At 58.0% G+C, this 57,671-nt stretch carries 44 protein-coding genes, 3 tRNA genes, 1 other RNA gene and 1 pseudogene (1 of these 49 only partly in view); 39 read left to right on the plus strand and 10 right to left on the minus strand.

Going from position 1 to position 57,671, the window contains the following annotated elements; all coding sequences use genetic code 11:
• Positions 1-183: 183 nt before the first annotated feature.
• The 16 genes from ACYVI2_RS14225 to ACYVI2_RS14300 all read left to right on the plus strand — a co-directional run bounded on the left by ACYVI2_RS14225 (position 184) and on the right by ACYVI2_RS14300 (position 20,236).
• A complete protein-coding gene (locus ACYVI2_RS14225) occupies positions 184-2,064 on the plus strand; it encodes a type VI secretion system Vgr family protein (RefSeq protein ID WP_415821398.1) in 1,881 nt (626 codons plus the stop codon).
• A gap of 26 nt (positions 2,065-2,090) precedes the next feature.
• Positions 2,091-3,104: a hypothetical protein gene (locus ACYVI2_RS14230; RefSeq protein WP_415821396.1), complete on the plus strand. Its 1,014-nt coding sequence runs from the start codon at positions 2,091-2,093 to the stop codon at positions 3,102-3,104.
• 54 nt (positions 3,105-3,158) lie between these two features.
• Positions 3,159-4,190 carry a hypothetical protein gene (locus ACYVI2_RS14235; protein WP_415821394.1) on the plus strand — a complete coding sequence of 344 codons (1,032 nt, stop codon included), beginning with the start codon at positions 3,159-3,161 and terminating at the stop codon, positions 4,188-4,190.
• A gap of 3 nt (positions 4,191-4,193) precedes the next feature.
• Positions 4,194-5,162, plus strand: coding sequence for a hypothetical protein (locus tag ACYVI2_RS14240; RefSeq protein ID WP_415821391.1), 969 nt, complete (start codon positions 4,194-4,196; stop codon positions 5,160-5,162).
• A 28-nt stretch (positions 5,163-5,190) separates the two neighbouring features.
• Positions 5,191-7,791, plus strand: a complete 2,601-nt coding sequence (locus tag ACYVI2_RS14245; protein ID WP_415821390.1) for a DUF2169 domain-containing protein — start codon at positions 5,191-5,193, stop codon at positions 7,789-7,791.
• Positions 7,788-8,828 carry a pentapeptide repeat-containing protein gene (locus tag ACYVI2_RS14250; protein ID WP_415821389.1) on the plus strand — a complete coding sequence of 347 codons (1,041 nt, stop codon included), beginning with the start codon at positions 7,788-7,790 and terminating at the stop codon, positions 8,826-8,828. Before ACYVI2_RS14245 ends, ACYVI2_RS14250 begins: the two co-directional genes overlap by 4 nt.
• A gap of 103 nt (positions 8,829-8,931) precedes the next feature.
• Positions 8,932-9,207: a PAAR domain-containing protein gene (locus ACYVI2_RS14255; RefSeq protein ID WP_415821387.1), complete on the plus strand. Its 276-nt coding sequence runs from the start codon at positions 8,932-8,934 to the stop codon at positions 9,205-9,207.
• Positions 9,208-9,267: 60 nt separating this feature from the next.
• Entirely contained in the window at positions 9,268-9,753 is a 486-nt protein-coding gene (locus ACYVI2_RS14260) for a hypothetical protein (RefSeq protein WP_415821385.1), read from the plus strand.
• Positions 9,754-10,238: 485 nt separating this feature from the next.
• On the plus strand, positions 10,239-11,021 hold the full coding sequence (locus tag ACYVI2_RS14265; RefSeq protein ID WP_415821383.1) for an SDR family oxidoreductase: 783 nt from the start codon (positions 10,239-10,241) through the stop codon (positions 11,019-11,021).
• A gap of 26 nt (positions 11,022-11,047) precedes the next feature.
• Positions 11,048-12,181, plus strand: a complete 1,134-nt coding sequence (locus ACYVI2_RS14270; protein ID WP_415821382.1) for a pyridoxal phosphate-dependent aminotransferase — start codon at positions 11,048-11,050, stop codon at positions 12,179-12,181.
• 11 nt (positions 12,182-12,192) lie between these two features.
• Positions 12,193-13,074, plus strand: a complete 882-nt coding sequence (locus ACYVI2_RS14275; protein WP_415821381.1) for an alpha/beta fold hydrolase — start codon at positions 12,193-12,195, stop codon at positions 13,072-13,074.
• Complete coding sequence (locus ACYVI2_RS14280; RefSeq protein ID WP_415821379.1) at positions 13,071-14,315, plus strand: hydantoinase/carbamoylase family amidase; 1,245 nt, start codon at positions 13,071-13,073, stop codon at positions 14,313-14,315. The genes ACYVI2_RS14275 and ACYVI2_RS14280 overlap by 4 nt, the downstream gene beginning before the upstream one ends.
• 68 nt (positions 14,316-14,383) lie before the next feature.
• On the plus strand, positions 14,384-15,658 hold the full coding sequence (locus ACYVI2_RS14285) for an MFS transporter (RefSeq protein ID WP_415821407.1): 1,275 nt from the start codon (positions 14,384-14,386) through the stop codon (positions 15,656-15,658).
• A gap of 253 nt (positions 15,659-15,911) precedes the next feature.
• Complete coding sequence (locus tag ACYVI2_RS14290) at positions 15,912-18,131, plus strand: TonB-dependent receptor (RefSeq protein ID WP_415821378.1); 2,220 nt, start codon at positions 15,912-15,914, stop codon at positions 18,129-18,131.
• The gene (locus ACYVI2_RS14295; protein WP_415821377.1) at positions 18,132-19,238 is read left to right on the plus strand and encodes a PepSY-associated TM helix domain-containing protein; all 1,107 of its coding nucleotides are present in this window, start codon (positions 18,132-18,134) and stop codon (positions 19,236-19,238) included.
• Between the two features lie 92 nt (positions 19,239-19,330).
• On the plus strand, positions 19,331-20,236 hold the full coding sequence (locus ACYVI2_RS14300) for a MurR/RpiR family transcriptional regulator (protein WP_415821376.1): 906 nt from the start codon (positions 19,331-19,333) through the stop codon (positions 20,234-20,236).
• Here the strand turns inward: ACYVI2_RS14300 and ACYVI2_RS14305 are convergent.
• On the minus strand, positions 20,230-21,078 hold the full coding sequence (locus tag ACYVI2_RS14305) for an HAD-IIA family hydrolase (protein ID WP_415821375.1): 849 nt from the start codon (positions 21,076-21,078) through the stop codon (positions 20,230-20,232). The two genes, ACYVI2_RS14300 and ACYVI2_RS14305, sit on opposite strands and share 7 nt — an antisense overlap.
• A 246-nt stretch (positions 21,079-21,324) precedes the next feature.
• Here ACYVI2_RS14305 and ACYVI2_RS14310 point away from each other — a divergent pair, with 246 nt between their 5' ends.
• From ACYVI2_RS14310 to ACYVI2_RS14335, 6 genes are all read left to right on the plus strand, one after another.
• Positions 21,325-21,492 (plus strand): hypothetical protein, encoded by a 168-nt coding sequence (locus ACYVI2_RS14310; protein WP_460490318.1) that lies wholly within the window; start codon positions 21,325-21,327, stop codon positions 21,490-21,492.
• A 37-nt stretch (positions 21,493-21,529) separates the two neighbouring features.
• Positions 21,530-23,785, plus strand: a complete 2,256-nt coding sequence (locus ACYVI2_RS14315; RefSeq protein WP_415821373.1) for a phosphocholine-specific phospholipase C — start codon at positions 21,530-21,532, stop codon at positions 23,783-23,785.
• 107 nt (positions 23,786-23,892) lie between these two features.
• A complete protein-coding gene (locus ACYVI2_RS14320) occupies positions 23,893-24,816 on the plus strand; it encodes a LysR family transcriptional regulator (protein ID WP_415821372.1) in 924 nt (307 codons plus the stop codon).
• Between the two features lie 180 nt (positions 24,817-24,996).
• Positions 24,997-26,205: a CaiB/BaiF CoA transferase family protein gene (locus ACYVI2_RS14325; RefSeq protein WP_415821371.1), complete on the plus strand. Its 1,209-nt coding sequence runs from the start codon at positions 24,997-24,999 to the stop codon at positions 26,203-26,205.
• Between the two features lie 122 nt (positions 26,206-26,327).
• Positions 26,328-27,284: a Bug family tripartite tricarboxylate transporter substrate binding protein gene (locus ACYVI2_RS14330; protein WP_415821369.1), complete on the plus strand. Its 957-nt coding sequence runs from the start codon at positions 26,328-26,330 to the stop codon at positions 27,282-27,284.
• A 13-nt stretch (positions 27,285-27,297) separates the two neighbouring features.
• The gene (locus tag ACYVI2_RS14335; protein WP_415821367.1) at positions 27,298-28,239 is read left to right on the plus strand and encodes a hydroxymethylglutaryl-CoA lyase; all 942 of its coding nucleotides are present in this window, start codon (positions 27,298-27,300) and stop codon (positions 28,237-28,239) included.
• 74 nt (positions 28,240-28,313) lie between these two features.
• Here ACYVI2_RS14335 and ACYVI2_RS14340 read toward each other — a convergent pair whose 3' ends face one another.
• Positions 28,314-29,312: an AraC-like ligand-binding domain-containing protein gene (locus tag ACYVI2_RS14340; RefSeq protein WP_415821366.1), complete on the minus strand. Its 999-nt coding sequence runs from the start codon at positions 29,310-29,312 to the stop codon at positions 28,314-28,316.
• 671 nt (positions 29,313-29,983) lie between these two features.
• Positions 29,984-30,622, minus strand: coding sequence for a DedA family protein (locus ACYVI2_RS14345; protein ID WP_415821365.1), 639 nt, complete (start codon positions 30,620-30,622; stop codon positions 29,984-29,986).
• Between the two features lie 104 nt (positions 30,623-30,726).
• On the opposite strand from ACYVI2_RS14345, the gene ACYVI2_RS14350 reads away from it, so the two are divergent.
• Positions 30,727-30,918 carry a hypothetical protein gene (locus tag ACYVI2_RS14350; RefSeq protein WP_415821364.1) on the plus strand — a complete coding sequence of 64 codons (192 nt, stop codon included), beginning with the start codon at positions 30,727-30,729 and terminating at the stop codon, positions 30,916-30,918.
• A gap of 60 nt (positions 30,919-30,978) precedes the next feature.
• On the opposite strand, the gene ACYVI2_RS14355 is transcribed toward ACYVI2_RS14350, so the two are convergent.
• Positions 30,979-31,063 (minus strand) — tRNA-Leu (locus ACYVI2_RS14355).
• 8 nt (positions 31,064-31,071) lie between these two features.
• Positions 31,072-31,159, minus strand: a tRNA-Ser gene (locus ACYVI2_RS14360).
• A gap of 124 nt (positions 31,160-31,283) precedes the next feature.
• Between ACYVI2_RS14360 and ACYVI2_RS14365 the strand changes: the two genes are divergently transcribed.
• From ACYVI2_RS14365 to ACYVI2_RS14385, 5 genes and pseudogenes are all read left to right on the plus strand, one after another.
• Entirely contained in the window at positions 31,284-32,261 is a 978-nt protein-coding gene (locus ACYVI2_RS14365) for an NAD(P)H-quinone oxidoreductase (protein WP_415821362.1), read from the plus strand.
• Between the two features lie 99 nt (positions 32,262-32,360).
• Positions 32,361-33,107 (plus strand): triose-phosphate isomerase, encoded by a 747-nt coding sequence (gene tpiA, locus ACYVI2_RS14370; protein ID WP_415821360.1) that lies wholly within the window; start codon positions 32,361-32,363, stop codon positions 33,105-33,107.
• A gap of 18 nt (positions 33,108-33,125) precedes the next feature.
• Positions 33,126-33,557: pseudogene (gene secG, locus ACYVI2_RS14375) on the plus strand (preprotein translocase subunit SecG); the annotation flags it as partial.
• Between the two features lie 278 nt (positions 33,558-33,835).
• A tRNA-Leu gene (locus tag ACYVI2_RS14380) sits at positions 33,836-33,920 on the plus strand.
• A gap of 526 nt (positions 33,921-34,446) precedes the next feature.
• Positions 34,447-35,445 (plus strand): tetratricopeptide repeat protein, encoded by a 999-nt coding sequence (locus ACYVI2_RS14385; RefSeq protein ID WP_415821357.1) that lies wholly within the window; start codon positions 34,447-34,449, stop codon positions 35,443-35,445.
• A gap of 81 nt (positions 35,446-35,526) precedes the next feature.
• Here ACYVI2_RS14385 and ACYVI2_RS14390 read toward each other — a convergent pair whose 3' ends face one another.
• The 3 genes from ACYVI2_RS14390 to ilvD form a co-directional block, all read right to left on the minus strand.
• Positions 35,527-36,900, minus strand: a complete 1,374-nt coding sequence (locus ACYVI2_RS14390) for an FAD-dependent oxidoreductase (RefSeq protein WP_415821356.1) — start codon at positions 36,898-36,900, stop codon at positions 35,527-35,529.
• A 50-nt stretch (positions 36,901-36,950) separates the two neighbouring features.
• Positions 36,951-38,237: an MFS transporter gene (locus tag ACYVI2_RS14395; RefSeq protein ID WP_415821355.1), complete on the minus strand. Its 1,287-nt coding sequence runs from the start codon at positions 38,235-38,237 to the stop codon at positions 36,951-36,953.
• Between the two features lie 78 nt (positions 38,238-38,315).
• Positions 38,316-40,025, minus strand: a complete 1,710-nt coding sequence (ilvD, locus tag ACYVI2_RS14400; RefSeq protein WP_415821353.1) for a dihydroxy-acid dehydratase — start codon at positions 40,023-40,025, stop codon at positions 38,316-38,318.
• A 232-nt stretch (positions 40,026-40,257) separates the two neighbouring features.
• On the opposite strand from ilvD, the gene ACYVI2_RS14405 reads away from it, so the two are divergent.
• From ACYVI2_RS14405 to ACYVI2_RS14415, 3 genes are all read left to right on the plus strand, one after another.
• A complete protein-coding gene (locus tag ACYVI2_RS14405) occupies positions 40,258-40,965 on the plus strand; it encodes a FadR/GntR family transcriptional regulator (protein WP_415821352.1) in 708 nt (235 codons plus the stop codon).
• A gap of 570 nt (positions 40,966-41,535) precedes the next feature.
• Positions 41,536-42,456: a Hint domain-containing protein gene (locus ACYVI2_RS14410; RefSeq protein ID WP_415821351.1), complete on the plus strand. Its 921-nt coding sequence runs from the start codon at positions 41,536-41,538 to the stop codon at positions 42,454-42,456.
• 26 nt (positions 42,457-42,482) lie between these two features.
• The gene (locus ACYVI2_RS14415; RefSeq protein WP_415821350.1) at positions 42,483-43,682 is read left to right on the plus strand and encodes a COG3904 family protein; all 1,200 of its coding nucleotides are present in this window, start codon (positions 42,483-42,485) and stop codon (positions 43,680-43,682) included.
• A gap of 60 nt (positions 43,683-43,742) precedes the next feature.
• Here ACYVI2_RS14415 and fabZ read toward each other — a convergent pair whose 3' ends face one another.
• Entirely contained in the window at positions 43,743-44,186 is a 444-nt protein-coding gene (gene fabZ / locus ACYVI2_RS14420; protein WP_415821348.1) for a 3-hydroxyacyl-ACP dehydratase FabZ, read from the minus strand.
• Between the two features lie 361 nt (positions 44,187-44,547).
• On the opposite strand from fabZ, the gene ACYVI2_RS14425 reads away from it, so the two are divergent.
• Complete coding sequence (locus tag ACYVI2_RS14425; RefSeq protein WP_094820147.1) at positions 44,548-44,751, plus strand: cold-shock protein; 204 nt, start codon at positions 44,548-44,550, stop codon at positions 44,749-44,751.
• A gap of 54 nt (positions 44,752-44,805) precedes the next feature.
• On the opposite strand, the gene ACYVI2_RS14430 is transcribed toward ACYVI2_RS14425, so the two are convergent.
• Positions 44,806-45,741, minus strand: coding sequence for a LysR family transcriptional regulator (locus tag ACYVI2_RS14430; RefSeq protein ID WP_415821347.1), 936 nt, complete (start codon positions 45,739-45,741; stop codon positions 44,806-44,808).
• 61 nt (positions 45,742-45,802) lie between these two features.
• On the opposite strand from ACYVI2_RS14430, the gene ACYVI2_RS14435 reads away from it, so the two are divergent.
• The 7 genes from ACYVI2_RS14435 to ACYVI2_RS14465 form a co-directional block, all read left to right on the plus strand.
• On the plus strand, positions 45,803-46,912 hold the full coding sequence (locus ACYVI2_RS14435) for a 4-oxalomesaconate tautomerase (RefSeq protein ID WP_415821345.1): 1,110 nt from the start codon (positions 45,803-45,805) through the stop codon (positions 46,910-46,912).
• Positions 46,913-47,036: 124 nt separating this feature from the next.
• Complete coding sequence (locus ACYVI2_RS14440) at positions 47,037-48,011, plus strand: Bug family tripartite tricarboxylate transporter substrate binding protein (RefSeq protein ID WP_415821344.1); 975 nt, start codon at positions 47,037-47,039, stop codon at positions 48,009-48,011.
• 170 nt (positions 48,012-48,181) lie between these two features.
• Positions 48,182-51,115, plus strand: coding sequence for a PD-(D/E)XK nuclease family protein (locus ACYVI2_RS14445; RefSeq protein WP_415821343.1), 2,934 nt, complete (start codon positions 48,182-48,184; stop codon positions 51,113-51,115).
• Positions 51,112-54,591 carry a UvrD-helicase domain-containing protein gene (locus tag ACYVI2_RS14450; protein ID WP_460490319.1) on the plus strand — a complete coding sequence of 1,160 codons (3,480 nt, stop codon included), beginning with the start codon at positions 51,112-51,114 and terminating at the stop codon, positions 54,589-54,591. The genes ACYVI2_RS14445 and ACYVI2_RS14450 overlap by 4 nt, the downstream gene beginning before the upstream one ends.
• 209 nt (positions 54,592-54,800) lie before the next feature.
• Positions 54,801-54,898: signal recognition particle sRNA small type (ffs, locus tag ACYVI2_RS14455), an RNA gene on the plus strand.
• Between the two features lie 201 nt (positions 54,899-55,099).
• The gene (locus ACYVI2_RS14460; protein WP_415822564.1) at positions 55,100-57,457 is read left to right on the plus strand and encodes a DNA polymerase III subunit gamma/tau; all 2,358 of its coding nucleotides are present in this window, start codon (positions 55,100-55,102) and stop codon (positions 57,455-57,457) included.
• 80 nt (positions 57,458-57,537) lie between these two features.
• Positions 57,538-57,671, plus strand: the beginning of a protein-coding gene (locus ACYVI2_RS14465) for a YbaB/EbfC family nucleoid-associated protein (RefSeq protein ID WP_415809038.1). 193 nt of this gene lie beyond the right edge of the window; the window shows 134 of its 327 coding nt (coding positions 1-134); it begins with the start codon at positions 57,538-57,540; its stop codon lies beyond the right edge, outside the window.

The following is a 57,671-nucleotide window of genomic DNA, read 5'->3' on the forward strand; positions in this document are numbered from 1 at the left end:
TTATAGATTCGTTGCATCTATTAGGGAAAACCGCATTGAGTCCCTATTTTTCTTCCAGTAGTTTGCTTTGATTAGTCTATAACGGGCCATTGTGCGTGGTTTACATGACATTGGGATGAACATCCTGGATGGTCAGTCGTGTGGTCGCGGCAACGGGTCGGAGATAGTCTCTGGAGAAAGTTTGTGGATATTCCTAGCGTCCTTCAGTCTCGCCCCATCATTGCCCATACGGCAGTAGACGGCCTGACATTCCGGCAAATGGCAGGATATGAGGGCTTGTCGCAACTGTTCGAATTCGAAGTCGAGCTGCTGGCTGACAATTTCAACCTGGATTTGAAACAACTGCTGGGCAAGCCGTTGACCCTCGAATTAGCCACCTCATCCGCGAAACGTTACCTCGGCGGGCAAGTGGTGCGTTGCGTCATGGTGGGCCGCGAAAACAGCGTCTCGCGCAATTACATATATAAAGCCACGGTCAAGCCATGGCTCTGGTATCTGACGCAGACCTCGGATAACAAGATATTCCAGCAGAAAAACATTCCCGACATTATCAAAGAGGTGCTCGGGGAATACGGGTATCCGTTCGAGATGAAACTCACGGGCAGCTATCGCTCGTGGGAATACTGCGTCCAATATCAGGAAACGGATTTTGCCTTCATCAGCCGCCTGATGGAGCACGAAGGGATTTACTACTACTTCAAGCACGATAAAGACCAGCACACACTGGTCATGACCGACGATATTGCCTCGCATAGTCCGGCGCCCGGTTACGAGACGATTCCCTACTATGGGCCCGACCGGGTAGCGACGCCGCAGGAAGAGTGCATCTCGATGTGGGAAGTCTCGGCGCAGGTGACACCTGACGGCTATGCCACGGTGGACTACGACTTTACGAAACCGGGGGCGAGCCTGGATGCCATGTCCAAGCGCAAAGGCGGCTCAGAGCCGGGCAACCTCGAAATGTTCGAATGGCAGGGCGGTTTCCAAGAGGCCCAGCACGGCGAGCAATACGCTCGTATTCGCCTGGAGGAATTGCAAAGTATTCAGGAACAAAACTTGGGGCTGAGCAACGCCCGGGGCCTGGCGCCGGGGCATTTGTTTACCCTGCGAAATCATCCGCGCAAAGCAGAAAACCGCGAGTATCTGGTGGTGATGGTGAACTACCGGATGAGCGTGGGCGGCTATTCCAGTGGGAGCGGTACTGAGGAGTTTTACGAGGAGTCATTCTCGGCTCTGCCGTCGAACGTGCAATATCGCGCGCCTCGCACGACGCCGATTCCTCGCACCCACGGCCCGCAGACGGCGCGTGTGGTCGGACCGGCGGGCAAGGAACTCTGGACCGACAAATACGGCCGGATCAAAATCCAATTCCACTGGGACCGCTACGGGCAGAAAAACGAAAGCAGCTCGTGCTGGGTGCGGGTATCGAGCCCGTGGGCCGGTGGCGGATTTGGCGGGTTGCAGCTGCCGCGGATCAATGACGAAGTGGTTGTCGATTTTATCGGCGGCTGCCCGGATCGGCCGATCGTGTTGGGGCGTGTTTATAACGCCAACAACATGCCGCCAGTGGAGTTGCCGGGCGGGGCAAATCAGAGTGGTTTCCGCAGCCAGTCGGTGTATGGCGACCCGACAATGTGCAACAAGATGATTTTTGATGACACGCTGGGGTGTGAGTTGGTGCACCAACGGGCGCAGAAGGACATGAATAATGAGGTGGTGAATAATCACGACCACACAGTGGGAGGCGACTACACCGTCGATGTGACTGGCTTGTACTCGATTACTGCTGGCTCATTGCGCGTACATGTCAAAAAGACGACAGACCTTATCCGGGATGGCGCGACCACTGTCAATCAAAAGGCTTATTCCGAAGACACCAAGGGCACTGTGCTGAAAAAAACCCAGGGCGATGTTGTGACATCAACGACGGGGTTGTTGACGACCACGCAGACCGGCGTGCAGGCCGTGACTGAGATTGGTGCGGTGGGTCACTTCTTATCGGGCGCCTTTGGTTCGGTACAGATCGGGAATTTCAAGAAAACCATATTTGGTAATGTGGGCTGACTCGAGCGCCTTTTTGGAGACTCCCCATGTCGGACACGAATCTTGCTACCGAAGTGGTAGAGGGTGTCAATCAAGATATCAACAATCTGGGTACTAATCCACCTGCGGATGCCGTTAAAAACATTATTGCGGAGCATGCCAAGCTTGGCGCTAATGGGGATTCTGCGCTTGAAAGCAAAGCCGTAGATTTAGCGAATTCGTACTATGAGCAAGGGATGAAACCCGACGTTGCAGCCTCGGCCGCTGCAACGCAGGTATATCAGGAATCCATGGATGCTCGACCGTCTCTGGTCGAGCAACGCGATCAATTGTTGGGCTATCGGGATGCAAACAACAAGAAGGGCATTCCTGATTCTGGAGATATCCAACAATTCATCGATGCCAAGAACGCAAATTTGCCGGATGGTCAAAAAATATCCATGACCAGTGGGGCAAACAGCGCGTTAAATGATGCCCGCGATGCGATGAAAAATGCGGGGATGTCCCCCGAGCTCGCCGCCCAGGCACAGGCGGCGATTATCAATGCCGCCTCTGGCGGAAAGTTGCTACCCGCGGGCATCGATATTTATGGCAATCTGAAAGTAACGGTCTACGATTATGTGGACCTCGATTTTAAGAATTCGCAGATAAAGACGACCGTAGGTGATACGGTTTATACGCACACGGGTGACGTTGACGTTAATGCGAAAGACGTCAAGTTGACCGCGAACGCGATTGCTATTCTTGCGTCTGAAAAAGAAACGAATATCGTCACGACGAGGAAAGTGTCGGAACGCAGTGATTGTAGTTTTACGATGGCAACGACGTATTTCATGCACACGTCGGGATGTGAAAACTCGTTGGGTGTATTTGGTGTGGATCTGAGCTTGATCAACGCCAGTTATGCGACATTCAAGGTGGGTACGGCAGGTTATATGCGGACTCGTGGCCTGACCCGCGCGGGGACATTTGGCTTTGTGTATAAGAAATCAGACAAGATCAATAAAAAGGCCAACGACTTTTTGTTGGGTTTCGCGGCATTTCTCATCATTCTTCCGTAATGAAGCGCTTTATTATCGATTCGCCAAGCCGTGTTTTGATATCGAGAGATAGCCATGACTGATCCTTATCAGAACATCCCGCATGTCCTTCCGGGTTCAGATGCCGCTGCAGCTGTGGATGAAGTGAGCAATTATTTTGCCAATCAGGGCCCCGACTTGGATATTCCTGCGCTGCAGGACTTCGTGAAACAGACCATCGTCTCTCACGGCGGTGATCCGGTGACGGCGGCAGTGTCCAGCACCGCCGTGGGAGACCTGGCCACGAAAGATCCCGCTCAAGCACAAAAGGTGGCCGAAAATGTGGTCGGCATCACCTTGGCGGATCCTGCTGTGGCCAGCAGCAATGCGAAAGAGCGTGTGGCGGCGGCGCTGAAGGCGACGGGCGAACCGCTGGATGCATTGACGGCGCAGCAGCAAGAGGACATCGCGTTTAACGAAGCTAATGGTGTGTTGCGCAATGCAGGTGTTGTCGATGCGCAATCACAGCAGGATCTGCGTACCAAGATTCACCAATATATGGAGGAGGGCTCCAGCCCGGAAATGGCCGCTGCGGCCGCAGTGGCTGCAATCTTGGCGCAGAACATGGCCGAGGCGGAGTCCTTCTCGATTTTTGGCTACTTGACGATGATGGTGCACGGTGACGCGGAATATATCTTCAAGAACACTGAGCTGCTCAAGATAGCGGATTCGTCTATCCATACGAATTTGTCTAATACGACCTACAACATGAAGGCTAATAATTTTGTGGTCACGTGCGACACGATTAAAACATCGAGCAGCGGCGAAGACGTTCGAGCGCACGAGGGCGCCGCTGTAGGTAAGTATCTGGGCAGCTACGATTCATACGCGCAGAAAAGCTACTCCGTTAACCTCATCTATAAATACCGCTGGGGAGGGAGAGTCAAAAGCCTGGCCGTAGCGACTGTCACCGAGACATTGGGACGGGTGTATCTAGCGGTATTTGATTCCGATCTGGTGTGGAATAGCAAAGTCAAACTGAAGTTTAAGGATCATCGAAAATCCGCCGCTGAAGTCCGGGTATTCGGGAAGAAAATCATCTCGACGGCAAAGGCTTTTCTCAAATAGATTATGTCGCTTCCTTTTAATGTCATTCCTGGCTCCGATGCCGATAAGGCCGCACAGCGGATCGGTATGGTGGACCTCACGCCTGGCAACATCGGAACAGAAGTTTCCGACGTACTGAAGGATTATGGCGTCGATCCCCTGACAAATGCTGCGGCCTCTGAGACAGTAACTCAACTAGCCAAAAACAATCCCAACGCCAATTTGACCGAGTTGGCTCAAGGGGTTGTGGGCAGTGCGGTTGCTGACCCAAATGTGGCGGGAAATAAGGCCAAGCAGCGTGTTCTGGATGAAGGCAAGGATGTCAATGCCAGCGACCAAAATGATTTGGCGGTGACTGCGGCAGGAGAAGAAGCGGAAAAGGCGGGAGGCGACAAGAATGTCGCGAGGGCCAAGACGAAGGAAGCCCTTAGTGAGGGCTTGCCGCCGGCGTTAGCCGCACAGGCCGGAGCGGCGGTGGCCGTTGCCATTGCTGTAGCTCAAAATCCAAGCGCACCCGGGCTGGAGATTTTCGGCTATCTGAAGGCGATGGTACAGGGTCTCGTGACAGAAACATACCTGGGCAACGAGACAAAGACCGTGACGAACAAGACGGACTGGAAGATAACGAATACTTATATCCAGACGACGACGTCCAAGCTCACGATCGATTGTTTGAACTACACCGCAACTGCAGATCACGATGAAAGCATCATCGACAAATCCAACTCCATCTATTGGGGGGGATACACGATGGAGTCTCCCAATCCAGTGTCCAAGAGTTTGCTTAGCCTTGGGTATTCTTCGATAACCGGGGCGTTTCATTGGCAGAAAACGGCGGCAATCGCACCTGCCAAAGAAATCGGTTTTCTAGGCGATTTCTATGTGGCCGCCGTGACGACCTTGAAAGAAGATCGGCACAACACAGCTGTCAAAAATTTCGTGTCCCGAAGTCTGATCAAACTATGGTCAGCAGGCAAACTGATATTTAAGTGAATGCATGAAAATAATAAAGCCGCTGCGCATGATGGTCATGCCGCGTCCATACCGATGGCGTAATGGGAAGTATCTGGCGGTCACGTTGGCCGTGTTGATCAAGCACGAGGGGGATCGCCCGCTAATCGAGCCGGAATATACATTGATACACGATATTCTGCCGGAATTGGATTCCGATGAGGTGCTGGATTTTGTCATGCCCAAGCCGCATCCGGAATATCTGGTCAGTGGCAACGCATATACCGCACATCAAGAGGATCAAACGCATTGTGTCGTTCGAGTGCGCGTTGGAACCAAAGAAAAAGATGGTCTGGTATTTGGCGACCGTTACTGGTTAGGGGACACCATCTCTGATCCTGTGCCGTTTGAATGTCAATCCTTGTCATGGGCCAACTCTTTCGGTGGGCCGTCCTTTCCCGATAATCCGCGTGGCACGGGGTTGGACGCAGTGGACGTCCAAGGAAACCAGGTTATTAGATTACCTAATCTGGAATCGTTGACGGATCGTGTTCATACCAAAGGCCAGCTTGTCGAGCCTTGGAATTTTGGCCAAATCAATATCGAATGGCCTGCCCGTATGAGCAAAATGGGCAGCTACGATGAGGAATGGGTGAGGACAGTCGGCACGGGCTTTTTCGACGATATGCAGCCCAGTGTATTCAATGCCGCGTCAGAGGATCAGATCTGGACGGAAAAAAAAGCATTGAACATGGACGAAACATTCGAGATCTGGAATATGCATCCCGATCTGCATTGTTGGTCCGGTACGCTCCCCAGTCTGAAAGCTCGCTGTTTTATTGAGCGGCGCGACACTCCTGGCCAGTTGGACGAAATGCCGATGCGGCCGACCACAGTATGGTTCGTTCCGCACAAATGCAGTTATGTGTTGTTGTTTCACGGGCAGCTTCCCATTGATGAGGATGACGCTTATGACGTCAATGCCATCATGGCGGGCATGGATCACATGGATAGTCCGCGCTCCATCGACGACTACCACACCATTTTTCAGCTACGCACTGACTCAGAGAAATCGGCACTGCACGCCTTGAGAGATCGCGAGCTGATGCCGGCCGATATGCTTGCGCCGTGGATCGAGAAAATACCATTGGACGACAACGCGGTGATTTCAAAGATGCGTCGCTTTGCGGAAAGTGCTGGTTATCCGCACGGCGCATTTGTCGGACCGATCAAGCCCATGTCGCTTGATGATCTGCCCGATTTGGTCGAGCAAAATGACAAAATGTTGGAAGACTCGCTGGAGGAATATAAACAGGATCGCCACGCGGATTTGGCCAGGTTGGACACGGATACGAGTATGTCGGAGTTCCAGCGTCGCTTGACTCGTGAAATTTATGACGGCCTGGATCGTTCGACAGAAAGAAGCCTTCCTCATATTCCAACGAGTGGCCCGCCAGATGTCGACGGGATGAGTGGTTTTTTGGGGTCTATGCAGACGCGACGCGAGATGCGCAGCGCGTTGGGAGTCGCCGAAGTTCCGTTTAACAAGCTGCATGACGCCTATGCTTATGGACGCCAGTCTCTATCGAAAATGTACTTGTACTCCGTGCATTATCAGGATGGTGTTGCTCGGGTGGGAGAGCATCGTGCCGTCAGACTGCGCGAGAAGGTGCTCAGACGTTATCGTTCCAGCAAGAATCTCAGCCAAATGAATCTGACAGGTGCTGATCTATCAAATATGGATCTGTCGGGTGCCGATTTCTCGGGAACTTGGTTGGAGGGGGCCGACTTTTCGGATACCAATTTGTCCGGCGCGATATTCAATGAGGCCGTGCTCGCTCGCGGCCTGTTCTTGCGGACCAACTTGGATGGCGCGCGCCTGACGAGCACCAATATCAGTGAGGCGTCATTCCAACAGGTTTCATTTCGTGATGCCGAGTTGTCTGATCTGATTGTCGAGGTGCGCACGTATTTTCGAAATTGCCATTTCGAAGGCACTACGATCAAGGACTTCAGTGCAAGCGATATGCAGTTCGAGCACACGCGTTTCAAAGGGGTGAAGATTGGCGACGTTTCTTTCGAGTCGTCGCAATGGACACAATGTGAGCTTGACCAGTGCCACTTTGACAAGATCGATATTAACGAGTCCGTGTTGCACGACGTGGTGATTTCGAACAGCACGATGACGAATTCCGTCTTTATGGAGACTCGGAATACGCATGTGCGGATTGTGAGTTCGTCATTGACGAAGGTGACATTCACAGAGGACGAGAAATTTACCGACTGTGTATTCGAGCACAGTCGTTTTATGCAATGCCTGTTTCGAGGTGTCGTATTCGAAAAATCCAGTATGCAGGGATCTTTCTTTGAACAATGCGATTTTTCTCTAGCGAGCTTGCAACAGTGTGTTCTGACCAATATACAGACGCCACAATCCCTGTTCATGCGCACCAACTTAGATATGGCGGATTTGTCGGACAGTAATTTGATGACGGGTAATTTTCAGAAATCCAGTTTTATTGGAGCCAATCTGTCTCATTGCAACCTGTTTCGCGCGGATATGTCGGAAACGCTGCTCGATGCGTCGACGATAGTCCATAACACTTATACGCAGCGTACCCGCGTCGCTCCCTATCGTGACAACCTCAGGGCAGCGAAGAGGTTGATATGAGTAGAGCATATATAGTCAGCCGTCGCGAGTCTGTCGAGCCGATACAGGGGGTGAGTGCTACGGGAGAGTCATTCAAAGATGATGATCTTAGCGGCATGGCTTTTTATAACGTGGATTTTTCGGCTACAGACTTTGACGGCGGTTCGTTAAAGGACAGCATGTTCTCGCATTGCGCGTTCAAGAATGCGGCCTTCCGAGGTACCGATATGTCAGGGGTGCGCTTTAATAACTGTGATTTTAGTCAGAGCAATTTTCAGGCATGTACGCTTGGCGAAGCAGACTTTTCCGAGTCGACCTTATGCGGCGTGCTGTTTGCCGAATGCCATTTGGACAAAATTCAATTCACCAATTGTGATGCCACCGGTATCAGCCTGAAAGAGCAACGCTTGACGGATGCGTATGTTGTCGATTCAACGTTAACCAAGGCAGATTTCAGTGGGGCGACGATTTCGGGCTCTATATTCTTGACGTTGGATATGCGCGAATGTGTCTTATCCAATATTACGATGAAGGATGTGGCGCTATCTGGCTGCAATTTGTCTGGGCATGACTTTTCCGGTTTGGATCTGTCTGGATGCCAGTTCAATGAGGCCATACTGAAAGAGGTGGATTTTTCCTCTTGCAAGCTGGCAATGTGCAATTTCAGTGACAGCAAGATTTCCAATACGAATTTTGCCGAGGCCGATGCGCGCAACGGCGTATTCATCAAGGCTGACATACACGAAACGGTATTCAGCAATGCCAAGCTGAGTCAGTCGATGTGGAACGGCGCTGTTGTGTATCACAGCAATTTTAGTGGCGCCCGCATTGATATGGGCGGGTTTGGCAAATCGTCATTTGAGAAATGCTATTTTGTTCAGGCCGATTTGCAGTATGCGGATTTTTCCTATGCCGTGCTGAATGATTGCAACTTTGACGATGTGACGTTGAATAGCACCCGGTTTCACCGCGCCGTGACGACGACGGATGTCAAGACACGCGTTGGTGCAATCGAAAAGGACGAAGAGCTATTTAGCGCGGAACTCTGGAACGTTTAAACGGGAGAACATGATGCCTTTTTGGGGATGCATGGGTAGCGGTAAAAGCATTGGACTTGGGCCATATATCACGGGCCCGTCCAAAAATGACATGCTGAGTTGCATGAAGCTGCCCACCACTAACATTTTCATTCAGAACAAACCTGCGCATAACCTTTACTCGGTGGCACCCATCACCATCGATATGCCGTCGAGTGTCGTCGGGGTGGCAACAGGGACATTGTTCATGTTGGGAGCGACAATTGCCTTGTTTTCTACAACGGTTGTGGCATGTGGCGGAATGGTCATTCGTTGGCTATGCCTAGCCCTGCAAAATTTCTGGAATACCTTGGGCTTGTATCTGAAAATGGATCAAAAGAAAGTCATCGTGCTGGCCTGATGTGCGCAGTCCGACACGTCATGGGTTTCACGTTCGACGTCATGTCTGTACTACGATCTCATGGTTAAAAAATACGCATGGGCGACTGTGCTAGGTGTCCTGTTCCTGGCTGCCGGTACCGTGGTGTTGGGCATTTTCGTCGTGTTGCTGGCGCTCGGCAAACCTGTGAACGAACTGCTCTACATCAATGTCTCGGTATCGCTGTATTTGATAGGGCACTTTCTGTTTGTGTATCGGCGCTCGCTGCTCGGGCTCATTTCTCAGGATATTCATGACCACGGCCTGCCTGGGGTGGCGACGATTTTGTCTGCAGAGTTTTCCGGAATCACTGAGCAAGAGCCTGACAAAAAGTGGTATGCCGTACGGCTCGAGGTACAGCCGGACGACGATACCGAACTTAAATTCAAGGCGGATATCGAGCAGCAGTTCACTGAGAACGCGCCATCACTATTGCGTATAGGCCGCATCGTGCCTGTGAGGTATTGCGAACGGGCAAAGATGTTTACACTGATCATCGACGATGATGCGTATGCCAGTTTGAAGTAGCGATGTGAAGGTCGGCGATAACCGTTAGCTCATTCGAGGCCGTATTCCGCGCGCATCGAAGGTGTCCGGCCGGAAATTGGCCCCGAGGGCAGCGAAGGGTCGTGCGATCGTCTTGTCATCCCAATCCCAGCAGCCGCCGACTTTTACCATCGGCGAGAGCACGACGCTCGTCTTGTTGCTGCCGTCGACATCGAGCGTGCCTAACGGCGAGCCTGTTTCCTTGAAATTGGACAGCGTGAATGAACAATGTCCAGATCGCCTCAAGAGTCTTTGGGTCTATCTTGTATACATTGATAGCCTGGGTGAACACATGATGTCCCTGGGAGATAGTCCTCGTTCTTCCTAAGAAATCAACGCTGTCCCTACGCAGGCTTTTTTCTGCATCCCGTTGTATAAGTATTAACCCCAGCTATATATGTATACAAGAGTTCCATATTATGCATACGTAATCGGATTTACGTGCTTAAGAGAGGAACGCGGACAACATGGATTTGCAGCTGACGGGAAAGAAAATTCTGATCACCGGGGCCTCGCAAGGAATAGGCGAAGGGCTGGCACTCGCGTTTGCCGAAGAGGGATGCGACTTGCACCTGACGGCGCGTTCGGCCGACAAACTGGATCAACTGCGCCGAGAGATCGAGGAACGCAACCAGGTCAAAGTCACGGTGACCGCCGTAGACATGACCGCGCCAGACGCCTGCGAGCAAATCGTGAATGAGGCGGGCGATGTCGATGTCCTGATCAACAACGCGGGCGTGATCCCCAGCGGCACGCTGTTCGACATCGACGGCAAGAAATGGCGCGACGGTTGGGCGCTGAAAGGCTTCGGCTACGCCGACATGATCCGTCTCGTGTATCCCCGGATGAAACAGCGCGGCGGCGGCGTCATTCTCAACAATATCGGCAACGGTGGTGAGGTCTGCGATCCGAACTACATCGAGGGTGCGGCCGGCAATGCATCGCTGATGGCGCTCACGCGCGCCCTGGGCGGCACCAGCCTGGATGACAACATCCGCGTCATCGGCGTTAATCCCGGCCCAGTCGATACGAGCCGCATCTACAACATGCTCAAGAAATTCGCAGAGAACCGGCTCGGCGACGCAGACCGCTATGAGGAACTGCTGGAACGCTATCCGCTCGGGCGGCCCGCCAGAGTGCACGAGATCACGGATCTATTCCTGTTCCTGGCCTCTTTCCGTTCCGGCTACACGTCCGGAACCGTATTCACGGTCGACGGCGGCATCGCTTCGCGCCGCGCCGTGGTGTGACGACTGCTCATTCTCTGTAGAACGCCATGAAAAATTTCCAAGTCCGCAATCAATACTTTGACAAGCTGTGCAATACCCCTGGATTGATGTGGTTGGGGCAGAACACCAACCACTATGCGCCGCACGATTCCGTCCGCGAGGCCGTGATTCAGGCCCTGGACAGCGGTGAATACCACGCGTACGCGCCGCCGGCTGGTTTCGAGGAACTGCGCCAGCTCATCCGCGAAGACATGGGCATCCCGGATGCCTCTGTGCTGGTGACCGACGGCGCCGTCGAGGCGCTCTACAACGTCTGCAGCAATATCTGCGAGCCCGGCACGGATTTCGTCACCACGGATCCCAGCTGGGCGTGGCCGATTCATTTCGCTAAAAAGGCCGGCGCGAATGTGATCGAGCTGCCGATCTACAACGCGGAGCAACACTACAAGCTGACCGTGGAGCAGCTGCGTGCCGCCGTCACTGAAAAGACCCGGGTCATCTATCTGGTCGATCCGAATAATCCTCTAGGCACCTGCCACACTGAGGACGAAATCAAAGCCTTTACCGATATTGCGCGGTCGGTCGGGGCGTACCTGATTCACGATGCGACATACAGCAGTTTCGCCGAGCACTTCACGCCCGCATTTCGCTTTTACCCAGAAAAGTCCATCCAGATTTACAGCTTTTCCAAATGGCTGGGTTTAGCGGGTATGCGTTTGGGCGCGGTGCTGGCGCACGAAGATCTGGTGGAGCGTTTCGCATCAGCTCCGCCCAACAATCTCGGCAGTAACGTGCTCTCGCAGCGCGCCGCCATTGCGGGATTAAAGACCAAAGCGCAGTGGTTTCCCGAGATCTGGCGGCGTCAGCGCCGCAATCAGGAGGTCGTTGCCCGTGCGGCATTGGCGATCCCGGGTTTTGCGGTGCCGGTTTATCCGTCGCACGCAAACCTATTGGTGATCGAAACGATCGATGCGGGTATCAAACCCGAAGCATTGGTTGCTGCGTATCAGACGCGCGGCGTCATGATTCGCCAGGGCTCCTACCACACGAAGCGTTTTGGCCATCGTTTCGTCAAGGTGAGCTTGACGGTGCCAGAGGCCTGGGCAGATCGCTTTTGCGAGTTGCTGCCCGAGATGGTGGCTTTGGCACGCACGATCGACGTCCCTGAAAACCTGTTCTGAGCGGAGCGCACATGCCGACCATCACGACTTCCGACAATATCCAGCTCTATTACGAAGAGGCAGGCGAGGGCGAGCCGATTATTTTCGTTCACGAGTTTGGCGGCGATATGCGCAGCTGGGAACCGCAGATGCGCTATTTTTCACGGCGTCATCGGTGCATTGCATTCAATGCACGCGGCTATCCGCCGTCTGATGTGCCCGAGGACCTGGAGCAGTATTCGCAACGCCGTGCGGCGTTGGATATTGTCGATGTGCTCGATGCGTTGCAGATCCCTAAAGCCCACGTGGTGGGACTTTCGATGGGCGGCTTTGCCACGGTTCATCTGGGCCTCGTCGCACCCGAGCGTGCGTTATCGCTGGTGGTAGCTGGTGCGGGCTATGGCGCGGAGAAAGAGCACGAGGAATACTTCCGCAATGTGTCGATCGAGGTCGCTGCCCAGTTCGAAAAACAGGGATCGAAGGAGTTCTCGAAGACCTATTCGATGGCGGCATCGCGCATTGCCTATTTGCTCAAGGATCCGCGTGGCTGGGCAGAGTTTGCCGAGCAGTTGTCGCAACATTCGGCGGCCGGTTCGGCAATGACGATGCGAGGGGTCCAGGCGCGCAGGCCGTCTTTATATGATCTGGAGGACGAGCTGAAGGCCATGCGGGTCCCCACATTGATTGTGGTCGGAGACGAAGACGATCATTGCCTGCAACCAGGCATCTTTCTCAAAAAGACCATTCCTGCATCGGGATTGGCAGTGCTGCCCAAAGCGGGCCACACGTTGAATATCGAAGAGCCCGCGTTGTTCAATCAACTGGTCGCCGAGTTTCTGGCCACGGTGGCGCAAAACCGCTGGCTGCCTCGTGATCCCCGCGCGATGCCGTCGGAAATCATGAAAACGTCATGAGCAAGCGGGCATCTTCCTATGTATCGCAGCAGCGGTTGTGGGATCGCCACGAATCGCTGGCACGCATCGGCGCTACGGCAGCAGGCGGCGTTAACCGGCAAGCCTTGTCGCAAGAGGATATCGCCGCATGTCGCCAACTGATCGAATGGGGAAAGTCCTTTGGCCTGCAGCCTTCGCGTGACGAGGTGGGAAATATTTTCCTGCGGTTGGCGGGCAGGGATGCGCTGGCGGCGCCTGTCATCTCCGGGTCGCACCTGGATAGCCAACCTACGGGTGGCAAATACGATGGTGCATATGGTGTGTTGACGGCGTTAGAGGCGTGTCAGTCGATTGTCGAGTCGGGGATTCAGCCGCAGCGTCCCATCGATGTGGTGGCCTGGATGAACGAAGAGGGGTCGCGCTTTGCGCCTGGCATGATGGGGGCAGCCGTGTTTGCGGGCGCGCGCGGCCTGGCTGACATCGAGACAGTCCGAGATCAACAGGGCGTGTCCGTGGGTGATGCATTGAGCAATGCAAAGCAAGCCTTGATCGATATCCCACAGCGCGATCTGGGCGGACCCGTTTTTGGATATGTCGAAGCGCATATCGAACAGGGCCCGTTGCTTGAACGGCTGCAAAAAACCGTCGGGGTGGTCAGTGGTATTCAGGGCAAGCGCACTTTTGTCGTGAACATAGAGGGCGAGGCGTCTCATGCGGGAACGTCGTTGCGCAGCGAGCGTAAGGACGCGTTGCTGGCGGCGGTGCGCATGATCCAGGCGCTGACCGCGCGCATGCATGACGAGCAGGACATCGTGAAATTCACGATAGGCCGGCTCAACGTGACGCCCAATGCACCATCGGTGGTGCCCAGCAGTGTGCGCTTTTCTATCGATCTGCGTCATCCGGACTCGGCGGTTCTCACGGCACTGGGCGATGCCATCGCAGGCATTTGTGCAGCCCATGCCGCGCCCTGCAAGGTCCGCGTCGAGGAACTCTCCTGCGCCATGTCGTTGGAGTTTCCGCAGGCAATGCGGCAACGCATCCGTGATGCGGCCGATACGCTGGGTATCTCTCAGATGGAGATCTTGTCGGCGGCGGGGCATGACGCGAGATACCTGCATCCGCTCTGCCCATCGGCGATGCTTTTTATCCCTTGCCACGAGGGCATTACCCATAACGAGTCCGAGTCGATTACCGCAGCAGACGCGGCCGATGGGGCGAGAGTGTTGACTGAGGTGCTGGTGAGTTTGGCAGGTTCGTAGTCCAACAATTGATAAAGCGAGGGGAAACCGTGAATAACGCTGTGCTTTCGTCACCTGCTACGTTACCGATGGATATGGAAAAGCGCCTGTATCGCAAGATCACCTGGCGGCTGATTCCATTTCTGATGTTTTGCTACGTGGCGGCGTACATTGATAGAGTGAATGTCGGGTTCGCAAAATTGCAGATGCTGGATGAGCTGGGCTTCAGCGAAACCGTCTATGGCCTAGGAGCGGGAATATTCTTCATCGGCTATTTCCTGCTGGAAGTACCCAGCAATCTGGTCTTGCGTAAAGTCGGTGCGAGAGTCTGGATCGCGCGGATCATGCTCACCTGGGGGCTGATTTCTGCGGCCTTTGTCTGGGTCACGACACCGACGCAATACTATGTCCTGAGGTTTCTGCTCGGCGCTGCCGAAGCCGGGTTTTACCCCGGCGTGATCTATTACCTGATGTCTTGGTATCCCCCGAAACGCCGCTCACAAATCATCGCGCTGTTCATGGTGGCGATTCCTGTGGCAGGCATCCTGGGTGGGCCGATTTCGGGGTGGATCATCTCGGCATTTCACCAGACCCATGGGTACTCGGGATGGCAGTGGATGTTTTTTCTCGAGGCGCTGCCGTCTATCGTGCTGGGGGTAGCGACACTGTTTGTGCTCGATAGCAGTCCCGAGAAAGCGAAGTGGCTGACAACGGCAGAAAAGGCCCATATTGCCAAGGATCTGGAGGTGCCCAGCAATCTCCATGGACATGTACTGTCGTCTGTCGCGCATATCTTCAAAGATCCGCGCATGCTGCTGCTGTCGTTGATTTATTTCTGCGTCATCATGGGACAGTATGGGTTGACATTCTGGATGCCGACCCTGATCAAGGCCTCGGGTGTTACCGGGGTGTTGAATATCGGCCTGCTATCGGCGGTGCCGTATATGGTGGCGATCATTGCCATGCTGAGTTTCGGACGCAGCTCCGACCGTACGGGTGAGCGGCGATGGCATGTCATCATCCCCATGCTCATGGGCGCGGTGGGATATCTCATTGTTGCGATGGCCGGCAATCATGTGCCCATGGCGTTGATCGGGCTGTCTCTGGCCGCAGCGGGGGTTATCACGCCGGGGCCATTGTTCTGGGCTTTACCTTCCGCATTTCTGGTGGGCAGCGCTGCCGCCGCTGGGGTAGCGGCAATCAATGCATTCGCAGGGTTGGCCGGCTTTGTCAGCCCCTATTTCATAGGATGGCTGCGCGATTTGACCCAGAGTTCAACGATCGCAATGTACATCTCTGCGGCCGTGCTAGTGGTCGGCGCGCTGTTGGTTCTGATGATTCCGGCAAAGCTCGTCAATCGTTGAACCAGGCACACGCAAAAAAAGGAGGGGATTTCACCTACGGGTAAATCCCTATCCGGCCTCCCGCACGAAGCCCGGCGCTATCTGCCACGGCATCTAGCCGGCTCCCATAGACCTTCTGGCGGCAACGCAAAACACCCGGTCGTAATGAATTTTTGTGTAAAAACAATAACAATTCTTATTTTTATTCAATAAAATGCCGGCGTTGGCTGAATCAGCCTGTCTTTGTTCTCGTATCGGGAAGCATAAGAACGTCATGCATTCATTTTTCCATCACGCGTATGGACGAGATGTTGATCAGTCCAAGCGCTTCAGCACGCTTGCCGTGGCAATCCATTCGGCGTTTGTCCTCATGGCACTGTCGCTTTCGGCGCAGGCCTACTCCCAGCAATCCACGACTGATGCCGCCACTTTACCCGCGGTGACCGTGACGGTCGCGATCGACTCGGACCCGGCGCGCACGCCTTTTGCGGGCGGGCAAGTCAATGCCGGCAGTGATCTCGGACTGCTCGGCAGCACCAGCTTCATGGACACGCCGTTCAACCAGATCAGCTATACGTCGGAGTTGATCGAGCAACAACAAGCACGCTCGCTTGCCGACCTGGTGGAGAATGATCCTTCTGTTCGCTTAGGTTCTGCGCGCACCAATATCCAGGAACAGTTCACGATCCGGGGACTGAATTTCAACAGCCAGGACGTGGCCTTCAACGGCATGTACGGCTTGTCGCCATACTGGCGCGTGCCGCTGGAAATCGCCGAGAGCGTAGAGGTGTTGAAGGGGCCTTCCGCATTGTTGAGTGGCATGGCGCCGGGCGGCAACGTGGCAGGCGCCATCAATATCGTTCCGAAACGCGCCTATGACGATCCTCTGACACGTGTCACCGTCAATTATGTGTCCGACTCGCAGGTCGGCGCCCATCTGGATATGGGACGGCGTTTCGGGGAAAACAACGAATGGGGTATCCGGCTCAACGCCATGTATAGCGATGGCAGTACGACGATAGACAAGCAGAGCGAGAGAGATCACTTGATCTCGCTGGGCCTGGATTACCGGGGCGAACGCTTGCGGGCATCATTTGATGTGATGAACCAAAAGCAGACCATCGACAACGTGGTGCGTCAATTTGCGATCTCTCCTGGCCTCACCTCGATTCCCTCTGCGCCGGATACGGATCTGAACTATCCCGGATATGGCCGCAGTATTGTCGAGGACACGATGGTGGCGGGGCGGGTCGAGTATGACATCAACGACAATCTCTCTGTCCATGGCGCGATCGGCCGCCGCTACGACAAGATGGACGCTATTGCGGGCAATATCACCTTGCTGAACGAGCAGGGTGATTTTGTTTCCTCGCCCGCCTGGCAAATCATGAAGCCCGCGACCACCAGCATGGAATTCGGCGTGAACGGCCAATTCGAAACCGGCCCCGTCAAGCACAAGGTTGCGGCCAGTTTCTCGCGCCTGAACGACAGCGCGGATATCGGCTTTGTGTTTCCCTGGAGCGACGTGTACCTGAGCAATCTGTATTCGCCGACGTCTGCCAGTACCCCCAGCACTGATGGCATCAGTAATCCTACCGGCGCGTACCAGCGGGCCACGCTCACCAGCTACGCGTTGGCCGACACGCTATCCATTCTGGATGACCGCGTTCAACTGACCGTCGGTGCACGCCGACAGTCAGTGGAAAACCAGACCTACGATGTTTTCACGCACGAGCCCTCTGGCGAGAAGTACAAGGAGTTCGCGGTAACGCCGGTGGTGGGACTGTTGGTCAAACCCGTATCCAATCTGTCGCTCTACGCTAATTACATCGAGGGTTTGTCCTTGGGCGCATCGGCATTGCCACCCACGGTGACTACGGCCACGGCCCTGCCGCCGATGAAGACCAAGCAGATGGAGATCGGCGCCAAGTATGACTGGGGCACGTTCGCGACGACGGTCAGCCTGTTTCAGATCAAGCGGCCCAGCGCGACGACCATGAATGGCGCGCTGTCCGAGAATGGCAAGCAGATCAACCGCGGTATCGAGTTCAACGCTTTCGGCGAAGTCGTGCGTGATGTGCGCGTGCTTGGGGGATTGACCCTGATGCGTGGAAAACTGGACAAAATGGCCGACGGTGTTTACGAAGGCAATGATGCGATTGGCGTGCCGCGTGTCCAGGCGTCGCTGGGCGTCGATTGGGACAATGTCCTGACTCCCGGATTTGGCGTGAACGCGCGCATGGTCTACACCGGCTCGCAATATGTCGATCAGGCCAACGATCTCAAGATCCCTTCTGCGACGCGTGTAGACGTGGGGGCGAGGTACAGGACCAAGATCGCAGGCAATGATTTGACGTTGCGTTTGAACATCGAGAATCTGTTCGACGAGTCGTACTGGGCGACCTCGAGTTCGACGAGCAACCTGGACACTGGCGGCTACCTGTACCTGGGCACTGGCCGTACGGTCTTGCTGTCGGCCACGATGGATTTCTAAATGCGCCTGAGCTCCTGGATCTTTGTCCACAAGTGGACGAGTCTCATCTGCACATTGTTCTTGCTGATGCTCTGCCTGACTGGGCTGCCCTTGGTATTTACCGAGGAAATCGAGCATCTGTCAGGTGTGGTCGAGGCCCCGGAGATGGCCGAGGGGACCCCAAAGACCAGCATGGACCGGATCGTCGAGAGCGCATTGGCGGCGCAACCGGGCAAGGTCGTGCGCTACATGTTCTGGGACGAGGATGAACATCCCAACGTGACCTTGGTGTCCATGGCGAGCCGCATCGACGCGCCGCCCGAGGAGTACTGGCTAGTCTCGCTCGATTCGCGCACGGCGCAGGTGCTGGATCAGCCGAATGACCGCGGGTTCATGCATGTCATGCTGCAATTGCACAAGGACATGTACGCCGGTTTGCCGGGCCAGTTGTTTCTGGGACTCATGGGGCTGATGTTCGTGGTGGCCATCGTGTCGGGCGTGGTGCTGTACAAGCCTTTCATGCGAAAGCTCGATTTTGGTACGGTACGACGGCTGAAAACCAGCACCAAATGGCTTGATCTGCATAATCTGCTGGGCATCGTTACGGTCGTCTGGTTGACGGTGGTAGGAGTGACCGGCGTCATCAACACGCTGGATCCCATCGTGCTCGCGCTTTGGCAACGCGATCAGTTGACCGAGATGGTCGGGCCCTACATGAATGAGCCGCCTCTGGACTCCAACGGCTCCGCACAGGCGGCGCTCGACACGGCGGGTAAAGCGGTTCCGGATATGAAAACCACATTGCTGGCTTTTCCCGGCACGGTGTTCGCGAGCCCGCATCACTACACCATTTTCATGAAGGGCAATACGCCGTTGACGTCCAAGCTGCTGCGGCCGGTGTTGGTGGATGCCCAGACTGCCGTTCTGACTGACACCCGGGAAATGCCCTGGTACGTGAAAACGCTGTTCATATCGCAGCCCCTGCATTTCGGCGATTATGGCGGCCTGCCGTTGAAGATCATCTGGGCATTGCTCGATATTGTGGCCATCATTGTGCTGGGCAGCGGCGTGTATCTGTGGATCAAAAAGTACGCCCGCCGCAAGGAGGCCTCAGCTGTTGTCCGGTAGCGCGAGCACATTGTCCCGTCCGCCGTCATTTCGGTGACAGCAGCTTGGAGTATCGTTGCGCTGATATTCTCTTTTTTGCCCATCGATTCTCCATGGCCACATCCAAGCGACTCTCACAAACGCCGTCCGCCACCGCAGAATTTCAGAGGAGCTCGCCGCAAGCCATGCTGGCGCGTATCCAGAGCCTATTGCCGTCCATGGGCGCGGCGTCGCAGCGCATCGGCGAATTCGTCATCCGCTATCCTGCGGAAGTGGTCCACATGTCGGTCAGCGAAGTCGCCGAGCGCACGCAATGCAGCGAAGGCAGTGTGGTTGGCTTTTGCAAGATGCTGGGAGCCACCGGCTTTCAACAACTAAAAATCGCGCTGGCGCAGCAGATCGTGCAGCCGGTGCAGTACATTCACGAGGATCTGGCCGCGCAGGACAGCCCCGCTCAGGTCGTCAGCAAGATTTTCCACAGCAATATCCAGACCTTGCAGGAAACCGAATCGGTGCTGGACGTGGAGGCACTGTCTGCGGCCGTGGAGTTGATTCGCGGCGCCCGCCGTGTCGAGATCTACGGCATTGGCAGCTCGGCGGTCATCGCCCATGATGCCCACTACCGCATGTTGCGGATCGGCCTGCACGCGACGGCGGTCACCGACTCGCATGTGCAGGCCATCAGCGCGTCGCTGACCGGGCCGGAGGTAGCGGTGCTGACCATTTCTCACTCGGGCAGCACGCACGAGACGGTATTGGCGACACGGCTTGCCAAAGAGGCTGGCGCACGTACAGTGTGCATCACCAATTTCGGGAAATCGCCGATCCAGGAATATGCAGATGTGGTGCTGCACACCATATCGCGCGAGACCCGCTTTCGCACGGAAGCGATGACTAGCCGTTTGGCCCAATTGGCCATCATTGACACCTTGATTGCCTGCCTGGCCTTGTCCGATTACGACAAGGCGGTTTCGACCCTGCGCAGTACCTTCGACGTGCTGTCGAACAAGCGCTACTGATATTCGTTGCCGCTCACAACATCGTCAGGCAGCACATGCCTGCGCGGGCATGCGGCGTTGAGCAAATGCGCCACGTCCGGTGCGTCGGCATGGGGCGTATTGCCGACCAGTAGATAACCCATTCCCAACCGTGTCGCACCTAGTGCGTCGGTACGTATGTTGTCACCAATGACCGTGACATCCGTTGGCTGCAAATTCAGGCGGCGCAGCCCTTCTTGGAACAGCATGGCAGCTGGCTTGCCCAGGATGTCCGCACGCGTGCCGGGCACGCAGGCCAGCAGCGCCTGCAGCAAGGCCCCTGTCTCGGGTATCACTGACCCATGGGGGCCCGGATGGGTCAGATCGCCGTTACTGACCATCAGGGTGGCGCCACATGTCAGCTCACGGGTCAGCGTCTGCAGGGCGGTGTAGTTGAAATCGACATCCCGCGCCAGCAGCACGATGTCCGCATCCTGCGACACCACCGTCAGGCCTAGTCCCGCTGCGTATGCCTGCAGGCGCTCGGAGCCGCACAGCATCAGCTTGCTATACGGATGGTGGCGCGCGATATGGTGCAGGGCTTGCTCTCCGGCCAGAACGAGAGAGCTGGCCTCGACCGGCAGGCCCAATGCCTGTAACCGCAGCGCCAGGCTGGCGGCGGTGTCCGTGGAGTTATTGGAGACGATCACATAGCGGCCAGACCAGCGGGCCAGTAATTCCCGGGCACCGGGAATGACTTCGTGTCCCCGGATCAGCGTGCCGTCCAGGTCGAGGATCAGGCCGCGCGAGCGCCGCGTCCAGGAGGGCTCGGCGAGCGGACCATCGGGCAGAGTTGGCAGGGGTGGGCTGGTAATACAGATCATGGGCAAAGATGGCGCACGCAGGCGCGAGTTGGGATCGAGGGGAGAACACGAAGGCAGTCTTAGCCGGCTGAGGCCTGAAATTTTATATGAATAAAACTCAAAATTGAATTTTTTTGAATTGAGTATTTTTCATTTCTCTGTCATGTGAGACGCCTAATCTGCGCTTCGGAATCAGGACAGCTCTCACGGCACCCCATCGCGTTGCTGCCATCCAGGTCCCGCAACGTTCCATAACCAGGAGTATTCATGACCCAGTACTTTGCACCGGGCCGCGCCCTTGTTGCGGCCATCGCTCTGAGCTTGGCTCTCGCTGCCTGCGGCAGCGGCGATGACGATTCGGACGATGACTCGTCATCGCCGCCTGACGTCGAACAGCCCGAGCAGCCCGCGCCGCAGCTGCGTTGCGCACCTTGAACACACGCCCCTGACCAACTCCACGCAAGAGCCCTCCATGACCAAGATCTCCAACCCGCATTCAGCCGGCGTTTCCCCTGATCAGCCGGGACGCAGGCAGTTCTTTCGCACGTCGGCCAAGGCCGCCGGTGCGCTGTCCGCCATGGCATTGCTGCCAGCGTCGATCCAGCGTGCACTCGCGATTCCCGCTGCAGTCGAAACAGGCACCATCAAAGACATCAAGCACGTCGTGATCCTGATGCAGGAGAACCGCTCGTTCGACCACTACTTCGGTACGATGCGTGGCGTGCGGGGCTTTGGTGATCGCTTTCCGATTCCGTTGACCAACGGCAAGTCGGTGTTTTTCCAGCCTAATCCTGCGGGCGGTCAGGAGATTCAGCCGTTTCACCGCGACTCCAGAACCGGCAATGCGTTGATCGGATCGGGTACACCGCACAATTTCCCTGACCAGCAAGCCGCGTGGAATCAAGGAAAGATGGATCGTTGGATTCAATTCAAGAATCAGGCGACGATGGGCTTTTTCATGCGCGAAGACATTCCGTTCCAGTTCGCGCTAGCCGACGCTTTTACGATTTGCGACGGTTATCACTGTTCCATCCTCACCGGCACGGATCCGAATCGGATTGTCTTCTGGTCGGGCGCCAATGCAAATCCCGCATTGCTGAAGCAGGGGATCAACAGCACGGACACGGACTCCGAACCTGTCAATTCCCGCTGCTGGCCGAATCCGTTCAACTGGGTAGCAGGCCGCGCACAGCAGGCGGACGGCTCTGGTCAAATCGACCCCGAGACGGGGGCCTACAACTACAAATACACGAACAGCGCCTTCAAGTGGGACACGTTGCCGGACCTGCTGGAACGCGCCGGTGTGAGCTGGCACATCTATCAGAACATGAACAACAACTGGACGGGGGCGATGCATGGCTGCCTGGCATTCCAGAGTTTCCGCAGCGCTCAGCCCGGCTCATCAATCTATGAACATGGCTTGACAGGCGGCCCCGAGAAGGATGACGGCGCAGCTAACTTCCTCGCCCAACTCAGGCAAGACGTCTTGAATGGCACGCTGCCGGAGGTGTCCTGGGTGCTGCCTACCCAAGATCTGGCCGAGCATCCCGGCAGCAAGGAAGGCGTTGCCGGTGCGGCCGATTTCGTCGCGGAAGTGCTGGACGCCCTGACGTCCAACCCCGATGTGTGGAGCAAAACTGCTGTCTTCGTCACCTTTGATGAGAATGACGGGTTCTTTGATCACCTGCCGATGCCCGCGGTGCCGTCCTATGACGCTAGCGGCACCTTGATGGGTAAATCCACCGTGCCGTTGGAAGGGGAGTATTTCGATGCTTCCGTGGGCAATTATCTGTCGGCCGATGACGCGACCAGCGGAAAGATTCGCCCATGGGGCTTGAGCTCGCGCGTACCGATGTATGTGCTGTCGCCGTGGAGCAAAGGCGGGTGGGTCAACTCGGAAGTGTTCGATCACACCTCAGTAGGCCGTTTTCTGGAAAAGCGTTTCGACATCACGGTAGATGCCATCAGCCCGTGGCATCGCGCGGTCTGCGGCGACCTGACCACGTGCTTTGATTTTGTCAGCCCGAATGATCCCGTCGCTCCCAAATTGCCCGACACAAGCAACTATCCTGCAATCAATGCGGCACAGCGGCTGTTGCCCACGACTACGGTAACTCAGGCCCCCGCTGTGCCGCAGCCGCTGTATCAGGAGACTGGTACTCGACTGTCACGAGCATTGCCATATGAATTGCACACCAGCGCCAGGGTCGGGCAGGACGGAGCCGTCGAACTGTTGTTCAGCAATACCGGCAAGGTGGGGGCGGTATTCCACGTCTATGACCAGCGCAACCTGGATCTGATCCCCCGGCGCTACACCCTCGAAGCAGGCAAGTCGCTGTCGGACACGTGGAGCGGTGGCGATTACGATCTATGGGTATACAGCACCAACGGTTTCGTGCGGACGTTCTCCGGCAACACGCGGCAAGGTGCTGCCCTGGAGGTGCAAGTTTGCTATGAGCCCGCCGGCAGTGCGCTGTACGTGAAGGTGAGCAATCATGGCACGACTGCGATGCAGGCCTCGTTGCGAGCTAATGCCTATCGCACGGACGGTCCGTGGACCTTGGCCATTGAACCAGGTGCCGTGGCCGAACATCACTGGTCTATCGCGGATAGTGGCAATTGGTATGACTTCAGCGTGGCCGCCGAGGGTTTTGAGCGGCGCTTTGCCGGACGCATGGAGACCGGCAGCCACAGTGTGAGCGATCCCGCGATGGCGCAGCATCTCTGATAGTTGAACGTACGAACGGCCGGGCGCGTTTCAGGGGCGGGCCCGGCAGGTAGTTTGGCGCCTATCATTACCTTCTTCTCTACGAACGTAGGATTATCGCGCCGGCCATGAAATCCGCCCCTCTTGCCTCATCGCCCTCGCGCGATATCGATCTCGTTACGCTGCGTCTTTTCATTGCTGCTCTGGAAGAGGGCAGCCTGGCGCGAGCCGCCGCCCGCGAGAACATTGTCCCGTCTGCCGTCAGCAAGCGCATGTCCGAGCTGGAGGAAATCCTCGGTGTGCCTTTGCTCGAACGCGGTGTCAAAGGCGTCCAGGCGACCGTCGCCGGCGCAGCGTTGGCGGTGCAGGCCAGGCTGCTTTTGCAGGGTATGGGCCGTATGCGGGCAGAGATGGCCGGTTTTGCCACGGGTGTGCGTGGCCAGATCCGCCTTGCTGTCAGCGTTGCTGCGTTATCCGGCGAGCTGCCTGCGTATATTCAATCCTTTCGCCGCACGCATCCGCAGATTGATCTTTCCTTACTGGAAGACACGACGCAGGAGGCCTTTCGTGCTGTGCTGGAGGGGGCAGCCGATATCGCCGTCGGCTCGGATTTCGGGCACGAGGGCTTGCAGGTTTTTCCCTGGGAACATTGCGTATTGGCCGCCGTCGTACCCGGCCAGCATCTGCTGGCTGACTACGAGATTCTGGACTATGCGCAACTATTGCCCTTCGAGCAGATCGAGTTGAATCGCGAAAACGGCATCAGCGGTGTACTGGAGCAAACGGCTCGTGAGGCAGGTGTCACTCGCCGCATCAGCGCCCGGGTCAGCGCGCACGAGACGATTTGCATGCTGGTGGCGCGAGGCCTGGGCGTGGCCGTGGTGCCGCGCTATCTCCAGGCTCGGCATACCCATTTGGATATTCGATTTATCCCCCTGTCCGGCCCTTGGGCGAGCACGCCGGTCTGTATCGCCGTCAAGGACGCGAGCGCCTTGTCGCCCGCCGCCTGGGTGCTGTTGAACCATTTGGGTGTTCCTGATCCGGGCTCGTAGCATGGACGGCATTCAGGGCTATCCCGGATGTTCCGAAACGAGAATGCCCCCGTGCTGAAAGATTGCTACCCACGATGCGCCTGCCCCGATGATCATTAAAAGATGATTCGTTGGTGGCGGCATTCTGATGGTTTCCGTATGCCGCCTTGGGGTTGTTCAGCAGGCAAGCAGGAGACATCAATGACCGCAGCACCGGGGTCCGCTTTTATGGATCACGCCGAACTGCCGCTACGTGGCATTAAGGTATTGGAACTTTCACACATGATCATGGGGCCGGCCACGGGCTTGTCATTGGCGGATCTGGGGGCTGAGGTCATCAAAGTGGAGCCGATCGATGGCGATCGCACGCGCCGCTTGAAAGGATCCGGCATTGGCTATTTTCCGGTTTTCAATCGCAATAAGAAAAGCCTTTCGATTGATCTGAAACATCCTGAGGGTCAAGCCGTCGTTTGCCAACTGGCGCTACAGGCTGACATGCTGGTGGAAAATTTTCGTGATGGCAGTCTGGCGCAATATGGGCTGGACTACGAGTCGCTGTCTGCCGAGAATCCGGGGCTGATTTATGTTTCGCTAAAGGGCTTTTTATCGGGACCCTACAAGCACCGTACCGCATTGGATGAGGTCGTGCAGATGATGGGCGGTCTGGCGTACATCAACGGTGGCACAGACGCGCCTCAGCGGGTGGCGCCGTCGGCCAACGATATCCTGGGTGGAACGTTTGGTGTGGTGGGCGCGTTAGCCGCGTTGCATGATCGTCATCGCACAGGACGAGGCAGGCACGTGCGTTCGGGTTTGTTTGAAAATAACCTGTTGCTAGTGGCACAGTTCATTGCCCAGTATCAATTGACGGGCCATGCCCCAAAGCCTTTTGCCTCTGAGCGCAAGCCGCCATGGGGCGTCTACGACATTTTCGAGACGGCCGATGGCCGTGTATTCGTAGCTGTCGTCAGCGATGCGCAATGGCGCAGCTTTTCGCAGAAATTCCTGCCATCCGAGTGGGCAGCAGATCCTCGTCTAGCGACGGCCGTCGACCGCGAGGCGGCTCGATCTTGGTTGGTGCCGGGCGTTGCGGCTATTCTGAAAAAGTGGAAGACCGACGAGCTATGTGCGGCGTTGGAGGCCGCCCATCTCTCGTATGGACCCATACGCCAGCCTCATGAGCTGTTGGACGATGAGCATTTGAAGGCGGGCGGGGCGTTGCTCGATACGCAATTGCCGGATGGCAGTCAGGTCTCGACAGCGGCGCTCCCTATCGAGTTCGATGGCCGTAAAGTGGGCAAGCGTTTTGATCCACCGGCTCAAGGGGGCGATACGCAGACGATCCTGCAAGAACTAGGTCTGGATGCCGCGCGTATCGAGGCGTTGCGCGCATCCGGAGTGATTACATGAGCGCACGCAACCGCGCCTGTGTAGAGACCGAGACGGACTGATACCGTCGAACGAAGCTCACGCCGCGCTATCGATCAAATACGGCGCGACGGCAAGCGTCCACAACAAAGGAGACAAACCTCATGATCCGCAAACTGTTCGCGGTGGCTGCGATGGCGGCTGCTTGCATGGTGCACGCGCAAGACTATCCCACCAAACCGATACGCATCATTATTCCCTCGACCCCGGGTGGGGGGACCGACTACATCGGTAGATTGATGGGAAACAAGCTTCACGAATTAAACGGCTGGGATATCGTGCCAGAAAACAAGCCTGGCGCCGGTACGGCGTTGGGTTTGGCCGAGGCCGCACGTGCGCCGGCAGAGGGATATGACTTGGTCATCGGCCAATCGGACAATGTCACGTTGATCCCGTTGTTGATGAAGGTTGCCTATGATCCGGTCAAGGACTTGGCGCCTGTCGCCCTGGTGGCGACGACACCCATGGTGTTGTTAGTGTCGGATAAGTCTCCGTATAAAGCGTTGCCGGAAGTCATCGCTGCCGCCAAAAAATCTCCGGGCACGATCGCTTACGGAACATCCGGAACCGGTGGCGGCGTACACATCGCCATGGAGATGTTGCAACACGAGGCGGGCTTCAAAATGCAGCATGTTCCCTACAAGGGATCGTCGCCCGCATTGGCTGATTTAATGGGAGGACACTTACAGTTTGCCGGCTCGTCGATTTCCTCGGCAGCCACATTGATTCAGTCGGGCAAAGTGAGAGCACTGGCGGTGACTTCCCCGAAACGTAATCCCGCACTGCCGAATGTGCCGACGGTCGCGGAATTGGGCTACCCCAATTTCAACGTAGTGACGTTCTACGGCGTGTTGGCCCCGGCTAAAACGCCAGCGGCGGTGTTGTCGCGCCTGAACACGGATTTCAACAAACTCTTGGCGCGTAAAGACGTAAAGGATGCTTTGGCATCACAAGGTCTCGAAACAAATCCCATGTCCAGAGACGCGTTCGCGGACTTGATTCAAGCGGACATCGCCAAGGCGCGCAAGACGATCGAGAGCGCGGGTATCTCGGTGCAATAAGGAGAATGGATCCATGACGCAACACGTCAGGCTTTGCGAAGTCGGCCCGCGAGACGGGCTGCAAATGGCCAAAGGCATGATGCCCACCGCCGACAAGGTGCGCTGGGTACGGCAACTGGCTGAGGCGGGCTTGCATGAAATCGAGGTCGGCAGTTTTGTGTCACCCAAACTGGTGCCGCAGATGGCCGACACCGGCATTGTGCTGCACCAGGCGTTAGAGGTCGAAGGCCTGACGGTGTGCGCGCTGGCGTGCAATCTCAGAGGCGCGATGGCTGCGTACGAGGCGGGAGCGCATGTACTTGCGTTTCCCATCTCGGTGAGCGAGACGCATAGTCATGCGAATGTAGGTAAAGGTACTGACGCACAGATAGCGATGATGGCCGCCATTGTTGAATGGGTACGTCAACAACCACGCCCCATGCGTATTGACGCGGCAGTGGCGACGGCCTTTGGATGTTCCCTCGAAGGTGTCGTGCCTGCTGCGCGAGTCGCGTCGGTAGCTCAGGCAGTCGTACGTACCGGCGTCGACGAAATCGCGTTGGCTGACACCGTGGGCTACGCCCACCCTGCACAGGTGCGAGATGTCGTACGAGCGACGCAAGACGCCATCGGAGCGAAGCTGACTAAGCTGCACTTGCACGATACGATGGGACTAGGCCTAGCGAACGCGCTGGCGGGTCTGACCGAAGGCATCCGCAGTTTCGATTCTTGCTTGGGCGGGCTAGGGGGGTGTCCGTTTGCGCCCGGCGCATCGGGCAACATCGTTACCGAAGATCTGGTTTTCATGCTTGAGAGCATGGGATACCACACGGGTATAGATCTGTCTCGGTTGCTTGCCGCCCGAGCGTTGCTGGCGCAGGCGCTGCCAGAGGATCCGTTGCGTAGCGGCGTTGCCGCTGCAGGGATTCCTAAAACCTTTCAGGAGCGTCGGGAGCGGGTGCGTTCCGGCTGCTGACGCTTGCGCATAAATGCCACCAGCAGTCCGACGCCGAGTAATACGGATGCGACCGTCCCGATAATCCGATCCGGTTATCTGCCGCGTGTTTGTTGGGGTGTTTCGCCGAAAGCCTGACGGTACGCCTGCGAAAACTCGCCCAGGTGGGTAAAGCCAAAGCGTGTTGCTATTTCACTGATGTTGCTCGCATCATCGGCTTGCAACAAGGTCTGTCGGATCGATTGCAGACGCTGCATACGCAGCCATTGCAATGGCGACTGTCCGCATTCACTCTGGAACAAGGCTTGCAAGCGCCTGGCTGACAGGCCGCAATGACTGGCGACCATGGCCACCGGCAGGCGTTCGCCCTGATGTTCAAGCATATAGGCTTGCGCGCGTCGGATGGCCTGGGGCAGGGAGGGCGGTGGTGCAGGCCAGAGATGCTCTGCCATGCTGTGTGGTTGGTGCAGTAGCAGAGTGGTGGCCACCAGCATCTCGGTTTGGGCCAGCAAGGCTGCCTGGGTGGTGTTCTGACCCAGGCCCAGGCCCGAGCATCGCACCACCCATTGCAGCATGGGCATCAGCGCCTGCCAGCCAGCCGTATGCAAGGGCATGACCGCATCGAAGCAGATGTCGGGCGCTTGGTCTTGTCCCGTCAGACGTTGCCAGGCGTCGGCGATGGCCGGGCGGTCCAGACGCAGCAGGACTTGTTCGTAATCGTGGCTGACTCTGAAGTAAAAGCGCTTGTCGGGGCTGATGAGGAAAGCTTTATTGGGCGAAACCTCTATGCGGCGTCCGTCGAAATGAAACTCCGCGTGCCCCTGCGTGGGTAGCACGAGCAGGTAATAGCCGTCCAGGCCGTGACAATCGGGATCAATGCTGATGTCCGCCCCGTACCCATGCCTGCTCTTGAGCAATGACAGACGTCCGCAAGGAACCAGGTCCAGCCGGCTGTGGAGAATCCGCCCGCTATTGACTTTCAGTCGATAGGAGTTGAGTACCTCACCTATCTGTTGTCGCGCCTCATCGGGGTCTGCGGTATCGACGATCCGATACTGTTCGAATGGCACTTGGGAAAATAGAGACGAGATCATCTGGGCTCATGTGTAATGAATGTTTACATATTAATGGACAATCCTCGCGACGGGATAAAAAAGCGCGTTTTTCCGATAGTAAATGGCGTAAAACCGATAGACGGCCGAGGAAGCAGGCATAACCATAGCGCGCCGCGTATACCTTTGCGGCATTTAGGGCAGGCAGCGCCGATTGCGGCGGTTGCCTCGTGTGAATCACCCGTGTTGTTTCCCCTAGTAAGAGGCTCTCATGAAAGGCAAGACAAAGCGCGCCACTCTGCGTATTTCGATGTCGCAACCCAGTGCCCACGTTTCACGCAAATGTGCGAACTCGCCAGTGAAATCGCCGAAGGTGAGTCCATTCGTATTAAGCTGCCTGACCTTTAAATCGTACGGTCCGATGATGCAACGCTACCGTGCGACCCGGACCCCGATTTTCTCGTCGATATGGTGCAGGCGGGCGGTGCTCATGCAAATGATGCGCCGGCGGGCTAATGGCGCGATGCGATAAAAAGTACGTTGTCGGATAGCTGAGGATGTGAACCGATAGACGGCTCAGAGGGCAGGAATGGCCCTAATGCGCTGTCTATCTCTATGGGCGGATTGGGAGGGTGCCCATTTGCACCAGGAGCGTCGGACAGCATTGTGTCGTAAAGCAGGCCCTGGATTCGTTCAAGAGGGGCGAGCGATGCTCACCCGCGGCGGGCGCGGGCGCGTTCCGGTTGCTGACGTTTACGCATAAAGCCGACCAATAGCCCGACACCTAGCAGGACGGACGCTGCGGTACCGATAATCAGCCCCATTTGGGAGTCCTGCATCGCGCCGACGCTGCGCGCCGTGATGAAGCCCGGGGCCAGCATCAAAGGTAGCCAGACCACCGCGGATAAGACATTCGCCAACTGAAAACGGGCGTGTTTCATGCCCATGATGCCTGCCACTGTCGGAATGGTCGAACGTATCGGCCCCAAGAAACGGCCGATCAGCACCGAAGCAAAACCGTAACGCGAGAAAAACAGGCGTGCACGTGCCACAGCCGTGCGTTGCGTATTGAACGGCCAGCGGCGCAGCATGCTCGGGCCCAACCAGCGGCCCAGACCATACGACAGGGCGTCGCCCACGATGGCCCCTGCAATCCCCCAGGCCAATACGTTCCAGGGCGATAGCGTACCCGCCCCGATCAAGCCACCAGTCAAGAGCATCAGCGCCGTGGCGGGAATGACCAGGCCAACAATGATCAGTGACTCACCAAGTGTGAGCAGAAATGTGATGGGCCCAGCCCAATCCTGATTGGCTTGAATGAACTGGCCGATTTTGTCGATGTATGTGTCCATGCATAGAAATAGGCTGTAGACGAACACCATGGTAGCGCATCAGGCAGAACCAGGTCTTTATCAAATGTTGCAGAGCAGCATGCCGTGCATTGCTTAACAATAAATTGAAATATCAAGATGTACGGATCAAGGATCCCGGTCTGCGAGTCGAGGTCAACGGTCAGGAGGTCCTGGCCGAGAATCCCGGTCAATCGGAAGGCGTGATGCGTTTCGTGCTGCCGGCCGGAACGATGCTGGGCGACTTGCACATCCATTCTGGGAAAAGCAGCAACGAGCAGCCTGATGCAGGTCGATAAATAATTATTAGGACGTTTGCAGTACGTTAAAAAGGCGGCCTCGGCCGCCTTTTTGGCTATTGGTGCACCCAGCCGGAATCGAACCGGCACGCCTTGCGGCGAGGGATTTTAAGTCCCTTGCGTCTACCAATTTCGCCATGGGTGCAACGCATTTGGCGGAAGCGGTGAGATTCGAACTCACGAACGGTTGCCCGTTGCCGGTTTTCAAGACCGGTGCAATCGACCACTCTGCCACGCTTCCTGTTTCGCAGCTGCGGATGATACCTCAGCTAGAAAGTCCAAGCTGCGGACATTGATGCCGCGTAACCAGTTTGGAACTTCCGTAAAGGGCGCAATAATAATCTATTTAATCGAGGAGGCGCACGATGCGAGCCATAGAAATATCTCAACCCGGTGGTCCAGAGGTGCTAGTTCCGGTCGATCGCCCGGTGCCGGAGCCCGGCGCGGGCGAGGTATTGATCAAGGTTGCGGCGGCTGGCGTCAATCGCCCCGACGTGTTCCAACGCAAAGGCAACTACGCGCCGCCGCCGGGGGCCTCGGACCTGCCGGGCCTGGAGGTCGCCGGTGAAATCGTAGGCGGCGACGCGGCCGCTGGCGGATTTGCGATCGGCGACAAAGTCTGCGCGCTGGTCGCAGGCGGCGGCTACGCCGAATATTGCGTCGCTCCGGCGGTGCAGTGCCTGCCTGTCCCCAAGGGACTGTCCGAGATCGAAGCCGCCGGCCTGCCCGAAACCTATTTCACCGTGTGGAGCAATGTGTTTGACCGCGGCGCGCTGCAAGAGGGTGAGTCGCTGCTGGTGCATGGCGGTGCGAGCGGCATCGGCACTACGGCGATCCAGCTGGCGCGCGCAATGGGCAACCCTGTCTATGCCACGGTAGGCAGTGACGACCGCGCTCGCGCTGTCGAAGCGCTGGGGGCGGCCAGGGGCATCAACTACAAAACAGAGGACTTCGTACAAGTCGTCCGTGATGCGACGGATGGCGCAGGCGTCAACGTGATTCTCGACATGGTGGCGGGCGATTACATCAATCGCGACATGAAGTGTTTGGCCGATGACGGCCGTATCGTGGTGATCGCCTTGCTGGGCGGCGCTCGCAGCGAAGTCGATGGCAACCAGATCTTGCGTCGCCGACTGACCTTGACCGGTTCCACGCTGCGTCCGCGTCCTGTGGCATTCAAGGGCGCCATTGCCAAATCGTTGCGTGCGCGAGCCTGGCCGCTACTGGAGCAGGGCAGTATCAAGCCCATTGTTCATGCCACATTCCCTCTGGAGCAGGCCTCCGCCGCCCATGCCATGATGGAAGCCGGCGAGAACATCGGCAAAATTATCCTGACGGTGTAACGTCCGCTTTCATAGCGCAGCGTAATTTCCGGTAAACAGGATACAATCTTGGGTTTGACCCGGATTTTGTCCGGGTTGCCCTTATTCCGATTTTGCGCCATGACCACTGTTGAGAACCGCGCCCGTCTCGTGCTGGGCAACTGGAAGATGCACGGCAACCTGGCCGAGAACGCCGCACTGCTCGAAGCCCTGCGTGCCGCCGATCCGGCTTCGCACTGCGAAATTGGCGTTTGCGTGCCGTTCCCGTACCTGGCTCAGGCGGCTTCCGTCCTGACCGGCAGCGCAGTATCCTGGGGTGCGCAAGACATCAGCGCGCACTCCAAAGGCGCCTACACGGGCGAAGTCTCCGGCTCCATGCTGAAAGACTTCGGTTGCCGTCTGGCGCTGGCAGGCCATTCCGAGCGCCGTACTCTGCACGGTGAAACCGACCAAGTCGTTGCCGACAAGGCGCGTGCCGCCTTGGACGCTGGCCTGACGCCGGTGGTGTGCGTCGGCGAATCGCTGGCTGACCGCGAGGGCGGCAATACGCTGGGTGTGATCGAGCGTCAACTCGAGCCGATCCTGGCGCTGGGCGTCGATGCCTTGTCGCGTATGGTGCTGGCCTATGAGCCCGTGTGGGCCATCGGCACGGGCCTGAGCGCCACTCCCGAACAGGCCCAAGAAGTCCACGGCGCGATTCGCATCGCCCTGCGTGGCCTGGGGGCGGGGCAGGTTCGAGTGCTGTACGGCGGCAGCGTCAAGGCCGCCAATGCTGCCACCTTGTTTGCTATGCCGGACATCGATGGCGCGCTGGTTGGTGGCGCTTCGTTGGTGGCCGAAGAATTCCTGCGCATTGCCGCAGCCTAAGTTTCCGGAGTCTCTTTAATGTCTTTGACACTCACCATCTTGCTGGTCGTGCAGGTGCTGTCCGCCCTGGCGATCATTGTCCTGGTCCTGCTGCAGCAGGGCAAGGGCGCCGACATGGGTTCGGCTTTCGGCAGCGGGTCTGCCGGCAGCCTGTTCGGCGCCACCGGGGCAGCTAACTTTCTGTCGCGCACGACCAAGTGGGCGGCCGTGGTGTTCTTTGCCACGACCTTGGGCCTGGCCTATGTCAGCCACAAGGGCTCATCGTCGCCGAGCGCTGTCGACTCCGGCGTGATGCAGAATTTCCCGGCTGATCGTTCCGTCCCGCAAGTTCCGGGCTCGAACAACGGCTCGTCTGTGCCGCAATCGTCGGCGCCGGCACAGCCTGACGCTTCCGTGCCGTCTGCCCCTGCCGCACCGGGTGCTGCGCAGCCTCAATCTGCACCGCCTGCTGACGTGCCTGCCGCTCCTGCTGCGCCTGCCGACAAGCCCGCCGCTGAGACGCCGGCCCCTGCTGCGCAAACGCCTGCCGAGAGCAAGCCCGAGGCTGAAAAGCCTGCTGCACCGGCACCTTCGGAAGAGCCTGCCAAGCCTGCGCAACCCGCAGAGCAGAAGCCCGCTCAATAACGCGCGACATTCGATGCCTCAACCTCATTGGCTGAGGCATCGAATTCATGCTAGAATGCCGGACTTTTCTGGGATGGTTACATACCTTTCCAGGAATTAGGTAAGCCGACGTGGTGGAATTGGTAGACACGCTATCTTGAGGGGGTAGTGGCGAAAGCTGTGCGAGTTCGAGTCTCGCCGTCGGCACCAAAGATTAGTTGAAGTAGTACACATCAGACCCGCGATTCTCGTAATGAGGCGCGGGTTTTTTGTTGCGTGTGAGGTTACTGTTCAGTGATCGGTACACCGAGACCGTCGTGCGCTACGCGACAGCAGCGCTGCCCTAGAGCCGGGGTGAGATGGCATAGAATGAAGCATCAGAGCAGTATTAGGAGGCCCGCATGATTTCTGGAAACCTTCCCCGCTTTGTTGCCGTCGCAATGCTGATGGTTGGCCTGGCAGGCTGCGCTCATAAGAATGAAGCAGGACAGACGGAGGGGAGTGTGGAGATGTACGGCACGATCGATGTTGGAGTTGGCAGCACATCAACTCGATAGACAAAAGAAAACGGCTCGGGAGGGCGGTTGTTGCGGAAGGCGAGGCTAGGTCGCTTTCCTTTTCGCGGCTGGCTCGGCCGCGGTATCGCGTTTTCGCTGGGCGAGGGCGTCGCCCAAAATCCGTCGCTTCTCGCCGTCGCACCAAGATATAAAGTTACATCAACAAGAGGGTTTGCGAGATGCTACGTGCCATTGTGCTCGGCCTGGTCTATGCCGTGTTTTCCGCCACTGTGTTGGCCAGTGAAGTTCAGTGGAGTCCTCTGCCGTTTGATGCGTTGCGGAAGATGGCTGCCCACGGGGATGTCGACGCACAGTATGAAGTCGGGCTGCGCTACCTGGCGGGTCAGCGAGGGGCACCAAGTGATCACAGAGAGGCTTTCAAGTGGCTCAACGCAGCCGCGGAGCGAGGTAGCGCTCGTGCGCAGTACGAACTGGGAGTCATGTATACCAATGGCAAAGGAGTGCCATCGGATTATGTGCAAGCGGTGTCATGGTTCCGTAAATCGGCGGAGCAAGGCTATGCAAACGGTCAGTACAACCTGGGGGTGATGTATGCCAATGGCGACGGTGTTTCACAGGACTATGCACAAGCCATCGTGTGGTTCAGAAAGGCTGCAGAGCAAGGATATATCGATGCTCAAGGTAGTCTGGGGCTGATCTATGGAGAAGGCATGGGTGTCCCGAAAGACTATCAGCAGGCCCTGGGGTGGTATCGAAAAGCGGCAGAGCAGGGGAATGCCCAGGCACAGGCCAATCTGGGGATGATGTACCACGACGGACTCGGCGTCTTGCAGGACGATCAGCAAGCGGCAGCGTGGTTTCATAAAGCTGCCGAGCAGGGAAACGCCGTCGCGCAACACAACCTCGGTACCCTATATCAAGATGGAAACGGGGTTGCCCAGGATTACCCTCAGGCCGTTATGTGGTATCGCAAGTCAGCAGAACAAGGCCATGCCAACGGGCTGTATTCGCTAGGTGCCGCTTATCTGGGCGGCTACGGCGTTCAGCAAAATCAAGTGCTTGCTTATGTGTGCGCGCTCTTGGCTGCACAGAGAAACCCGAGCGAGGACTATCAGCGGTTCAGGAATGAGGTCGCGTCGCAGCTCACGCCCGCCCAGCTTGCCGTGGGGCAAAAATTGGCGGGCGAATGGGAGGCCGGGGTTCCGTTGCCGGAGTAGATACCTGATCATGCGCACACAAGCCACGATGTGGCGCTCTTTGTGACACCGAAACGAGAGTGTCTTTTCGGCGTCTGGCCCTTATAGCGCGCTTCCCAGTGCCTGCATGGCCGTGCGGACTTCCTGTCCCGGAATATCACGCAGGCGTCGGCCGCTATCCAGCGACAGTATGGCCGCGACGGCGGCGGCTCGGCCATACTCGAAGCACTGTGCAGTAACGCGTGCCGAGGCCAACGCCTCGTGCTCGGCGCTCAGGCAGCGGCCGGCCACGATCAGGTTTTCGCCTTGTTCGGGTACCAGCGCCAGATAGGGCACTTCGTAGTAGTCATCCAGCAGCCAATGCAGCTTGGGTTTTTCACCCGCGTGCAGTTCGATCGGCCATGGCACTTTGCAGATACCATCGTCGCGCTTGCGGCAGGACAGCACATCGTCGTTGGTCAATGTCTCCACACCCACGATGCTGCGGGTCTGGCGCACACCGACTTGCGTACCGGTGTTGACGACGTAACTCGCCTCGCAGCCGGGAATGTTGTCGGCGAGAAAGGCGGCATATTCACGGACTTGGCGGCGTCCGGTGATTTCGGCCTCGGTGAAGTCTTCTGGGTCGATGACATTCAGCATATGACCATCACGGGCCGTCAGCCGGGTTGCATTGACCAGCAATTCGCCAGGCCGGGTAGTCGGGAAGATCCAGATTTTTTTACGAGGCAGTGCGTAGCGGCCAGCAGCGTCGGCCTGCTCGATCGCTTCGCTGACCTTGGGCGGGTTGATGGTATCTTCGCCCCAATAGGCCAGAAATCGTGGCATGTCGATCTGGCCGAGTCTGAAGAACATCGTCGGATTCTGGATTTTTCCATGGTCACCGAAGACATAAGCGTAACCAGCGCGCGCAATGACCGCGGCATCGCCAGACGCATCGATGATGCGCTTGGCCAGGATGACAGAGCGCCCTGCGGCCGATTCGATGACTACGCCAGTGCAAGCGTCTTGTTCCATGATGACGCCTGTCACGCTGGTATGGAACAGCGTTTTGGCACCGGCCTCCTCAACGAGTTGATCCGCCGTTTCGCTCCACATAAGCGGATCGTGGGTCACGGTCCAGGTCTTGCCATAGCGTTGCGGTGCCGTGACGCCGTTGCGGCGGGCCAGCTCCGCGCGAAAACGTTCAGTGAATCCTTGGACGACCTGACGGGGTTCGGTGTGAGCGTCGCTCGCCAGATACATGCCGCAGATCGTCCCTGACATACCGGCCACGGCCGCGCCGCCAAAAAATCCGTAGCGTTCGATCACCAAGGTGCGTTTGCCATGTTCGGCAGCCGTTGTCGCGGCAGCTACGCCGGCGGCGCCGCCGCCCACCACCAGCACATCGACCTCTGCCAGGACGGGCAGGTCGGGTACGGCGTCGTAGCGGCTTTCGAGATGCCAGGCGGGGAAATCAGTGTTGTTGCTGTCCATGCTGTCTCCTTCATCGGTGCGAGCCGCAGTTGACGGCGGCTGCCTCTGCGTTAATCGATGTTCTTGTGCACAGTTTCAGGCCCTAGTGCGAGCGCGATCAGGGTCAGAATACCCATACCGCCCATGTAGACCACGATAGGCCACCAATGCTGATAATAGGTGTAGAGCGCTGTCGCGATAAAGGGCGCCAGGCCGCCAGCCAGCAACGAGCCGAGTTCACGTGAAAAGGCGAAACCTGCCAGCCGGAATTCCGTGTCGAAGAGTTCTGCGTACCAGGCAGCCTGTGGCGATAGCATGGCCGGGTAGGCGATACCGAGGCCGACCGCAAAGCCCAGCACCACGGCCCAGAAAGCCTGCACATCCAGCAGCATGAAAAAGGGCGCCAACCACAGCACAGAGACAATGATGCCGCCCAGATAGACTTTCTTGCGGCCGATGCGATCGGACAGCGCACCGTAGAACGGAATCGTCACGAGCTGGATAGCCGATGCAATGATGACGGCCCACAATGCCATCGACTTTTCCATCTTGAGCGTGGTCACCATGTACGACACGCAAAACACCGGATAGAGATAGGCAAAGCCGTTCTCGCCCATGCGCGAGCCGATGACGATAAAGAAGCTGCGTGGATGATGCTTGATGGCCGAGAGCAGGCCGATCTTCTTTGTTTGCTGCGATTGCTGGGCTTTCTCAAAGGCGGGCGGTTCCTCGATGTTGCGCCGGATCAGGTAGCCGACCAGTACGCAGACGGCGCCGAGCAAGAACGGAATGCGCCATCCCCAGGCCATGAATTGCGCTTCGCTCAAGGTGTTCAGAAAGAAAAAGAACACCGCGTTGGCGAGCAGCGTCGCCGCGGCAAAGCCCAGAGGGGCCCAGGCGCCGGCTGCACCGCGCTTGCCTTTCTGCGCGTGCTCCACGGACAAGACTACGGCACCCGCATATTCTCCGCCTGCGCCAAAACCCTGGATCAGCCGCATCAACACCAGCAATGCGGGAGCCCATAGGCCGATGCTGTCATAGCCGGGCAATAGACCGATGGCGGTGGTGGCGCCGCCCATGAGGAACAGCGTCAGTACCAGAACGGTCTTTCTGCCGACCTTATCACCCAGGTAGCCGAGTACGAGTCCGCCCAGTGGGCGAGCGAGAAATCCCACTGCATAGGTTGCGAAAGCGGCGAGGGTACCGACTAGCGGATCGCTGTTCGGAAAGAAAATTTTGTTCAGTACGATAGCTGCCGCGGTGCCATAGATGATGAAGTCATACCATTCCAGGACGGTGCCGATGAATGCTGCCAGACCCGCTTTCCTGGACTTTTGTGCCTCTGTCTGCGTAGACATGATGGGCTGTCTCCGTGTGCCGTTGTTATGTGTTGGCCGGTGTGGCGCCCTGATCAGGGTCAGGGCATTGGCCGGGGATCAAGAGGTATGTGCGTGTACCTTGCGTTTGCCGAGCACCGCGCCCTGTTCGATGGGCTGCACGAGTTGGGCGTACTGCAAGAGATAGGTGTTGTTGCCGCCGCCGAGTTCGAGTTCGCGGGGGCGCCATTCGCTCAGGCGCCGGGCGATCTCGTCCTGCGCCACGCCCATGTCGATCTTGCGGTTGACGAAGTCGATATGGATGGTTTCGCCTTGCCTGACTACGGCGAGCGGGCCGCCGGCAGCTGATTCCGGCATCAATTGGCCGACGATGATGCCTCGGTTCAAGCCGGACAATTCACCGTCGGTGACGACTGCTACGTATTCGGCGATGCCGGCGCCATTGAGGGCTGCCACAAAGCTGCAGGCGAATACTGTGCCGGGGCCACCGCTGGGGCCCATGTTTCGCAAGACGATCACGTCGCCCTTATTGATCAGGCCTTCGCCCAGGGCCGCGATGGCTTCGTCCTCGCCTTCGTAGATATTGGCGGGACCTGAGAACTCAGCGCGTTCGCCAGGCACGGCAGACAATTTCACGATGGCTCCATTGGGTGCCAGATTGCCGCGCAGAATGCCGACACCGGGCCGCAGGCTGACCGGATCGGCCAGGGAACGGATGATCTTGCTGTCTTTGACGCGTGCGTCGCGGATGTTCTCGCCTACGGTCTGGCGCGTCACGGTGAGTGCGTCGAGATGCAGATGGTCGCGCAGCTGGCTCATGACGGCGGGCGTACCACCGGCAGCTTCCAGGTCTTCGGTGCGGAACGGGCCATTGGGACGGACGGCCGTCAGCAGCTTGATGGACTTGCCGTAGTGTTCATACAGCTTTACGACGTCCAGCGGCAGTTCGGCTTCTGTGGCGATGGCGGCAATGTGACGCACCGTGTTGACTGAACCTCCAACGGCCAGCACCATCATGACGGCATTGCGGATGGCTTCTTCGGTAATGATCTTGCGCGCCGAGACGCCGTGGCGGGTCAGTTCGACGATCTGGCGGCCCGCGGCTTGTGCGTATTCGTTCAGGCGGCGGCCGTTGGCCCAGATGGGAGAGTTGCCGGGCAACGTCATGCCCATGGCTTCCGCGACGATATGCATGGAGTTGGCGGTGCCCAGGCCGGCACAGACGCCGGGGGACTGGATCGCCACATCCGTCATATCGGTCAGGTCCTTGAGTGTGATCGTGCGGGTCGCCAGTGCGCCGATCTGCTCGTAAACGTCGTCGATGTCGAAGAACTGATCCTCGAATTTCTCGTTCGAGCACTTGCCGCCGATCTGGTAACCACAGGTCAAGAGCAGGGAAGGGACGTCCAGGCGCGCTGCCGCCATGAGGTGCGCGGGTGTGGTTTTGTCGCAGGACGACAGACAGATCATGCCGTCCAGCACCGCGCCCTCCATCATGCATTCCACCTCGTTGACCATCAGATCGCGGGTCGGCATGAGGTAACGAGCCTTTTTCCCCGCGCTGGTGACGAAATCGCTGGGGGCAACCGTGCGCACTTCAAAGGCCAGCCCGCCGGCATCGCGGATGGCTTGTTGGACCAGAGCACTGATGGCGTCCAGGTGGACATAGCAGCAGGAGAGTTTGTTCGAGGTGTTGATGATGGCGATCTTGGGTTTCTCCATGTCCTCCTCACGGATGCCCATGCTGCGCCACTGGCTGCGCCGCACCGCCCAGCGGGTGGAGCCGGGCTCAAAATTGCTTCTGTACATTGCTGCTGTCTCCTGGTTTCGCCCTGCGCGCGCAGCACCATGCCGCGGGTAAGACTTGGGATGATTGGTATGCTATCCGACTAAAAGTGGTCTGACAACTATCCAATTTATCCAGATTTACCCCAATTGATGGGGAAATAAAAGCGATGTACGAGAAAGTGGACGGACCATTTGGCTGAAGAATGGTAAAGTTCCGAGTCCCTTATTTTTGGATGTCCGGCATCGAGCCCCCATGAGCAAGCCTCGTTTTTCAATGCTTCCCATCAAGCGCACAGACATTTTTCAAGAGGTGTGCCAGCAGCTTGAGAGCCTGCTGAATAGCGGCCAATTCCAGATTGGAGACAAACTGCCCTCCGAGCGAGAACTCTCCGAGAGTTTTTCCGTGAGCCGTTCGTCTATCCGTCAGGCGCTCAAGGTTCTGGAGGCGGCCGGGCGCATTGAGACTCGCGTGGGCAGCGGCACCTATTTTGTCGAGAAGCAGGCCGTTGCCACCAGTGGTGACAACTTGAATGCGCTGCTGGCACAAGGGGTGAGCAAAGAGTTCATGCAGCAGTTGATCGCTGCACGCACCGCCGTTGAGCGCGCGGTCTTCGAGGCGTATTCGATCAAGGCCAACAAAGGCAGCATCCGGGCTCTGAAAGAACTCATCGATGAAAATGCTCAGGACCAGACGGCAAAAGGAGAATTCGAAGACAACGCCGGTCTGGATTTGAGTTTTGAGGCCAAAGTCGCCGAGTTGGCTGGCAATCCTATCCTGTCCGCCATGCAGAGGCAGATCCATCAACTATGGACACAGGCCTGGAGAATCTACGGCTTTGTGCCGGAAAGCCGCGACACGCTGCACCAGGAGCACTGCGCGATCATCGAAGCGCTGGCATCGAAGAACACGCCGCGTGTCATCGATTTGGTGGTTCAGCATGTAGACAAGGAAGTCCTTTAGCATTCGTATCGCGCTAATGCCGATTTGTCTGGTGCCGATGACGATGCCGTAAATCAAGTATTCCCGGTTTGTTCGAGGGGGATGTCCGCTGAGTGTTGCCAAGGCTTGCTATAACAATGGCTGCAACACTCTTTTTTAGGGCTGGGAAATATGTCGATTCAAGCGTTGGGCCGTTGTGGTGTCGTGTTATGTCTTGTTGTTGTGATGGCGGGGTGCATGAGTACGCGCACGACGAGCCGTCTGTTCAATAAGTGCACATGGGACCGCGATTCGTGCCTCTATGAAGGATCGTACGAGCCTGATGAGGAAGCGTACGCGGAAGAGGAGGCACGGCGTTTGAATAAAGCGCAGACACGATAACTGGAGCAGCGAGGTCTTGGCGCTGAGTCAGGCTGCGAGCAGTGCAGTGGATCAGGCAGCTTGACCGACCCGTACCATAGGCGTTTATCCCCCGCACCATCAGGTTAGGGAATGTAAAAAGCGCGTGCTTGAAGTGTAATATCCCATAACATATTCGTCGTTATTTTTTTAGTTTTAGTCTATTTCTAACAAAAAAAAGAGAAACGACTCATGGCGACATATGAAACCTCGTATGCCAGTGCATTGAATTTAAATGCAGATGGTACGTACAACGTGCTGGCGACCAGTGACTCAAGCAGCATCGCTACCGAAGCGAACGATGACGGTGTCTTTGAGCAGGGTGAGCAACTCACGATTGATACGGATATCAATACAGATCAGATTCAGACCACGATCGTCGCGACGTACCAGGATGGTTACATTGTGTATGCTGATGGTGGCTACGTATTGTTTTCCAATACGGTTCCCCCAGAGGCCTTTCTGCCTGAGCGGGATACAGACGGCAAAACACCGGCATTACCGGTGTGTTTTACTGCAGGCACGCTGATCGATACCCCCAAAGGGCCGATGGCGATAGAGGCGTTGCAGATCGGGGATTTGGTGTTGGGTTCCACGGGATACCGACCCGTCAAGTGGATCGGATGGCGTCAATATGTGCTGCGCTCGCCGCGATTTACCGAAGCCGACCGCGAGGCCATTGTGCCGGTTCGTATCAAGGCGCATGCATTGGCAGACAATGTCCCTTCGCACGATATCGTGCTGTCGCCGTGGCATCACTTGTATATCGACAATGTGTTGGTCAAGGCCAATCAGCTCGTCAATGGGCACACCATCGTGCGAGAGTCGACGCTCTCGCGAGTGACGTATTTCCATATCGAATTGGATCAGTTCGATGTGGTGTGCGCGCACAATCTTTATTCCGAGTCGTGGGCCGATGGCGGTAATCGGGATTTTTTCGAAAATACCCCCATCACGATGCTGCGCCCGCAAGACCAGCAGCGGCGTCGCGCACTTCGACCGGGTTTCTTGGTGTTGAATGCCAAGGATCCACTGTTGGTCGATATCCAACAGCGCATTGCCGTGAGGGCTGAGCAGTCCGGTGATGATGCGGAACGCACGCGAGCAGCGTGATCCAGTGTTTTTAAAAAGAAAAAACAATGATGTTGAAAGCAAAATTTGGGGCTTTGGGGATAGGGCTGGCCATGTCTTGGGCGGGCATGTCAGGCGCCATAGCACAAGCGCAGACGCCCGTGCAGCAGCAACTGCCTGATGATATTGAGCAGTATGGGCCGTTCGTCTTTCTGCCGAGCGAGCCCAGTTTGTTGATTTATCACTCAGGTGTCGGCGCCAACGACATGCTGAATCTAAAGAAAGCGCTGCGTGAGCATCCGACGATTTCCACTATTGTGTTGCAGAACAATGGTGGCGGACTGGTGCACATCGGTCTGGTGGTCGCCGAAGAGGTCTACGAGCGCGGCTTGAATACCTATATTCCGAAAGACAGCTATTGCGCCTCGGCGTGTTCGTTTGTGTTCTTTGCTGGTAAGCAGCGTATTGCCGCAGGACGTTTGGGTGTGCATCAGATATCCGCACCGGAATTGTCGGGCGAAGAGGCCCAGTTTGGTGTGTCGGATATTGTTGCCACGTTGCCAAAATATGGTGTGTCAGCGGATGTGCTCGGCATTATGTTCAGTACGCCGGCTAAGGAGATGTATTTCTTCAAGCCAACCGAGATAGCAAAATACGGTATTAACCGTACCGATAACGTGCAGGTGGTGAGCGCGGAACCGCAGCCGCGTGAATCGGGAGGAGGTGTGCAAAGTCTGGCACCGGCAGGGGCCGCGGCTGTGGCGCCGACGGCCGTGCCCGCTCAAACACCCGGGCGAGGTGCTGACTCCATTTCGCAGCCCGTAACGACTGCTCCTGCCAATCCGTATCAGCAGCAAGGCGGTGCTACGCCGCCTGCCGCCATGAGCGATGAGCAGCGTGCGATTAATGTTGCGGCGTTGATGATTCAGGCGGGCAGCGGGACCAACGAAGAAGCGATGAATTTCACGCGCGAGTTTTACGCGGAGAACGTTGATTATTTCAAGAAAAAGCGCCCGAAGTCGGAGATCCTGGCCGATAAAGAGGCATATTTCCGTCGATGGCCTATCCGGCGTTTTGTCGTAGACCAAAATTCATTGCAAGCGAAATGCCAGGACCAGCTGTGCATGGTTGGCGGGATTTTTGACTACAAGGTATCCAGCCCTGCGCGCGACAAGACCGCCAGTGGTACATCGAATTTCACTTATGTCCTGGACCTGCGCGATCGTTATCGTATCGTCTTGGAGGACAGCGAAGTCATCAGTCGCTGAATCGAACCGAATGAGCCTGTGGAGCAGCCACAGTTGCGCCACGGGCTCATCTCATGAGAGTTATTCTGGCGAATTGCGGATGGCGCACAGAATGGTGGCCTCGGCGACGAGTTTGTCCTCGACAAATGCTTGACCTCGGTATTTGCAAATGGCGCGGCTGAGTCGAACCGCTTGGACTTCGATACGCAGTTGATCCCCGGGGACTACAGGTATTAAGAAACTCGCGTCATCAATCCCTAAAAAATAGTAGACCGCTTTCCCTTGTTCTGGCCGGCTTTCTGTTCCTTCGTCGGCAAAGGAGAACAGCGCGGCCGACTGCGCCATGGCTTCGACAATGAGCGTGACAGGCATGTGTTGCCCCACGGCCATGAAGGGGTCGTTGGTCGATACATTCTTGATTGCGGTGATTTTGTGCTGAGGAATGATCTCAATCACACGATCAATCAGGAGCATGGGGTAGCGATGTGGTAGTCGCTCCATGATTGATTTGATATTCAGGCCCATACGTGGATACCTCTTTGTCGCACTTGGAGCCCGTGCCGGGGGTTTACGCCACTTGCGTGTCCGCAGTGTGCCACAATGCGGGCATATTCCATGGGTGTTGGATGAAATGAGGCGTGGTGGTCGAAATTCGTCTCTGTTTGACATGCCTAAACTCGGCATGGTTCAAGAATTCAGTACCAGTAATGCACTCAGTTGAAACTTTGATTGACTTCTCGTCCCGGGCCACTCATAGTGGCAGGGATCTTCAAGTGTCGTGATCGTTGTGCGGTCAGGCGCGACTACCGTGTCATCATTGTCCTCAATCCTTCCTTGATCGTCTGTTTGGGCCGACGCCCGAACGTTACTTATATAAGGAAGTGTTATGGAAACCGGTATCGTCAAGTGGTTCAACTCTGAAAAAGGCTTTGGCTTCATCATGCCCGAGAACGGCGGCAAAGATCTATTTGCCCATTTCTCCGACATTGAAAGCGAAGGCTATAAGTCGTTGGATGAAAACCAGCGTGTCTCCTACGAAGCTGCTCAAGGAGCAAAGGGCCCCCAAGCCAGGAAGATTCGAGTTCTCTAACGAACTCATTGCTTCAGAAAAACCCTCCCTGGAGGGTTTTTTGCATCGTGCGACTTACTTTTTTGCGGTTTTCGAGTCGGGCGTGCGTTTGGCCATCTTGCCTGCCTGATGAACCATGTTGTAGAGCTGTTGTGCCGCGGGCGCTAACGGCCGGCCGCGGCGGGCAATGAGACCGAGTGTGCGAGTCACGCGGGGATGTTCGAGTTTGAGGCTGGTTAACGTAGCATGACGGGTCAACGGCATCGCCAATTGAGGCACGGCGGCGACGCCTAATCCTGCCTCTACCATGCCAAGCAATGTCATGATGTGGCTAACTTCAAAGGCGCTGACCGTGCGTTTGCCGCTTTTGGCCAGCGCATCATCGATCAATAGCCGATTGCCACTTTCTTTTGCCACGGTCATGAAGCGTTCTTCCGAGAGCTCCTCCCACGATACGCTGCGTCGACGGGCTAGCGGATGATCGTTGCGTATCGCCAGCACGAAATCCTCGCGTAATACTGCTTTGAAATCTACGTCGGGTTCCTGCGTGCCGAAAAAACTGATTCCAAAATCTGCGCGGCCAGTGACAATGCTGTTGAGTACCGTATTCGCGGTCTCGTCAATGATGCGCACCCGTATACGGGGAAAGCGCTCGGCGTAGGCGCGAATCACGGAGGGCAGGAAGTAATACGCGACCGATGGGACGCAAGCGACCGTGACCAGTCCACCGCGTTGCGCGGCCAAGTCTCCGATACTCAATACTGCACGCTCTAACTCATCTATCGCGCTGCGGGCGCGCTCCAGGAATACGCGGCCGACGTTTGTCAATGAGACGCGGCGCGTGGTGCGCTCCAGCAAGCGTGCGCCCAGCAGATCCTCCAGTTTTTCGATGCGTCGGCTTAATGCAGGCTGGGATAGGTGCAGGTCCTCGGCGGCGGCACGAAAGCTGGCGCGTTCGGCAACGGCGACAAACGCCTGCAATTCCTGCAGATCGAAATTGATGCGTGACATGCATTAATCCATAGATAAGTTGCAATTCACATAGTAGCGTGGCCGGCGCAGAATGCCACACATGGAAACCGTAATCCCCTGTGTACTGATGCGTGGCGGCACGTCACGCGGCCCCTTTTTTCTGGGAGATTGGCTGCCCGCCGATCCCGCAGAGCGGGACAGGTTGTTGCTGCTCGCGATGGGCTCGCCCCATGCCTTGCAGGTCGATGGTTTGGGGGGCGGGAATAGCCTGACCAGCAAAGTCGCCATTGTCTCGCGTTCGTCGAGAGCCGATTGCGATATTGATTACTTGTTTGCTCAGGTGTCTGTGGATCGCGCATCGGTGGATACACGGCCCAATTGCGGCAACATGCTGTCGGGTGCTGCGCCTTTTGCTATTGACGAAGGACTGATCGCGGCTCGAGATGGCGTGACAGCCGTTCGGGTCCACAACGTCAATACGGGGGCTGTGATTGAAGCAGTGGTGCAAACACCGGATGGCCGTATTACCTATGAAGGTGAGACGCGTATTGATGGCGTTCCTGGTACTGCGGCTCCCGTGCGACTGAATTTCCAGGACGCATGGGGTGCAGTCACTGGGAGTCTCTTTCCTACGGGACATAGGCTGGAAACGATAGAGGGCCTGCCGGTTACATTGATCGATGCGGCGATGCCAATGGTGTTGATGCGGGCCGCAGATTTCGGATTGCGTGGAGACGAGACGGCGGCGCAATTGGACAGCAATACAGCGTTGTTGGAACGGATAGCCCGCATTCGCCTGGAGGCTGGGGCGCGCATGGGGTTGGGCGATGTCAGCGATAGTGTGATTCCCAAACCGGTGTTGCTGGCGCCGGGCGAAACCAGGGCGTCTATCCGGTCGCGCTATTTCACCCCTCATGCATGCCATCGCGCCCATGCGGCAACCGGGGCGGTGGGCGTGGCCAGTGCATTTTTCATGCCGGGTACGGTGGCGCATTTATGCGGTGGCCCAGACGTGCAAGACGGATATCGGACGGTGCGTATCGAGCATCCGTCGGGCGGGATGGATATCGATGTGGCCTTGGACGTGTCTAGCGGATTAGTACGTGCGGCGGGTCTGGTGCGCACGGCACGCAAGATCATGAAAGGGATGCTGTATGTGCCCGGCCAGTATCAGATAAGCAGTCAGTTGCTGCAGCGCGAGGCCGCTTAGCCATCGCGGTGATCGACGTGGCGGCCGGATGCCGCCGATCAACATCCGTGTGAGTGCTGCATCGCTATGTGGGCGCTATACGAGCAGGCCCGCGCAATGAAATTGATAAAACTAGGAGACACAAATGAAATTTCTACCGAGCAAAAAGTGGGCGTATGCTGCCGCGGTGTGCTGTGCCTTTGGCGTGAGCGCAGCGTATGCCGATTATCCTGACCGCGCGATTACCTTGGTGGTTCCGACCGCTGCTGGTGGAGGCAATGATGCCTTGGCCCGCGTGGTGGGGCAAAAAATGGGGGATCTGCTGGGCCAGTCGATCATTGTGGTCAACAAGCCCGGCGCGCAGGGGGCGATCGCCTCGGATTATGTGGCGCGCCAGCCGGCTGACGGCTATACGCTGATGCTGGGTTATATCGGCACGCATGGCATCAATCCCGCGTTGCAAAAGCTGAACTACGACCCCGTCAAGGATTTCACGCCGATCGGCCGGGTGGCGGATTCTCCTACCATCATGGTGGTGTCCAGCAGTATCGATGTCAAAGACGTGGCGGGTCTGGTGAAGTACAGCAAGGATCATCCGGACAGTCTGACCTTTGCCTCGGCCGGGGCGGGGACGGCACCGGCTGTGGCCGGGCAACTGTTCAATCAAGCCACTGGCGCCAATATGCTGGACATCCCGTACAAGGGCTCGGCGCCGGCGTTGACCGACACTTTGTCCGGCACGACGCAAGTCATGTTTCCGAGTCTGTTCAGTGTCTATCCGCACCTGAAATCCGAGAAAATCCGCGCGCTGGCCGTCGCTGGGCCGACGCGGTCATCGGTACTGCCCGGACTGCCGACGCTGGCCGAGGCGGGCGTGCCCGGTGTTGAGGTGCCGCAGTGGTATGCGATTTTTGCGCCGGCCAAGGCGGATGCCGCTCTCGTGCAGAAACTGAATACAGCCTTGAATCAGGCATTGAATGACCCCGAAGTCGTGAAGAAAATCGACGAGCAAGGCGCCGAGGTGCATACCAGTACACCGGCGGACCTGGGGGCGTTTGTGCAAAGCGAGGCGGTGCGTTGGAAAAAGCTCGCCGCCACCACGGCGCTGGCGGCGCGATAGACCGCTAGTTTGGGCGAGTGCTGCGGTCTGATTCGTGGCCGCTTGTCTGGGCGGAGGATTTTCCTCCTCTCAGAGTGATGAATTGATATCTCCGTTAGCGCGGCTGATGCGGTTATCCTAGCGGCTCTGATCTCCGATAATTTCGGTATGAGCCGCTTTTTGTTAACCGCATGAACTACGACGCGGAATTCCGCTCCCTTATTTCGTTGGAACAGGTTGGCCGCCTGCCGGCCGCGCAGACGCTGGTGCTGACGGTGAACAACCGGCTGGCGCGTCGTTTGACGCTGGACCTGGCCGGTCAACTGCGCCGTGAACGGCAAGTCAGCGAGTTACCGCGGGTGCTGCCACTGGGCGCCTGGCTGGTCGAGGCGGGGGCCGATCTGGCCTTTGTCGCGGACGCCGATCTGCCGGCGCATCGCCTCGATACCTTTGCGACGCAAATGGTATGGGTGGATGCGATTGCATCAGAAGAGGGCGATCGCGTATTGCTGGACGTCGCCCAGGCGGCGGCGTTGGCCATGGATGCCGACGCGTTGATGGACGAGTGGGATCTGCAGGTACCCAGTGGCGCCGATACGGACGAGTATCGCGGTTTTGCACGGTGGCGCGCGCGTTATCGCGAGCAGTTGCGCGCGATTGATGCAGAGGATGCGAACCAAGGCTATGCGCGTGTGTTGGATGCGCTGCAGCAGGGGACGGTAGCCGCGCCGCCCTATCTGGTGTTGGCTGGGTTTACGGATGTGTCGCCGCGTTTTGCGGCATTGCTGGATGCGTTTCAGGATGGCGGTTCGCAACTGTCGTGGTTGCAGGACGCGGAGACCGAGGCGGCGATGCCGGCACGGTATTGCGCGGATGATCAGGGTGGAGAATGGCGGGCGGCTGCCGCTTGGGCGGCGCAGCGATTGGCGGAGCATCCCGCCGGGCGCTACGCGATTGTGTCTGCCCAGTTGCAGGCCGAGTCGCCGTTTGCGCGGCGTGTGGTAGGGCAGGCCCTGGCTCAGGGCGGGCATGCATTCAACGTGGCGGTGGGGCGGCCGTTGACAGAATGGCCTGCGGTCAATGCGGCATTGGCGTGGTTGCATGCCTTGGCCGATATGGCGCATGCGGACGTGGTGGATGCGCCGGTCTTGGGCGCGGCCTTGTTGGCCGGCCATTGCGCGGGCGACCGTAGCGATGGCGCGAAACTGGCGACGATCGATGCACGTTGGCGTCGCAAGGGGCTCAGCCGTATTGACGCGGCACAATGGCAGCGGGATATCGCCAGCGAGAATGTGCGGACGGCTCATCGAGTTGTTGCGGACGCGACTCGCAACACGGACATTGATGTTGCCCAGGATGCTGCAAACAACACTACAAACAGCGCCGAGAGCGCCCCGTTTGCACGAAAGGGCGCGGCACTGTCGACCGCTTGGCCTGCGGCGTTGGAGATTTGGCGGCAGGTCGGTGAACGCGCGACATGCGATCTCTGGATGCCTGCGATGCGCGCTGCATTGGTGGCATTAGGGTTTCCGGGAGAGCGGCCGTTGGATAGCGTGGGCTATCAGGTCATGGGCGCGTTGGGAGACTTGTTTGGCCGGTATGCGGCATTGGCGCCTGCGGCCGGACAGTTGAATGGCCGCGCTGCCGTGCGTCTGCTGGAGCGTGCAGCGGCAGCCTCGTCATTTCAACCTCAGCGTGATCCCTCGGCACGATTGGATGTGCTGGGGCTGCTCGAGGCCGAGGGCGGGCATTGGGATGGTGTGTGGATACTGGGCCTGACCGATGACGTCCTGCCCGCGACGCCACAGCCTAATCCGTTGTTGCCTCTGGTGGTGTTGCGACAGGCGGGCGCACCGCGCGCCACGCCTGAACGCGAGCGTCAATGGGCGGAATCCATGTATGCCGCACTGTGCCGCTGTGCGCCCGAGGTGGTAGTGAGTCATTCGCACCTGGATGGCGAGCGCGAGCTGCGGCCATCGCCCCTGATTGCGCAGGTTCCGTCAATGGATTGGCAGATGCCTGTAGCCGCGGCGCCTGCGTTGTTGCCTCAGCAGGTGCTGGACGATGACCGAGGGCCAGCATTGGCGCAGAGGGATGGCCGGGCATCCGCCCTGATGCAACGATCTTCGGATGATGGCGGCGCATCAGCGATGGCGCCGGACGCATCGGAGGGTGAGTACGGCGCGGCATTGCCGTTGACGTCGAGCGATGGTCAGCCATCTGCTTTGACGTCAGCACGCCTGGCTGGCGCAACGGGGGGGCTCGATGTGTTGGACACCCAGGCTCGTAATCCGTTGTGGGCCTTTGTCCGGCATCGTCTGGGCGGCCGAGCGCTGGCTGATTATGCCGATATGGCGAATCAGAATGTACGAGGGCAGTTCCTGCATCGCGCACTAGAGTTGGTATGGCGCATGTTCTCCAGTCAAGAGGATTTGCACGCGGCCATGGGAGAGGGACGTCTGCCCGCGCTGATCGAGCAAGCCATTGACGAGGCTGCCAGTACCGAGTTGAAAACCTATCCGCCTGCATTGCGTGAATTGGAGTGCGAGCGCGGACGGGCAGTCTTGGCGGGATGGTTTGATGTCGAAGCGCAACGTATGCCATTCGAGGTCGCCCAGGTCGAGGAAACCCATCATTGGTCGCGTGGACCGTTGGCATTGACGGTGCGATTGGACCGATTGGATCGCCTGCCTGACGGCAGAGCCGTGATCGTCGACTACAAAACCGGCATGTCTCCGGGGAATCCAGAGTCGGATTGGGCGCGCGTGCGCCCTGTGAACTTGCAGTTGCCGTTCTATGCCTCAGTGCTGTCGGGCGATACCCCCGATGCGGATGTGGCGGCATTGGTATTGGCGCAAGTGCATGCGCGTCAAGTCGTAGCGAGCGGATTGACGGACACGGATCTAGGCATGGCAGGCGTGACGGCGATTGAAAAGAGCAAGGCTTTCGAGGGGCAGGCTTGGGGAGATATCCTGCATCGCTGGCGTGGGGCAGTAGAGGGATTGGCCGATGAGTATGCGCAGGGATACGCCGCAAACGTGGTCTATCGCCAGGACGATTTGAAATACTGTGATGCCATGCCATTCCTGAGATTGCACTTGGAAGACGAGGATGACGCAGAATGAGTAGCGCTGTTCGTCAACCCTCTGATCATCTCGCACGCGCTCGTGCGTTGGACCCTGCCGCATCGTATCTGGTGCAAGCCCCTGCGGGCTCGGGCAAAACCGAATTGCTGACGGATCGTATTCTGGCGTTGCTGGCGACGGTCAATCGGCCCGAGGAAATCGTCGCCATTACATTCACGCGCAAGGCCGCGTCGGAAATGCACGCCCGCGTATTGAGTAAATTGCGGGACGGCAATGGCCCCATGCCCGAGACCGAACATGGTCAGCGTAGTTGGCAGTTGGCGCGCGAGGCGCTGGCGCGTGACGAGGCCCTGGGTTGGAAACTGTTGCAGCATCCGGCGCGTTTGTCGATTCGTACTATCGACTCGTTTTGCGCGGGCCTGGTGCGCGGGATGCCGTGGTTGTCGGAGTTGGGCGGCATGCCGGATATCGCGGACAATGCCCAGGCCCATTATGAGGCGGCCGCGCGGGCGACATTGGCGTTGGTCGATGATTTCGACGCCGTGCGTACCTTGTTAAAGCACCTGGATGTCGATACGCAGGCTGCTGTAGAAGCGATTGCGGCGATGCTTGGACAGCGTGATCAATGGCTGCCGTTATTAGCGCACGGCAGTGATCGCACGGCCCTGCAGGACGCATTGGCCGAAGCCATAGGCGAGGACCTGGACGCCTTGGCACAGGCCATGCCGTTGGGCTGGGAGGATGCGTTGTGCTGGCCTGCACGGATGGCCGTTGCGGCGTTGGATGAAGAAGACCCCGCCCATGCCTTGGCCGCGCTGCGTGATTGGGACGAGCCGTTGATGCCCGATGCCGAGTGGCTCGGGCATTGGAAAGCCGTACGCCATTTATTGTTGACGTCCGCCGGCGCGTTGCGCAGCGCGCGAGGTGTCAACAAGAAACTGGGTTTCCCGCCAAAATGCGAACACAAAGAGGCATTTACGCGATGGCTTGATGCGGCCGATCCCCAAGCCTCCTGGGTATGGATGCTGGACGCGGTCGATTCAGTTCCGCCGGCGGAGTTCAGCGAGGAGCAATGGCGTGTCTTGAGCGCACAGTTGATGACGCTGAAGCTGGCGGTCGCGCAACTGCACCTGCGCTTTGCCGAAACCCGTGAAGTGGACTTCATCGAGATCGCGCAGCGTGCCTCCCATGCCTTGGGGTCCGCTGATGATCCCGGTGAGTTGCTGTTGAAGCTGGATGCGTCGATACGTCATCTGTTGATTGACGAGTTTCAAGACACCAGTTCGACGCAGATTCATTTGCTCGCCACGTTGACATCTGGATGGCAGCCGGGGGATGGGCGAACGCTGTTCTTGGTGGGCGATCCGATGCAGTCCATCTACCGTTTCCGCAAGGCAGAGGTAGGATTGTTCCTGCAAGCGGCGGAGGTCGGCATCGGTGAAATCGCGCCAGAGTTCCTGCAGCTGACCGATAATTTCCGCTCACAAGCTGGCGTGGTCGAGTGGGTCAATGCGACGTTCCGTGGCTTGCTGCCTGCGCGCAATGATGCTGCGGCCGGAGCCATCGCCTATACCGACTCGGCCGCATTCAATCCGTCGTTGCCTGGCGAACCCGTTCGTTTCCACGGGGCATTTAGTACATCAGGTGCGAGCGAGGCTGACCAGGCGGCCGAGGCGTTGACCGTGCAATTGGTCAAGCAAGCGCTGCAGGACCGCGATCCCGCGAGCCGGCATCCCGTCGCTATCTTGGTGCGGGCGCGAGGCCATTTGGGGCAGTTGGTGCGCCGCTTGACTCAGGCTGGCATTGCTTGCCGCGCCGTGGATCTCGTGCCGTTGGGGCAGCGTCAGGTCGTGTCGGATTTGGTTCAGTTGCTGCGTGCGTTGTCTCATCCGGCAGATCGCTTGGCCTGGCTATCGGTATTGCGCGCGCCGTGGTGCGGGCTGACGTTAAATAGCATGCATGCCTTGTTTGGGCATGACTTGATGACGCCTGTGCCTACGCTGCTGTCCTCGGCGCTGCATGTGGCCAACGAGGCGAAAGACGCTTCGGCATTGCCCCGAGGCCAAAGTTTGTCATTGTGGGACGAACCGCAGTCGGCGCCGCAGCAGGCGCCCGCGCAATGTCTGGCACAACAGCGTTTGACCGCAGACGAATATGCGCGTTTGGCTCACGTCAGCGCCATTTTGCTGGATGCGACGAATGCGAGTGGCGCGATGCCCTTGGCTGCGTGGCTGGAGTCTCTCTGGCAACGCTTGGGCGGTGCCGCTTTGTACGCCAGTGCCAGCGCGGCCGAGGATGCAGAAAGCTTATTCGTCTTGATCGAACGCCTGGCGCCTCATGGCGGGCTGGATCCGGCACAGTTGGACACCGCGCTGGCCAGACTCTATGCCGCGCCGGAGGGCGGCGCCGACGACAGCAACGTGGTCGAAATCATGACCATGCACAAGTCCAAGGGGCTGCAGTTCGATACGGTGATTTTGTACGGCCTGCACAAGTCCCCGCGCGCCGAGCGCGCGCCCCTGGTCAGTTTTGAACAAAGTCATGAACGCGTGCTATTCGGCCCGGTCAAGCCTCGTGCAGACAAAGAAGCCGATCCAGTATCGCGGTATTTGACCCTGCGTGAAAAGCGCCGTGCGGCCTACGAAACCGATCGATTGCTGTACGTAGCGGCGACACGCGCGCGCCACCGTCTGCATCTCGTAGGAAATGTTGCGGTCGATCCTGCGACAGGGCAATCCAAGCCGCCAGCGGCAAACAGCTTGTTGGGGCGGTTGTGGGATTGGCTGCCCGCAGATCAAAAATCGCCTCCATCGGATTGGCAGGATACCGCCGCCTTGGATGACGGTGCGACGGCGCAATATGCCGGCGAGCCGTTACGTCGTATCACTGACCAGGCGATTGATCTGTTGCGTGCCCAGCGATCGTTGGTCAACAGGGCGAATTTTGGGTTGGCCGCGCAAAACGTCATCCAGGGGCAGGGCGTAGAGCACCCTGCTTGGCAACTGGACACGGTGCACGATGCCGCGATCGGTACGCTTGCCCATGCTTGGTTAGCCCGTATCGGTCAAGACGGCCTGGCCCAATGGCCCGCCGAGGCGCTGCGCGCTTATTTGCCCGTCATGCAAAAGCAGCTGACTCGCGCGGGCCTGCCATCCGCATTGGCCCCCGACGCCGCGCATGCCGTCTTGGATACATTACTGGCGACGCTGGATCACGACCGGGGCCGCTGGTTGCTCTCCCAATCCTCCGCCCGCCGCGAATGGCCCCTCATCGACGCCACCGGCCGCGTGTCCGTCATCGATCTGGCCCTCAGCACCGAAGACGGCTGGCTCATCGTCGACTACAAGACCGCCCGCCCCCACACCGGCGAGCCCACCGAACATTTCGCCACCCGCATGCGCCAACGCCACGCGGACCAACTTTTGCGCTACTGCACTCAAGTCACAGCCCTAGACTCCCGCCCCGCCAGATCAGTCCTATATTTCCCCAGAGCAGCGCTATGGATAGATTTATAAGTCGAGACAAAAAACACAAAATGATCTGAAGGCAAATACAGGCAAAGAATTAAACCTGTCCAAAAGAACCATCCCCCAACCACCAGACACCCCACCCCCTCCCTCTCGGAGGGAGGGCCGGGGAGGGAGCCCCCCATACAGGCCCCCCGGGGCCCGCCAAATGAGCTTCGAGCAAGCGGCCTCACGGCCGCTCTGCTAGAATCTCATTTGACGGGCCCCTTCGCATGGTTCGGCGGTGAACCTGGTCAGGTCGGGAACGAAGCAGCCATAGTCGTTTAGGATCAGTGCCGGAGTAAGGCTCGTCAACCGGTTTCCCCAAGGGGGCGCCGTAATCGGAACGAATTGTCAGCATCAGGGCAATTCGCGCGCTGGTTGCGGCGCCCTTTTTTATCGCCGGGCCGCCCCAAGATAAAAACGCCCCTTGGGGGCAGCAAGCCGAAGGCGCGGCGTGGGGGGGCATTTTGTTTTTGGGCGCGCAGGCGCGCATAACTGGCTCTACAATCCGACCATGACTTATCTGGTACTGGCCCGCAAGTGGCGCCCACGTTCGTTCGATACCCTGGTAGGCCAGGACCACGTGGTGCGCGCGCTGACCCATGCGCTCGACTCTCAGCGCCTGCATCACGCCTGGCTGTTCACCGGCACGCGTGGCGTAGGCAAAACGACCTTGTCGCGCATTTTGGCGAAATCGCTGAATTGCGAAACCGGCATTACCTCTCGACCCTGCGGCCAATGCCGTGCGTGTACCGAGATCGATGCCGGCCGCTTTGTGGATTACCTGGAACTCGATGCGGCGTCGAACCGCGGCGTCGAGGAAATGACCCAGCTGCTCGAGCAGGCGGTGTACGCGCCTGGCGCGGGCCGTTACAAGGTCTACATGATCGACGAAGTCCACATGTTGACTGGGCATGCGTTCAACGCCATGCTGAAAACGCTCGAAGAGCCGCCGCCCCATGTGAAATTCATCCTGGCGACGACGGATCCGCAGAAAATCCCGGTCACGGTGCTGTCGCGCTGCCTGCAATTCAACCTGAAACAAATGCCGCCTGACGCCATCGTCGGTCATTTGCAGGCGGTGCTGGCAGACGAGTCCATCGGCAATGAGTTACCGGCCTTGCGCCTGATTGCACAGGCGGCGGGCGGGTCGATGCGCGACGCCTTGTCGCTGACGGACCAGGCGATCGCCTACAGCGCGGGCAATCTGACCGAGGATGCCGTGCGCGGCATGCTGGGCACGATCGATCAACGCCATTTGGTGCGTCTGCTCGAGGCGTTGTCGGCGGGCGAGGCCACAGGCGTCCTGGCGGTGGCCGAGGAACTGTCGACGCGCGGCTTGTCCTATGCGGGCGCGCTGGCCGATCTGGCGGTGCTGCTATCGCGTGTCGCCATCGAGCAGCGTGTGCCTGGCGCGACCCCGGCCGAGGACCCCCTCGCTGGGGATATCGGACGCTTGGCGACCCTATTGCACCCTGACGCGGTGCAGTTGTTTTACTCCGTAGCAGTGCATAGCCGCAGCGAGCTTTCTCTCGCCCCGGATGAGCATGCGGGCTTCATCATGGCCTGTTTGCGTATGTTGGCGCTGAACGGGCAGGCAGGGCCGCAGACGGCATTACAGGCTCCTGCGCCAGCGGCGGGCGGAGTATCTGCTACCGCCTCGGGGGCCGTCACTGCAGCACAGCAGGCCGCTTCAGTGCCCGTCGCGGCAAGTACCGCGGTGCAGGAGTCACCTCGCGCCGCCGTGTCGACTGGTTCAGAACAGCCGGCCGTTGATGTAGCGCAGGGAGCTGCCGCAACATCGAATACTGATGCATCAGGTGCGGCACTGAGCACGGCTTCTGGCGCCGCCGCACCGGCCCCTGCGGTATCGCCTGGTGCTGCTACACCGGCCCCTGCAGCGTCGTCTGGTGCTGCCGCGCTACCCTCAGCACCGAGTCAGCCTGCTGCGGCCCCGTCTGCGCAGGTCGGCACTCAGACTGCCTCCGCACCGGCGGCTCCGACGGGCGCTGCTGCACAGCAGGTTCCCACGCCTGGGGCACAGCCGGCTGCGATTCGCGCAGAACAAGACATTCCGCCGTGGGAGGACTTGCCTGCGGCCGCGGATCCAGCGCTGGATTCCGCTCAAACTCAATCTCAGGACGTGGCGACCCCATCAGCTCAGGGCAGCGCGTCGACGCCTGACTCTGCCCCGGCCTCGGATGCCAAAGCGGCGCACGCGGCTGCGTTGGCAGTGACGCCGTCCTCGGCTCACACGCAGGCCAAGGCCTCGCTGCAGCGCCCGGATGAGCCGCCAGCCTGGGTGGACGAAGACATTCCGGACGAGGCCGAGGGCGGTTACATGCCCGCCTCCGAGTTCACCGCCGATCCGGACGATGAGTTCGAGACGCTGGCCACATCAGCACCGGTGGCCGACCTGGCGCCTGCGCCACGCCGGCCTGCCGCACCGCCGCCTCGTCGCTCCCGTCAGCCTGGCGCCAGCCTGAACAATATGTCGGCCACCGAATGGCCGGCGTTGGCGGCGAAATTACCGGTGACCGGCCTGGCGGCGGAATTGGCTCGGCAAAGCGAATGGTCGGGCGTGCAGGGCGATGCCGTCGTACTGCGCGTCGCAGTGAAAACGCTGGCGGAAAGCGAAAGCCGCGTGCGTCTGCAAACCGTACTATGCGAACATTTCGGCCAAGGGCTGCGCTTGGAAATCGAGGTCGGGGCGACGGGCGACGGCACGGCCCACGCCGTGGCGCAGATCGAGAAAGCAGCGCGCCAACAAGCGGCCGAGGAAGCAGTAGACGCCAACCCCTTTGTGCTGGCATTGAAAGCCGATTTCGGCGGTCGTGTCAGCGCGGTGCGGGCCGTCGAACCCCGTGCATGATCAATGTAAATAGGTCGTCGTTCTCTTCTTGAACCCAAACACCTGTTAAATTTTTATCCCTATTCAAGGACGTTCCCATCATGATGAAAGGACAACTGGCTGGTCTGATGCGCCAAGCGCAGCAGATGCAGGAAAACATGAAAAAAGCCCAGGACGCGCTGGCCGACATCGTCGTCGATGGCGCTTCGGGCGGTGGCCTGGTCAAGGTTTCCAT

The sequence above is a fragment of the Bordetella tumbae genome (assembly GCF_054780995.1).

Bases quoted from the DNA above. Each gene is read 5' to 3' on its own strand.
- ACYVI2_RS14320 (WP_415821372.1), top strand. From the start codon at position 23,893: ATGAAATCCGCCCCTCTTGCCTCATCGCCCTCGCGCGATATCGATCTC.
- ACYVI2_RS14230 (WP_415821396.1), top strand. From the start codon at position 2,091: ATGTCGGACACGAATCTTGCTACCGAAGTGGTAGAGGGTGTCAATCAA.
- ACYVI2_RS14245 (WP_415821390.1), top strand. From the start codon at position 5,191: ATGATGGTCATGCCGCGTCCATACCGATGGCGTAATGGGAAGTATCTG.
- ACYVI2_RS14290 (WP_415821378.1), top strand. From the start codon at position 15,912: ATGCATTCATTTTTCCATCACGCGTATGGACGAGATGTTGATCAGTCC.
- ACYVI2_RS14285 (WP_415821407.1), top strand. From the start codon at position 14,384: ATGGATATGGAAAAGCGCCTGTATCGCAAGATCACCTGGCGGCTGATT.
- ACYVI2_RS14385 (WP_415821357.1), top strand. From the start codon at position 34,447: ATGCTACGTGCCATTGTGCTCGGCCTGGTCTATGCCGTGTTTTCCGCC.
- ACYVI2_RS14315 (WP_415821373.1), top strand. From the start codon at position 21,530: ATGACCAAGATCTCCAACCCGCATTCAGCCGGCGTTTCCCCTGATCAG.
- ACYVI2_RS14340 (WP_415821366.1), bottom strand. From the start codon at position 29,312: ATGATCTCGTCTCTATTTTCCCAAGTGCCATTCGAACAGTATCGGATC.
- ACYVI2_RS14265 (WP_415821383.1), top strand. From the start codon at position 10,239: ATGGATTTGCAGCTGACGGGAAAGAAAATTCTGATCACCGGGGCCTCG.
- ACYVI2_RS14260 (WP_415821385.1), top strand. From the start codon at position 9,268: ATGGTTAAAAAATACGCATGGGCGACTGTGCTAGGTGTCCTGTTCCTG.
- ACYVI2_RS14255 (WP_415821387.1), top strand. From the start codon at position 8,932: ATGAAGCTGCCCACCACTAACATTTTCATTCAGAACAAACCTGCGCAT.
- ACYVI2_RS14325 (WP_415821371.1), top strand. From the start codon at position 24,997: ATGACCGCAGCACCGGGGTCCGCTTTTATGGATCACGCCGAACTGCCG.
- ACYVI2_RS14395 (WP_415821355.1), bottom strand. From the start codon at position 38,237: ATGTCTACGCAGACAGAGGCACAAAAGTCCAGGAAAGCGGGTCTGGCA.
- ACYVI2_RS14240 (WP_415821391.1), top strand. From the start codon at position 4,194: ATGTCGCTTCCTTTTAATGTCATTCCTGGCTCCGATGCCGATAAGGCC.
- ACYVI2_RS14250 (WP_415821389.1), top strand. From the start codon at position 7,788: ATGAGTAGAGCATATATAGTCAGCCGTCGCGAGTCTGTCGAGCCGATA.
- ACYVI2_RS14435 (WP_415821345.1), top strand. From the start codon at position 45,803: ATGGAAACCGTAATCCCCTGTGTACTGATGCGTGGCGGCACGTCACGC.
- ACYVI2_RS14305 (WP_415821375.1), bottom strand. From the start codon at position 21,078: ATGATCTGTATTACCAGCCCACCCCTGCCAACTCTGCCCGATGGTCCG.
- ACYVI2_RS14300 (WP_415821376.1), top strand. From the start codon at position 19,331: ATGGCCACATCCAAGCGACTCTCACAAACGCCGTCCGCCACCGCAGAA.
- ilvD (WP_415821353.1), bottom strand. From the start codon at position 40,025: ATGTACAGAAGCAATTTTGAGCCCGGCTCCACCCGCTGGGCGGTGCGG.
- ACYVI2_RS14330 (WP_415821369.1), top strand. From the start codon at position 26,328: ATGATCCGCAAACTGTTCGCGGTGGCTGCGATGGCGGCTGCTTGCATG.
- ACYVI2_RS14235 (WP_415821394.1), top strand. From the start codon at position 3,159: ATGACTGATCCTTATCAGAACATCCCGCATGTCCTTCCGGGTTCAGAT.
- ACYVI2_RS14450 (WP_460490319.1), top strand. From the start codon at position 51,112: ATGAGTAGCGCTGTTCGTCAACCCTCTGATCATCTCGCACGCGCTCGT.
- fabZ (WP_415821348.1), bottom strand. From the start codon at position 44,186: ATGGGCCTGAATATCAAATCAATCATGGAGCGACTACCACATCGCTAC.
- ACYVI2_RS14390 (WP_415821356.1), bottom strand. From the start codon at position 36,900: ATGGACAGCAACAACACTGATTTCCCCGCCTGGCATCTCGAAAGCCGC.
- ACYVI2_RS14425 (WP_094820147.1), top strand. From the start codon at position 44,548: ATGGAAACCGGTATCGTCAAGTGGTTCAACTCTGAAAAAGGCTTTGGC.
- tpiA (WP_415821360.1), top strand. From the start codon at position 32,361: ATGACCACTGTTGAGAACCGCGCCCGTCTCGTGCTGGGCAACTGGAAG.
- ACYVI2_RS14460 (WP_415822564.1), top strand. From the start codon at position 55,100: ATGACTTATCTGGTACTGGCCCGCAAGTGGCGCCCACGTTCGTTCGAT.
- ACYVI2_RS14445 (WP_415821343.1), top strand. From the start codon at position 48,182: ATGAACTACGACGCGGAATTCCGCTCCCTTATTTCGTTGGAACAGGTT.
- ACYVI2_RS14430 (WP_415821347.1), bottom strand. From the start codon at position 45,741: ATGTCACGCATCAATTTCGATCTGCAGGAATTGCAGGCGTTTGTCGCC.
- ACYVI2_RS14280 (WP_415821379.1), top strand. From the start codon at position 13,071: ATGAGCAAGCGGGCATCTTCCTATGTATCGCAGCAGCGGTTGTGGGAT.
- ACYVI2_RS14275 (WP_415821381.1), top strand. From the start codon at position 12,193: ATGCCGACCATCACGACTTCCGACAATATCCAGCTCTATTACGAAGAG.
- ACYVI2_RS14405 (WP_415821352.1), top strand. From the start codon at position 40,258: ATGAGCAAGCCTCGTTTTTCAATGCTTCCCATCAAGCGCACAGACATT.
- ACYVI2_RS14410 (WP_415821351.1), top strand. From the start codon at position 41,536: ATGGCGACATATGAAACCTCGTATGCCAGTGCATTGAATTTAAATGCA.
- ACYVI2_RS14295 (WP_415821377.1), top strand. From the start codon at position 18,132: ATGCGCCTGAGCTCCTGGATCTTTGTCCACAAGTGGACGAGTCTCATC.
- ACYVI2_RS14365 (WP_415821362.1), top strand. From the start codon at position 31,284: ATGCGAGCCATAGAAATATCTCAACCCGGTGGTCCAGAGGTGCTAGTT.
- ACYVI2_RS14335 (WP_415821367.1), top strand. From the start codon at position 27,298: ATGACGCAACACGTCAGGCTTTGCGAAGTCGGCCCGCGAGACGGGCTG.
- ACYVI2_RS14345 (WP_415821365.1), bottom strand. From the start codon at position 30,622: ATGGACACATACATCGACAAAATCGGCCAGTTCATTCAAGCCAATCAG.
- ACYVI2_RS14270 (WP_415821382.1), top strand. From the start codon at position 11,048: ATGAAAAATTTCCAAGTCCGCAATCAATACTTTGACAAGCTGTGCAAT.
- ACYVI2_RS14310 (WP_460490318.1), top strand. From the start codon at position 21,325: ATGACCCAGTACTTTGCACCGGGCCGCGCCCTTGTTGCGGCCATCGCT.
- ACYVI2_RS14440 (WP_415821344.1), top strand. From the start codon at position 47,037: ATGAAATTTCTACCGAGCAAAAAGTGGGCGTATGCTGCCGCGGTGTGC.
- ACYVI2_RS14415 (WP_415821350.1), top strand. From the start codon at position 42,483: ATGATGTTGAAAGCAAAATTTGGGGCTTTGGGGATAGGGCTGGCCATG.